The 57,671-nt window shown below is 38.5% G+C and carries 52 protein-coding genes and 1 riboswitch (2 of these 53 only partly in view); of the genes, 11 read left to right on the plus strand and 41 right to left on the minus strand.

Translation table 11 applies throughout. The features are described 5' to 3' along the window. The 3 genes in view from LCP48_RS14540 to LCP48_RS14550 are tightly spaced (at most 48 nt apart) and all read right to left on the minus strand, a layout consistent with a single transcriptional unit that may run on beyond the window. Positions 1-714, minus strand: partial view of an alpha/beta fold hydrolase gene (locus LCP48_RS14540; protein ID WP_004231273.1) — the 5' portion only. Its footprint begins 39 nt before the window's first position; the window shows 714 of its 753 coding nt (coding positions 1-714); the start codon lies at positions 712-714; the stop codon falls past the left edge of the window. Between the two features lie 24 nt (positions 715-738). Next, entirely contained in the window at positions 739-1,977 is a 1,239-nt protein-coding gene (locus LCP48_RS14545; protein ID WP_004231271.1) for a DNA polymerase IV, read from the minus strand. Positions 1,978-2,025: 48 nt separating this feature from the next. After that, positions 2,026-3,423, minus strand: a complete 1,398-nt coding sequence (locus tag LCP48_RS14550; protein ID WP_004231269.1) for an aminotransferase-like domain-containing protein — start codon at positions 3,421-3,423, stop codon at positions 2,026-2,028. A 128-nt stretch (positions 3,424-3,551) separates the two neighbouring features. Between LCP48_RS14550 and LCP48_RS14555 the strand changes: the two genes are divergently transcribed. Then, complete coding sequence (locus LCP48_RS14555; RefSeq protein WP_004231267.1) at positions 3,552-4,715, plus strand: aminotransferase-like domain-containing protein; 1,164 nt, start codon at positions 3,552-3,554, stop codon at positions 4,713-4,715. A gap of 42 nt (positions 4,716-4,757) precedes the next feature. Here the strand turns inward: LCP48_RS14555 and LCP48_RS14560 are convergent, their stop codons facing one another. Next, positions 4,758-5,312 (minus strand): helix-turn-helix domain-containing protein, encoded by a 555-nt coding sequence (locus tag LCP48_RS14560; protein ID WP_225340315.1) that lies wholly within the window; start codon positions 5,310-5,312, stop codon positions 4,758-4,760. Between the two features lie 113 nt (positions 5,313-5,425). Here LCP48_RS14560 and LCP48_RS14565 point away from each other — a divergent pair, with 113 nt between their 5' ends. Further along, positions 5,426-6,013, plus strand: coding sequence for a LysE family transporter (locus tag LCP48_RS14565; protein ID WP_004231264.1), 588 nt, complete (start codon positions 5,426-5,428; stop codon positions 6,011-6,013). A 42-nt stretch (positions 6,014-6,055) separates the two neighbouring features. Here LCP48_RS14565 and LCP48_RS23355 read toward each other — a convergent pair whose 3' ends face one another. The 6 genes from LCP48_RS23355 to LCP48_RS14590 form a co-directional block, all read right to left on the minus strand. Next, positions 6,056-6,178 carry a hypothetical protein gene (locus tag LCP48_RS23355; RefSeq protein ID WP_004231260.1) on the minus strand — a complete coding sequence of 41 codons (123 nt, stop codon included), beginning with the start codon at positions 6,176-6,178 and terminating at the stop codon, positions 6,056-6,058. Positions 6,179-6,497: 319 nt separating this feature from the next. Then, positions 6,498-7,493, minus strand: a complete 996-nt coding sequence (bioB, locus tag LCP48_RS14570; RefSeq protein WP_004231258.1) for a biotin synthase BioB — start codon at positions 7,491-7,493, stop codon at positions 6,498-6,500. Further along, on the minus strand, positions 7,490-8,083 hold the full coding sequence (locus LCP48_RS14575) for a biotin transporter BioY (protein ID WP_225340316.1): 594 nt from the start codon (positions 8,081-8,083) through the stop codon (positions 7,490-7,492). The genes bioB and LCP48_RS14575 overlap by 4 nt, the downstream gene beginning before the upstream one ends. Continuing rightward, positions 8,076-9,452 (minus strand): adenosylmethionine--8-amino-7-oxononanoate transaminase, encoded by a 1,377-nt coding sequence (bioA, locus tag LCP48_RS14580; protein ID WP_004231254.1) that lies wholly within the window; start codon positions 9,450-9,452, stop codon positions 8,076-8,078. Before bioA ends, LCP48_RS14575 begins: the two co-directional genes overlap by 8 nt. Next, on the minus strand, positions 9,433-10,137 hold the full coding sequence (gene bioD, locus LCP48_RS14585) for a dethiobiotin synthase (protein ID WP_225340317.1): 705 nt from the start codon (positions 10,135-10,137) through the stop codon (positions 9,433-9,435). The genes bioA and bioD overlap by 20 nt, the downstream gene beginning before the upstream one ends. Positions 10,138-10,328: 191 nt before the next feature. Then, on the minus strand, positions 10,329-10,511 hold the full coding sequence (locus tag LCP48_RS14590; RefSeq protein ID WP_004231251.1) for a DUF4177 domain-containing protein: 183 nt from the start codon (positions 10,509-10,511) through the stop codon (positions 10,329-10,331). 139 nt (positions 10,512-10,650) lie between these two features. Between LCP48_RS14590 and LCP48_RS14595 the strand changes: the two genes are divergently transcribed. Together LCP48_RS14595 and LCP48_RS14600 are read left to right on the plus strand one after the other, a co-directional pair. Next, complete coding sequence (locus LCP48_RS14595; protein WP_004231249.1) at positions 10,651-11,115, plus strand: hypothetical protein; 465 nt, start codon at positions 10,651-10,653, stop codon at positions 11,113-11,115. Between the two features lie 178 nt (positions 11,116-11,293). After that, positions 11,294-11,995: a response regulator transcription factor gene (locus LCP48_RS14600; RefSeq protein WP_004231247.1), complete on the plus strand. Its 702-nt coding sequence runs from the start codon at positions 11,294-11,296 to the stop codon at positions 11,993-11,995. A 21-nt stretch (positions 11,996-12,016) separates the two neighbouring features. On the opposite strand, the gene LCP48_RS14605 is transcribed toward LCP48_RS14600, so the two are convergent. The 4 genes from LCP48_RS14605 to LCP48_RS14620 form a co-directional block, all read right to left on the minus strand. Then, the gene (locus LCP48_RS14605; RefSeq protein ID WP_225340318.1) at positions 12,017-17,152 is read right to left on the minus strand and encodes an ATP-binding protein; all 5,136 of its coding nucleotides are present in this window, start codon (positions 17,150-17,152) and stop codon (positions 12,017-12,019) included. A gap of 50 nt (positions 17,153-17,202) precedes the next feature. Continuing rightward, positions 17,203-17,397 carry a hypothetical protein gene (locus LCP48_RS14610; RefSeq protein WP_004231244.1) on the minus strand — a complete coding sequence of 65 codons (195 nt, stop codon included), beginning with the start codon at positions 17,395-17,397 and terminating at the stop codon, positions 17,203-17,205. A gap of 456 nt (positions 17,398-17,853) precedes the next feature. Further along, positions 17,854-18,897 carry a hypothetical protein gene (locus LCP48_RS14615; RefSeq protein WP_004231240.1) on the minus strand — a complete coding sequence of 348 codons (1,044 nt, stop codon included), beginning with the start codon at positions 18,895-18,897 and terminating at the stop codon, positions 17,854-17,856. A 98-nt stretch (positions 18,898-18,995) separates the two neighbouring features. Continuing rightward, complete coding sequence (locus tag LCP48_RS14620; RefSeq protein WP_202341179.1) at positions 18,996-19,889, minus strand: AraC family transcriptional regulator; 894 nt, start codon at positions 19,887-19,889, stop codon at positions 18,996-18,998. 106 nt (positions 19,890-19,995) lie between these two features. Here LCP48_RS14620 and LCP48_RS14625 point away from each other — a divergent pair, with 106 nt between their 5' ends. Together LCP48_RS14625 and LCP48_RS14630 are read left to right on the plus strand one after the other, a co-directional pair. Further along, positions 19,996-20,907 carry a DMT family transporter gene (locus LCP48_RS14625; protein ID WP_225340319.1) on the plus strand — a complete coding sequence of 304 codons (912 nt, stop codon included), beginning with the start codon at positions 19,996-19,998 and terminating at the stop codon, positions 20,905-20,907. Positions 20,908-21,074: 167 nt separating this feature from the next. Then, positions 21,075-22,124 (plus strand): Cj0069 family protein, encoded by a 1,050-nt coding sequence (locus LCP48_RS14630; RefSeq protein ID WP_202341181.1) that lies wholly within the window; start codon positions 21,075-21,077, stop codon positions 22,122-22,124. Positions 22,125-22,154: 30 nt separating this feature from the next. Here LCP48_RS14630 and LCP48_RS14635 read toward each other — a convergent pair whose 3' ends face one another. The 3 genes from LCP48_RS14635 to LCP48_RS14645 form a co-directional block, all read right to left on the minus strand. After that, complete coding sequence (locus LCP48_RS14635) at positions 22,155-22,787, minus strand: LysE family translocator (protein WP_004231229.1); 633 nt, start codon at positions 22,785-22,787, stop codon at positions 22,155-22,157. A gap of 114 nt (positions 22,788-22,901) precedes the next feature. Next, a complete protein-coding gene (locus LCP48_RS14640; RefSeq protein WP_004231227.1) occupies positions 22,902-23,645 on the minus strand; it encodes a tetratricopeptide repeat protein in 744 nt (247 codons plus the stop codon). A gap of 90 nt (positions 23,646-23,735) precedes the next feature. Further along, a complete protein-coding gene (locus LCP48_RS14645) occupies positions 23,736-25,448 on the minus strand; it encodes a methyl-accepting chemotaxis protein (protein ID WP_004231225.1) in 1,713 nt (570 codons plus the stop codon). Positions 25,449-25,650: 202 nt separating this feature from the next. On the opposite strand from LCP48_RS14645, the gene LCP48_RS14650 reads away from it, so the two are divergent. The 3 genes from LCP48_RS14650 to nspC all read left to right on the plus strand — a co-directional run bounded on the left by LCP48_RS14650 (position 25,651) and on the right by nspC (position 28,662). After that, entirely contained in the window at positions 25,651-25,857 is a 207-nt protein-coding gene (locus LCP48_RS14650) for a hypothetical protein (RefSeq protein WP_004231223.1), read from the plus strand. Between the two features lie 439 nt (positions 25,858-26,296). Beyond that, the gene (locus tag LCP48_RS14655) at positions 26,297-27,526 is read left to right on the plus strand and encodes a saccharopine dehydrogenase family protein (RefSeq protein WP_004231221.1); all 1,230 of its coding nucleotides are present in this window, start codon (positions 26,297-26,299) and stop codon (positions 27,524-27,526) included. Continuing rightward, positions 27,523-28,662 carry a carboxynorspermidine decarboxylase gene (gene nspC, locus LCP48_RS14660; protein WP_004231219.1) on the plus strand — a complete coding sequence of 380 codons (1,140 nt, stop codon included), beginning with the start codon at positions 27,523-27,525 and terminating at the stop codon, positions 28,660-28,662. The genes LCP48_RS14655 and nspC overlap by 4 nt, the downstream gene beginning before the upstream one ends. Positions 28,663-28,707: 45 nt before the next feature. Here the strand turns inward: nspC and LCP48_RS14665 are convergent, their stop codons facing one another. From LCP48_RS14665 to mce, 6 genes are all read right to left on the minus strand, one after another. After that, a complete protein-coding gene (locus LCP48_RS14665) occupies positions 28,708-29,589 on the minus strand; it encodes an amidase (protein WP_225340320.1) in 882 nt (293 codons plus the stop codon). Between the two features lie 43 nt (positions 29,590-29,632). Next, positions 29,633-29,724, minus strand: a riboswitch (cyclic di-GMP riboswitch). A 137-nt stretch (positions 29,725-29,861) separates the two neighbouring features. Continuing rightward, a complete protein-coding gene (locus LCP48_RS14670) occupies positions 29,862-30,350 on the minus strand; it encodes a chemotaxis protein CheW (protein WP_048392313.1) in 489 nt (162 codons plus the stop codon). A gap of 23 nt (positions 30,351-30,373) precedes the next feature. Continuing rightward, on the minus strand, positions 30,374-31,489 hold the full coding sequence (locus LCP48_RS14675; RefSeq protein WP_202341186.1) for a M20/M25/M40 family metallo-hydrolase: 1,116 nt from the start codon (positions 31,487-31,489) through the stop codon (positions 30,374-30,376). A 715-nt stretch (positions 31,490-32,204) separates the two neighbouring features. Next, on the minus strand, positions 32,205-33,158 hold the full coding sequence (locus LCP48_RS14680; protein ID WP_004231211.1) for a hypothetical protein: 954 nt from the start codon (positions 33,156-33,158) through the stop codon (positions 32,205-32,207). Between the two features lie 106 nt (positions 33,159-33,264). Continuing rightward, positions 33,265-34,812: an acyl-CoA carboxylase subunit beta gene (locus tag LCP48_RS14685; protein ID WP_004231210.1), complete on the minus strand. Its 1,548-nt coding sequence runs from the start codon at positions 34,810-34,812 to the stop codon at positions 33,265-33,267. Positions 34,813-34,817: 5 nt separating this feature from the next. Continuing rightward, on the minus strand, positions 34,818-35,231 hold the full coding sequence (gene mce, locus LCP48_RS14690) for a methylmalonyl-CoA epimerase (protein ID WP_004231207.1): 414 nt from the start codon (positions 35,229-35,231) through the stop codon (positions 34,818-34,820). Positions 35,232-35,395: 164 nt separating this feature from the next. Here mce and LCP48_RS23360 point away from each other — a divergent pair, with 164 nt between their 5' ends. Further along, a complete protein-coding gene (locus LCP48_RS23360) occupies positions 35,396-35,452 on the plus strand; it encodes a hypothetical protein (protein ID WP_233732816.1) in 57 nt (18 codons plus the stop codon). A 22-nt stretch (positions 35,453-35,474) separates the two neighbouring features. Here LCP48_RS23360 and LCP48_RS14700 read toward each other — a convergent pair whose 3' ends face one another. The 10 genes from LCP48_RS14700 to LCP48_RS14745 form a co-directional block, all read right to left on the minus strand. Beyond that, positions 35,475-36,485, minus strand: a complete 1,011-nt coding sequence (locus tag LCP48_RS14700) for an aromatic acid exporter family protein (protein ID WP_009370217.1) — start codon at positions 36,483-36,485, stop codon at positions 35,475-35,477. 153 nt (positions 36,486-36,638) lie between these two features. Continuing rightward, positions 36,639-37,079, minus strand: a complete 441-nt coding sequence (locus LCP48_RS14705) for a BrxA/BrxB family bacilliredoxin (protein WP_004231203.1) — start codon at positions 37,077-37,079, stop codon at positions 36,639-36,641. Positions 37,080-37,240: 161 nt separating this feature from the next. Continuing rightward, entirely contained in the window at positions 37,241-38,338 is a 1,098-nt protein-coding gene (gene meaB, locus LCP48_RS14710) for a methylmalonyl Co-A mutase-associated GTPase MeaB (protein WP_004231202.1), read from the minus strand. Continuing rightward, positions 38,338-40,491: a methylmalonyl-CoA mutase gene (gene scpA / locus LCP48_RS14715; RefSeq protein ID WP_004231201.1), complete on the minus strand. Its 2,154-nt coding sequence runs from the start codon at positions 40,489-40,491 to the stop codon at positions 38,338-38,340. Before scpA ends, meaB begins: the two co-directional genes overlap by 1 nt. Further along, on the minus strand, positions 40,488-42,191 hold the full coding sequence (locus tag LCP48_RS14720; RefSeq protein WP_004231200.1) for a methylmalonyl-CoA mutase family protein: 1,704 nt from the start codon (positions 42,189-42,191) through the stop codon (positions 40,488-40,490). Before LCP48_RS14720 ends, scpA begins: the two co-directional genes overlap by 4 nt. 121 nt (positions 42,192-42,312) lie before the next feature. Continuing rightward, a complete protein-coding gene (locus LCP48_RS14725) occupies positions 42,313-43,656 on the minus strand; it encodes a dihydrolipoamide acetyltransferase family protein (protein ID WP_004231199.1) in 1,344 nt (447 codons plus the stop codon). A 169-nt stretch (positions 43,657-43,825) separates the two neighbouring features. Beyond that, the gene (locus tag LCP48_RS14730) at positions 43,826-44,809 is read right to left on the minus strand and encodes an alpha-ketoacid dehydrogenase subunit beta (protein ID WP_004231198.1); all 984 of its coding nucleotides are present in this window, start codon (positions 44,807-44,809) and stop codon (positions 43,826-43,828) included. Further along, positions 44,809-45,825 (minus strand): thiamine pyrophosphate-dependent dehydrogenase E1 component subunit alpha, encoded by a 1,017-nt coding sequence (locus LCP48_RS14735; RefSeq protein WP_004231196.1) that lies wholly within the window; start codon positions 45,823-45,825, stop codon positions 44,809-44,811. The genes LCP48_RS14730 and LCP48_RS14735 overlap by 1 nt, the downstream gene beginning before the upstream one ends. Positions 45,826-45,911: 86 nt before the next feature. After that, complete coding sequence (gene lpdA / locus LCP48_RS14740; RefSeq protein ID WP_004231192.1) at positions 45,912-47,339, minus strand: dihydrolipoyl dehydrogenase; 1,428 nt, start codon at positions 47,337-47,339, stop codon at positions 45,912-45,914. 181 nt (positions 47,340-47,520) lie between these two features. Further along, a complete protein-coding gene (locus LCP48_RS14745) occupies positions 47,521-48,615 on the minus strand; it encodes a Leu/Phe/Val dehydrogenase (RefSeq protein WP_004231189.1) in 1,095 nt (364 codons plus the stop codon). 387 nt (positions 48,616-49,002) lie between these two features. Here LCP48_RS14745 and LCP48_RS14750 point away from each other — a divergent pair, with 387 nt between their 5' ends. Then, positions 49,003-49,239, plus strand: a complete 237-nt coding sequence (locus LCP48_RS14750; RefSeq protein ID WP_004231186.1) for a DUF2627 domain-containing protein — start codon at positions 49,003-49,005, stop codon at positions 49,237-49,239. 47 nt (positions 49,240-49,286) lie between these two features. On the opposite strand, the gene LCP48_RS14755 is transcribed toward LCP48_RS14750, so the two are convergent. The 8 genes from LCP48_RS14755 to LCP48_RS14790 all read right to left on the minus strand — a co-directional run. After that, positions 49,287-50,015 (minus strand): glycerophosphodiester phosphodiesterase, encoded by a 729-nt coding sequence (locus tag LCP48_RS14755; RefSeq protein WP_004231184.1) that lies wholly within the window; start codon positions 50,013-50,015, stop codon positions 49,287-49,289. After that, on the minus strand, positions 50,008-51,579 hold the full coding sequence (locus LCP48_RS14760) for a flagellar assembly protein A (RefSeq protein WP_225340321.1): 1,572 nt from the start codon (positions 51,577-51,579) through the stop codon (positions 50,008-50,010). Before LCP48_RS14760 ends, LCP48_RS14755 begins: the two co-directional genes overlap by 8 nt. Positions 51,580-51,857: 278 nt before the next feature. Then, positions 51,858-52,037 carry a hypothetical protein gene (locus LCP48_RS14765; RefSeq protein WP_004231181.1) on the minus strand — a complete coding sequence of 60 codons (180 nt, stop codon included), beginning with the start codon at positions 52,035-52,037 and terminating at the stop codon, positions 51,858-51,860. 307 nt (positions 52,038-52,344) lie between these two features. Then, complete coding sequence (spo0A, locus tag LCP48_RS14770) at positions 52,345-53,136, minus strand: sporulation transcription factor Spo0A (RefSeq protein WP_004231179.1); 792 nt, start codon at positions 53,134-53,136, stop codon at positions 52,345-52,347. A 384-nt stretch (positions 53,137-53,520) separates the two neighbouring features. Then, positions 53,521-54,468 (minus strand): SpoIVB peptidase S55 domain-containing protein, encoded by a 948-nt coding sequence (locus tag LCP48_RS14775; protein ID WP_009370207.1) that lies wholly within the window; start codon positions 54,466-54,468, stop codon positions 53,521-53,523. Positions 54,469-54,589: 121 nt separating this feature from the next. Then, positions 54,590-56,281 (minus strand): DNA repair protein RecN, encoded by a 1,692-nt coding sequence (gene recN / locus LCP48_RS14780; protein ID WP_225340322.1) that lies wholly within the window; start codon positions 56,279-56,281, stop codon positions 54,590-54,592. Positions 56,282-56,314: 33 nt separating this feature from the next. After that, positions 56,315-56,764, minus strand: a complete 450-nt coding sequence (ahrC, locus tag LCP48_RS14785; protein ID WP_004231170.1) for a transcriptional regulator AhrC/ArgR — start codon at positions 56,762-56,764, stop codon at positions 56,315-56,317. A gap of 100 nt (positions 56,765-56,864) precedes the next feature. Next, positions 56,865-57,671: the 3' portion of a TlyA family RNA methyltransferase gene (locus LCP48_RS14790; protein ID WP_004231167.1), read on the minus strand. 12 nt of this gene lie beyond the right edge of the window; the window shows 807 of its 819 coding nt (coding positions 13-819); the start codon falls outside the window, past its right edge — the gene reads right to left on this strand; the stop codon is at positions 56,865-56,867.

A 57,671-nucleotide genomic window follows, 5' to 3' on the forward strand; every position in this document is an offset into this window, starting at 1 on the left:
AATCCAATTCTCTACAAAGCGATTAAAAAATGCAGGCTGGGCTAATGAGACGCCGTGACCGATGTTCTTCAATAACACACCCTTGCTATTTGGATGACTTTGCACAAGTGCTTTAGCGGATTTTCTCATGTTGCTTTTCTCTTTTTCTCCCACAGTTATTAGGATCTTTCCTTGAGCTTTGTTAAAGTCAGCTGGGATGGAAAATGACATATTTTCTCGCAAAATTTGAATCAATGTATCTACTTTCATCGTGGCACTCTCTTGATAGTAACGCTCAAAATAATCTTCTTGAATGTACAGGGCTTTTGCTTGAAGTTTCGCAAATGTTTTATTTTTTATAAGCGGAAATGACAGCCGAATAAACGGTTGAAGCATCCTTTCTACAGTAGGAGAGGGTATTACGAGCGCACTATTGATGATCGTAAAATCGATTAAACTAGGCTGTAGACTTAGCATTTGAATAGCGATTTGCGCTCCTAAAGAGAAACCAATTACTATAACAGGCTTCCCATTGGCTTTTTTCTCAATAAGCAGAAGAAGCTCTTTCGCACTTTGTTCAATGGAAAATGGATTGTGTGTCATTAGCTCAGGTATAACACAGTGATAATGGGAAAAATGGCGAACTTGCTGATCCCACATCCACCCTCCAACGCCCCCTCCATGAATAAACATCATGAAAGGATTGTTAGCATCCCCATACTCCTTGTATTGCATAGATACACCTACTTTCATTCTTTCTCATTCATGGTCATCTAAAAAATCTTTACTAAAGCTTGTTTGTGATTGATAGGAGGAACGTTTCCCTAAATCTACACCACGTTTTATAATCCCCTTGCCAAACCGTCCCTCAATTTCATCGACAAGCTTGAGAATCGGTTCATCTTTCGCATGCTCCTGAAAATCAAATATCGATAATTGCTGTGAATAATCTTTACGATCCACCACATTGGAAACCGTTACACCAAGTAATCTTACAGGAGATTCATCCCAATGCTTATCAAATAAAGTACAAGCAATGTCGTAAATTTCTTCATAACGATACAGGACATTGGACATTGTTTTCGAACGTGTATGATTATGCCAATCAGCATCCCGTATTTGAATGCTCACAGTTGAACCTGCTAAGCGCTTGGCATCAAGACGCTCCACCACTTTTTTACATAGACCTTCGATTGTTTTATGAAGTGTACGAACATCTGTTACATCTTCTGGTAATGTTGTTGAATTCCCAACGCTTTTCGTATCAAAGATTGCCTCAGGATCGACCATGCGCTGATCCACCCCATTGGCCCTTGCTCGAAGCCGTACCCCATTCTTCCCTAAAATTTGCTTCATTTTAAATTCTTCTGTCTTAGCTAGATCACCTATTGTAAAGATGCCTTGTGCATTTAATTTTTTAGCAGTACTTGCTCCAATCCCATGCATGTTGACAACCTCACGATGCCATAATTGCTGTTCAATATCCCGTATTCGTAGTACGGTAATCCCCATTGGTTTCTTCATATCAGAGGCTGTTTTCGCTAAAAATTTATTCGGTGCAATACCGATGGAACAAGGTAAATCCAGCTCAGCTAAAATGCGCGCTTGTATTTCCTGGGCAATACTTAAGGCATGCCGTTCCTTGCTTAGCTCAGTCACATCCAAGTAGCCCTCATCAATCGAAACAGGCTCTACTAATGGTGTATAGCTTCGAAGAATGGTGAACATTTCTTTAGATGCATGACGATACTTTTGAAAATCTGGAGGTAATAACAATAGCTCAGGACATTTACGCTTCGCTTCATGAACAGTCATAGTTGTATAAATGCCTAGCGCTCTTGCTTCATATGAACAAGTTACTAAAATGCCACGCCGTTCCTTTGGGTTCCCTGCAATTGCGATAGGCTTCCCCTTTAAACTTGGGTCATGTGCTTGCTCCACAGAAGCATAGAAACTGTTCATATCCACATGCAAAATAACACGCCCTTTATGTGCCATGCTCATCACCTCGTTTCTTTCTTAGCCTTATTATACGCCCCATAACCTCTAATCAACAAATGCATAATCACCATTACTTTCGAGGAGGTCCTTTAAAATAATTAACGCTTGCTCAAGTTGAGATTCTGGTGCTGCAATGGCTAAACGAACGGCATTGACAGGCTTTGTATTCCCTACGGCAAAGCGTTCCGCTGCATAGACTTGTACACCAGCTTTCGAAGCTAACAATTCAAATTGAACACCCGTAAATTTGTCAGGCAATTGGAGCCACCTAAAAATACATTCCTCATCCCCTAATATGTGATAATCCCCTAAATACTGATCGACAAGCGCATTTTGCTGCTTGGCATATGCTCGGTGTTTTTCTAATATCGTTTGGGCAACACCTTCATGGATTAATCGTGCTGCAAGCTCCAGCATGATAGGAGAAACAGAAATGTTGATATTATAGAGCGTTTCCATTATTTTTTTACGTAGCGCAGGTGGTGTCACAAGGAAGGATAATCGTAAACCAGGTGATAGTGTTTTAGATAGGCTAGCAATGTAAATAACCTTATCGGGTGCATAAGAAGCAATCGGAGCAAGCGGTTGCTCCTTGAGAAAGCTATAGATAGCATCCTCGATTACAAGCAAATCCTTCTGTCTTGCCACGTCTGCAATCATTTTTCTTGTTTCTACTGACATCGTATGAGTCGTTGGGTTATGAAAATCAGGGATCACATAGATTCCTTTGATATGCTCATTTTTACACGCATATAGTAATCCTTCTTTTGTCATTTCACCCTGACATTGTTGGATAGCCACAAGCTGGATACCAAGCATATTTGCAGCTGTTTTAATGCCTGCATAGGTAATTGGATCTGTACCAATGCGGTCGCCTGGCTGAAATAAAGCTGCAAGGGTTCCCACAATGGCATTTTGTCCGCCTGCTCCTAGAAGAATTGGCTGATCTGTTTGAAAATTTACTAGTTCGAGTAGCTTCATCACGGCTTCGTTTTGCCATGCATTGCCCTCAGGTCGTCCATATTGAAATAGCATGCTAAAACTAGGTTCGTTTATCATTTTCTTCATAAAGCGTGTAATATCATCATTAACGAAATTATCTGGTAATACAGAGCCCATTTCAATGATAGGTGTGGCATGGTTGGTTGGGAGTAACATTTTATTGCTAGCCGCATCTGTTGAAACGAATGTACCGCTGCCAATCGAGGCATAGATTAATCCTTTTTGGCCACAAAGCTTAAAGGCTCTTGTAATCGTACTCAAATTCACATCTAAAAAATCAGCTAATTCACGCTGGGGTGGCAATTTTGTACCGGGTACTAGCTTTCCATCCTTGATATCTTGTTCTAGCTGATGTGCGATGGCTATATATAATGGAGCAGAAATATTGCTAATATCCGGCTTCCAACTCATTGGATACTCGTCAAATGAATTAATAGGCATTCACTAGGCCCTTCTTTCTCTTAATTTGCATACAATAGTTTAATTGTCTTGCATACAATGATAATATTGTATGCACACGATGACAATGATATAATTTTTAAAAAATCAGAAAAAAAGGACCGATAATTATGCAATATTCTGAAAGAATCTTAAAAACACCATCCTCATTTATTCGAAATATTTTAAAAGTGACAGATGCAGAGGACGTTATTTCCTTTGCAGGTGGGCTTCCAAACCCTATTTCTTTCCCAATTGATGCATTGAGAGCATCCGTAGATCATGCTATTACAGTAAATGGCAGTCGATTATTCCAATATTCATCTACACAGGGTTATGCACCATTGCGTGAATATATTGCCGCGAAATATCAACGTCTTCATGGACTTGATGTACATGCTGACGATGTCTTTATTACTACAGGTTCACAGCAAGCGCTTGAACTTATTGGTAAAGTACTTATCAATAAAGGCGATGGCATTATCATCGAAGAGCCAGGGTACCTAGGGGCTATCCAAGCCTTTACTTTAACAGAGCCAACTTTCCATGGTGTTACGCTAGAAAATGATGGCCTAAACTTAGAAGAGCTAGAGCGTGCTCTACAACAACCAAATGTAAAATTCATTTATACGGTGCCGAACTTCCAAAACCCAACTGGACTCACATATTCGAAAGAAAAGCGCGAGCAAATTTGTGAAATAGTGGCAAAATACGATGTCGCTTTAATTGAGGATGATCCGTACGGAGAGCTACGTTTCCAAGGGGAGCCACTTCCATATATCGGTGCTGGTAAATTAGAAAATAGTATTTTACTAGGTTCTTTCTCTAAAACGGTCACACCAGGCATGCGTCTCGGCTTTATTATCACAAAAAACAAAGAGCTTTTGCAGCATATTGAAACAGCGAAGCAAGCGTCTGATCTTCATACTAATATTTTTTCACAATATGTTATCTACGATTACTTAGCAAGTAATGATTATACCGAACATGTAAAGAAAATTATTGCTTTATATAAAAATCAGTCGGATGCGATGCTTGATGCTATGCAGGAGTTTTTCCCTGCCCATGTTGAATATACACGACCTGAGGGTGGCATGTTCATTTGGGCAACAATGAAGGACGGTACACCGGCCCTTGATGTATTCAATAAAGCGATGGAACAAAAGGTAGCCTTCGTGCCTGGCGATCCATTCTATACATCAAAAACGAATGTGAATACAATGCGCCTTAACTATACAAATGCAACACCTGAAGTCATCCGTGAGGGAATTAAACGTTTAGCTAGTATTTTATAAAACGAAAACGTATAAACGCTGTGAAAAGCGTTTATACGTTTTTTAATGTGGATAGTAAATAGTCATACTAAGTCTTGTTACTGTACTACCTGGATTGCTGTATGTGTGTGGACGGTCAGCCTTAAATCGTATGGCATCACCACTTGTTAATCGATAATCCTGACCCTGTATATGGATGATTAATTCCCCATCAAAAACGGTTATATATTCCTCCGTTCCTTCTCGATGAGCCTCAGCATCTAACGTTCCATTTTGTTTGATTTCAATTGTATAAATTTCAAAGCGACTATCCTTTTGATATGGAAAGTGAGGATAAACCATATATCGGCCATGGTCTTCCTTCAATACTTGAATCTCTTTACTGCGAATAACCTCCGTCTCAGGTTGGGGAGGATGCATAAGCTCTGTAAACGAAACCCTTAATCCATTTGCAATTTTCCAAATCGTTGTCAAAGTTGGACTGGATTCTCCCCTCTCAATTTGACCAATCATCGTTTTACTCACGCCGCTAAGCTGAGAAACCTTCTCTAAGCTTAATTTCTCCCTTTCTCGAATTGCCTTTAAATTTCTCGCAAAGACGAGATGAATTTCTTCCATCCAAAAGCCCTCCTCTTATGTACAATATAGCGTGCATTTTGTATAATAAAACGACCGACGTTATACAGTCTATTTCGTGCATTATATCACACAACTTGAAAGAGGTGTTTATTTTGCCTGTATTTTCTTTCTTACTATTTATCATCATTACAAGCTTTACACCTGGCCCTAATAATTTTATGGCGATGGTTTTTGCTAAACAATATGGCTTAGCGAAAACGATTCCATTCTGTTTAGGTGTAGGGATTGGTTTTTTCATCATTATTGGTTTAAGTAGCTTTTTTAACACGGTCATGTTAAACATTTTACCTGCCATTGAATTACCCTTAACCATATTTGGTGTAGGCTATATGTTGTACCTGGCTTATAAAATTTTAACAAGCAAAGAATTAGAGGATCCCGACAACGAAGAAGAAAAACGAAACCTATTTTTTTTAGGAGCGTTCGTTCAATTTATTAACCCAAAAGGTATTTTATTTGGTCTTACTGTTGTCGCAACTTACATCCTACCCTACTACTCATCCTACATAAGCTATCTATTTTTCTCTTTCTTTTTAGCGCTAGTAGGTGTAAGCAGTACATTTAGTTGGGCGTTATGTGGCTCCGTTTTTCAAAAGGTTCTACAGCAATACCGAAAACCGTTTAACATGATCATGGCACTATTATTAATGTACAGTGCTGTTTCCATTGTTGCACATTAAAAAAACAGCCCTCTGTCGGTAGAGGGCTGCTTCATCAGCAACTTATTTTGTATACGTTAAAACGGCATTTTTCTTGAATTTTGCTAAAGCTTCTGTTGCCTCATTTTTGCTCGCATACTCAAAAATTCGAACGTCCTTTTTATCAAAAACTGTAATAACCCACATGTGAAAAGCTCCCTTCACTCATTATTTTTGTAATATAACAACCACCAAAATTTGTGATACGACTTATCAACTGTTTTATAACAATTCCTTACTTGATTCTTATTTTACGCTGATTTTTTCAAAAAGAAAGCTTTATGTGAAGGTCTTCACAAACTGTTCAATTTCAAAACGCTTTCATTGAACAATTTGTGAAAACCTTGATTTTATAGGTATATCCACTGCCAGTGAAGTCAGGTCTATCCGTCTCTTTTCATCTATAGCCAAAAAACCGTACAAAAGTACGGTTTTTGCTGTAGTAGTAGATTTACATGTCATAAGTTTAACAAAATACTTCTTCTTGTTTATGTGTTAATTCAATTTCGAAGCCCAAATCCTCCAGCATACGATAATCGCTATTCGCTTCCTGTCCAGTTGTTGTTAAATAATCCCCAACAAAAATACTATTAGCTGCATAGAGACCAAGTGGCTGAAGTGAGCCTAAATTGATTTCACGACCACCCGAAATACGGATTTCCTTTGTCGGATTGATGTAGCGGAATAAAGCTAAAACCTTTAAACAATAGCGGGGATTTAAATCCTTTGTCCCTTCTAGCTTTGTGCCATCAATTGCATTTAAAAAGTTTACAGGAATAGAATCAGCGTCCAATTGATGGAGGGCGCGTGCAATATTGACGACATCCTCTTTTGTTTCCTTCATCCCAATAATGGCACCCGAGCAAGGTGAAATTCCATGCTTTTTCACAATCTCTACCGTATTGACACGATCCTCATATGTATGTGAGGTCGTGATGAAGGAATGATGACGTTCCGATGTATTTAAATTATGATTGTAACGATCCACCCCCGCTTCCTTTAATTGCTGTGCCTGTTCTTCTTTTAGTAAGCCAAGACAGGCACAAACTTTCAAGCCATACTTTTCTTTTATTTCAGCAACCGCCTCACTCACGACATTGACATCCTTACGTGTTGGCCCACGACCACTGGCTACAATACAATACGTCCCAATCTTATTGTCAAACGCTCGCTTTGCACCTGCTAAAATTTCCTCTTTTGTAATAAATGGATATTTCTCAATAGGAGCCGTTGATTTAGAGGACTGGGAGCAATAGCCACAATCCTCAGGACAATAACCGCTTTTGGCGTTCATAATCATGTTCAATTTAACTTTTTTACCATAATAATGACGACGAATTGCAAAAGCACCATCCATAAGCTGTAATAGCTCATCATCCTCACTATTTAATATGGCGAGTGCCTCTTCATTGCTAATGATCTTCCCAGCAATTACTTCTTGTGCTAATTGGTAATAATTCATATTACATTCTCCCCCTCTACGTGTGAAAATTTCACATTTCTTGCTGACTGAAATACTTTATACAAGCGCTCAGCTAATAGCGCTGATGTAATAGCTAAGCAAAAATCAGCGACAATACTACTTAAAAAGCCGACAACAAACACATGTGACCAGCTTGATTCCATGTCTAACCAAAAATTCAATGCTACATACAAATAAGGAACAGCCACAGCATAAATAATAACCAGCCCAATAATGGTTGCTGCAATAAAATGCTTTTTCGTCGGCGTCTCAATCCTTTCAATAATGAGCCCAATCACATAGGCGGCTAGGGCAAAGCCAATCAGATAACCAAAAGTTGGCTGTAAGACATATGTGATACCACCACCCTGTGTAAAAACAGGTAAGCCTACTAAGCCCACGCCGATATAGACAAGTTGACTATAAAAACCATTCCGACTACCCAATAAACAGCCTGCTAAAAATACAAAAACAATCTGTAATGTAAACGGTACGACAGGCAATGGAATTTTAACAAAAGCTCCGATTGCTGTTAGAGCAGCAAACATGGCAATCATGACAAGCGCTAATGTCTGATGTCTCTTACCCAATCTTAGCCCCCCTTTCCTTGAAAAATTGTTCGATTGTCTCTTTCGTTGTATGAATCATAAAGGCCATTTCCTCTTCAGAAATAATATAAGGTGGCATAAAATACAGAACATTGCCAAGCGGTCTGATGAGTAAGCCTTTCGTTAAAGCCCGTTGATAAATTTGATAGCCGATTCGCTCCTCATTGGTGAACGCTTCTTTTGTCCGCCGGTTCTTCACTAGTTCAATCGCTCCCACTAAACCAACTTGTCGGTATTCACCCACATAGGGCATATCACGAAAAGCTTCCATGGCTAACGCTCGCATGTATTGTCCCTTGTGCTGAATCATCTCTATCACTTGTTCCTCTTGAAACATCGTTAACACTTCCAACGCCACACGACAGGCCAAAGTATTGCCTGAATAGCTATGCGAATGTAAAAAAGCCTTCATTGTTCCGTAATCATCATAAAAAGCGTCATAGATTTGCTCCGTCGTTAAGACAACAGATAATGGTAAATAACCACCCGTTAGCCCCTTTGATAAACACATAAAATCTGGCATGATGTCCGCTTGTTGACAGGCAAATAATGTACCAGTCCGACCAAAACCTACAGCAATTTCATCTGCAATGAAGTGCACATCATAATGTGAGCACAACGCCCGTAAGCGCTGTAAATAGACAGGTGGGTACATTTTCATACCTGCTGCAGCCTGAATTAATGGTTCAATAATAACTGCCGTGATTTCCTCATGATACGCTTGAAGTTGTTCCTCAACAAATTGACTACATGGTGCATTACAGCTTGCTGGATCTTCCTGAAATGGACAGCGGAAGCAATCTGGCCCTTTAGCACGAACAGTATCTAATAACAGAGGCTGGTAAACTTCATTGTAAAGCCCTACCCCTCCTATGGATAAAGCACCAATAGTTTCTCCATGATAGGCATCCGTCAAGGCGAGAAAGCGCTTTTTTGCTGGTTTCCCCGTCTGCATATGGTATTGAAAGCTCATTTTCAGTGCAACTTCAATAGCAGATGAGCCATTATCGGCAAAAAAGACTTTATGTAATCCCTGTGGTGCTAATGCAGTTAATTTTTCAGCCAATTGTATGGCTGGTTCATGTGTAAAATTAGCAAAGATCGTATGCTCTAATGTAAATGCTTGCTCACTTAAAGCTTGGCTAATACGCGGATTGGCATGTCCAAATAAATTAACCCACCAAGAAGATACAGCATCCAAATAACGTTGATCATGTTCGTCATAAAGCCACACGCCTTGTCCCTTTTTTATGACGATGGGTGGAAATGCCTCATAGTCCTTCATTTGTGAGCATGGATGCCAAACATGACGTAAATCTCTTAGCTGTAAATCAGTTAATGCTTGTTTCATAGTTAAAAAGCCTTTCAAACAGTGTGGTGCGCGTCATAGCAAAATCCATTAGCTGTGACAAATTTTGTAGCTTTGGAATAATCGCATAGGGCAAGGGATGGTACTGTAAAATCGTTTGTATATTATCTTGCTCCATACTGCTGCCCGTGTCCCCGTTAAACACTATGCCAAGAACATCAACTTGACGAGCGCGCAATGCCTCTATTGTTAATAATGTGTGATTGATCGTCCCTAGGGATGTCCTTGTAACAAGTACTACTGGCAACTTGCTACTGAGGATAACATCAAGCAGCGTCATCCCATGGGGAGCAGTAAAAGGAACAAAAAGCCCACCCGCTCCCTCACATATCACAACATCATAGGACGCTTGCAATAATTGAATCCGCGATAATAACTCTTTGACATCAATTTGCTGCCCTTCCAGTTGCGCAGCAAAATGTGGTGATGCAGCTTCTCTAAATGAATAGCTATTGAGGTGCTCTTGTTGAAGCTTTTGTAAGGAATACTTTTCATACATGGCTGTATCATGATAATAGCCACGATCGTTTTCGTATACCTCTCCTGTTTGCACAGGCTTGTATGGTGAAACTTTCAAGCCTTGTTTTTGTAAATGATACATCAACATGGTGGTGACAATTGTTTTCCCAACATCCGTATCTGTACCGACAACCCAAAAATGTTGCATTGTTAACCTCCCTCTTTTAAGTTAACCATTAACACTATTTAAGTTAACACATATATTTTTGTTTTGTAAATGCTATTTCTATATTTTTCTGAATACACTATTTTTGTTAATAAAAACAGCAAATTTTGTACTAAAATAAGAAAACGCTAAACCCCCACCATTTATGGCAAGAATCTAGCGTTCATTAAACGTCATGAAAGTAATCTCTCGAAAATGATTTCATAGTCTGTTGGTTTCCCATGACCATTATAAGCAATCGGCAATACTTGCACTAAACGCCAACCTTGCTTCGCGTATTCTTCGATTGTTTTCCGATAGGTAGATTCCTGAAAAAAGCTACCTAAATGTGCTTGTACAAATTTATACTCATACATTGACTCACCCCCTGTAAATCTTTACGTAACTACGGAGTCAAGGTTTCAATAATTAGTAGGTTCTCGCTTTTGAATATTATGATTATTTTAAAGGGTTTTAATCTTCACTCGTAGTATTAAACTACATGGGGGTGGTAGTATGTTTGGCATTTTTAAAGAACCAGCGAAGATCATCGATACATATGAACAAGTGCATTCAATTTTAAAATCATTACTTACCTATGAACTAAAAGAATTACCAAATCGCTATGAATTTTGGTATCGTGTGGCCATCCGTCAAGAGGAGTATCGGACATTACAAGCAGGGCATCGGGCAAAAATCTCAATGACTTCTGCCGTAGGGCGTTTTCATCAAACACAATATGAAGTGATGACACAGAAATTAGCAAAGTTTGAACGCCTTTCCGATATTTATAAACTATTTTGTATTGAAGAAGAACGAGAGCTATTAAACCATCGTCTCTCTTTTCATCAAGAAACGATTGCTGCCATCTATGACCATGTTCAACATAAAGAGCTTTATACGTACAGTGATAGTGTTCAGCAGCAATTTTGGGAGGCCATCCGAGATGATCTACTCACTGCTATCGCACACCTAGATTAATTTTTCAGAGACTTCATTTTCTCATGGGAAATAGAAGTCTTTATTTATTTTTAGTAAACTCGCATGATTATTTTGGCTAAGGTTATGAGGGATTCTAAAATTATGCGAGTCCTAAGTCTTCTAATTCCCAACCTAGACAAAAGTTGGTATATTTGAAATAGGAAGGTGATTAATAGATATGTCGAACGAGAAAATTTTAATAGTGGAAGATGATCTAGATATTATGGAGGTTTTATCGCTCACGCTAGCTAATGCTAACTATAGTATATTAAAGGCATCCTCTCTATCCAGTGGCTGGCATCTCGCTGTCACGCAACAACCAGATTTAATCTTATTAGATGTTAATTTACCAGATGGTACAGGCTTCGAGTTAGCCAAAAGTATCCGTGATGTGTCGGATGTCATTATCATTTTTGTGACCGTCAATCACCTAATTGAACAGAAACTTGAGGGCTTTGAGGTGGGGGCAGATGATTATATGACAAAGCCATTTATTCCAAAAGAATTATTGGCCCGTATCCAAGCACATTTAAAAAGAAGGAACCCATCAAAGAAAAGTAATATTGTACATATTGATAATTTGTCCATACATTTAGATGAGAAAAATGTTTATAAGGATGGTCAACTTTTAAATTTATTTACGAAGGAGAAGCTGCTCCTCTTTTTTCTAATTGAGCATGCGAATCAAGTGATTAGTGTTGATCAACTCATTGATCATGTGTGGGGTTATGACGGTGTCCCTGATTTGAAAACCGTATCTGTCCATATTAGTACACTTCGTCGTAAAATTGAAGATATCCCCTCAAAGCCGAAATGGATTCAAACAGTGAGAGGTTTTGGCTACCAGTTTGTCTATAAAAAAGAGAGTGGTGAGAAGTAAAAAAACACTCACCACCCCTTTTTAATTTTTTATCAATACCTTAACTAGTGGTAATGTAAAGCTAAATATGCTTCCTTCATTTTCACGACTTTCAACAAAAATCTCACCATTATGCTGGTGAACAATTTGTTTACAAATAGCTAAGCCAATGCCGTGCGAATGTGCTTCATGGATGTTAGTTGCTCGATAATAGCTATCAAAAATAAAGGGAAGATCACTCTCAGCAATACCAATGCCACTATCTGCTATTGAACAAATCAAGTGCTTGTTCTCTACATGGATGGACACTTCAATACCACCATTTGATGTATATTTCATTGCATTGGTCATGATATTTTCAATCACTTGATTGATTCTTGTTTTATCAATCAAGAGCTGAGCTTCTTCATGACCATAAAAGTGAGCACTGAATGTTAATCCTGATTGTTTTACTTCATCCTCATAACGGGTTACCATTTGTAAAAATAATTCCTTCGCCTTTACCTCAGTAAAAGAAAATTCTGCTCTACCAGCTTCTAGATTTGCTAAATCAAACAAATCTTGAATTAAGCTATTTAATGATAGTAGCCTTTCTTTACTCCTGATTAAATATTTCTTTCTGGCTACTGCGTCATCAATCACACCCTCTAACATAAGTTCTATATACCCTAATGTAGAGGTTAACGGGGAGCGTAATTCATGGGAAATACTATGCAAGAGTTTTTTACGTTCCAATTCATTTTTTTCTAAACGTTCATTCATTTTTATCAAATGCCGATTCGTCTCATCTAGCTCCCTAGTACGCAACTGAACACGTTTTTCTAAATCTCCATATATTTTCGCATTTTCAAAAGAAACGGCAATTTGAGCCGCAATCACTTTCAATAGCTGAACATGAGATGGATGGAAAGCATTCGTCATTAAGGTATTCTCAAAATACAAAATCGAAATAATTTCATTTTGATGGATAATCGGCAGGCAAAGAATAGATTTAGCCGTCGAGTAGGAGAAAAGAGGATGCTGTGTCATTTGTGCATTGTCGATAATCACATGCTCTTTACTATTAAGAACATAGCGTATAATCGATTGCATATTCGCATTAAAATTCTCCATACTTTGGTGTTCATACATCGTAAATGTTTTTTCTGCAGCTTCCGCCTTTGCCAACACCAATAATTCCTGCTGCTGTTTATGAATGAAATAACCACTATTTGCCCCCACATGCTTTAACAGTGAAAACAATATTTTATGCAGTAAATCTTCCATACGAATAGCTGTTGCAAATGATTGAGTCGTCTCAAATACCGTCATCATATCAAACGTGAGTGAATCTCTACTGTGATTCTCCAGTTTGCGATGTACTTGATAATCCCTTGCCCATCTTCTAGCAACTGTTTCTGCTCCCCACGTCTCAATATTTTGAATACCATTTCGTATATAATGTCTTGCCGTTTTCTTTTGCTGTTTTGCGAAATAATAGCTTGCCGCTCGTTCATATGCTAGTGCTGTGTCCTGGACAAAACCATTCATACTTGCTAATCGTATTGCTCGGTCATAATAGAGTTCTGCCTCACTGTCGTTGTTGTGTAAACGGTAATTCTCTGCCATTAATAAAGCATAGAGATGCTCATAATTTTCTGAAGAATAAACAGCCCATTTCTTAAATTTCTTGAGGCTTTGACGTATATCCGTTAAATATAACCTCTGCTCCTGTACCTGACAATTTTGATTATGCAGAAAGTGAAATTGCCACATGGCCCGATAAAAATAATAGACCGTGGTGATTGGTAATGTATAAGTGTCCTTACTTAGCTTCTTTAATTCAACCAGAATCGCTTTCCCTTGTATTTCATCCTCTAATAAAAAGGACATTTGTAAACGCACTGAATAATGCATGATTTTTATAGCCGGCTGATCCTGTATTGTGATAGGACAAGCCCAATGTACAGGATGATGAGGAGAGCGGAGGATATTCATCCATCTCCCCATTTCGGCTAAAAAGTCAATTGAAAGGGTACTTGCATGAATAGAAAATTCCTCTTGTTGTCGTTTAATTTCTTGTTGTAAATCCTCTAGGGCAACACCCTGAATAAGTCGTATCGCAACAATAAAACATGAAGCTGAGGATACTAGATGATATAAGCCGAGCTCTTGGCTTTTTGCTTGAGCCTCGTTAATATATTGAATACTGGTTTCATAGGGCTCTGTCCAATGACTGATAAACACGCCATACACATAATAAGTATGGCCCTTGATATATATGCTTTCTTGGTTATCCGCTACAATGATGGCAAGTTTGCCAAAGCGAGTAGCTTCTTTTATATTAGTAAAACCTGCATTTAAAAGCATAGCATAGTTAATCAAAACCATGCCGCTTTTCGATGTAGCGCCATACTTCAACTGTAAACGCAGCCCTTTCATTAAAAGAATGCCTGTTAAGTTAGGATTTAATAGGAAAGCACTTGCCGTCATATTAATAATTAAATGAATCAAAATATCAATTTCTTTACTATTCGTTGGCGGATGCTGCAACAAGTCTTGGTCAGACATATGTCGCAATGCCCATTTCAACAATAAATACTCTTTTAGAAGCTGTGACTTTTTAGGATATGCTGAAATTTTAAGATTCGCAACTTGAAAACCTGCCAGGCCTGCTTCTAGACCAATAGTAGGGTTATCGGACTCAATGTATAATACCGTTTTCAAATTGTTAATCATCAGTTTTTCTAATTTTGTCTGTGCATGCTGCAATGCTTCTGTTAAATGCATTTCCGATTGTTCGTAGTGGCCAGTTAAATATTCACATTCACCTAGATTTGCATATAATTTAACCGACTGTTCTCTCCTAGTCTCCCAATGATCAGGCGCCAATAGTTCTTTACTAGTTGTAAAAAATTTTAGCGCATTTTCAAAGAGTCCTATTCTTTTAGCCTCTATACCGAGTTGATAATTCCAGATAGCCAGCTTTTGCTTTTCTTCCCCAGTCAATAAGTGGCGACTGTAATTGAAATGCATGACGATTTCGCTTAATCGATCATGATCTGCAGCCATTTGAGAGTCATCTGTTAAAAGCTGGCCAATTTGATAATGGTATTTAGCACGCAATTGCCCTGATAAGTCTTGGTAAGCTACTTGTTGAATACGATCGTGAACAAATTGGAATTTGGTAGAAAATGTATGTAAAATCCCTTCATGCTCTAACGTACTTGCCCATTTATAATGGGCATCTAACGGAATAATAAAGCCATTCTCAACAAGTGTTTCCAGGTGTTTTAATAACGCTTGAGCTGATAAGGACACGAGCTTTAAGACATCTGTAAATTCAAAGCGCTGACCAAAACATGCAACTATGCGTAAAATCTCATGGGCTTCTGTTGTTAAAATAGCCATTCTAGTTTCAATAAAGACAAGTAGCTCGTTGTTCAATCGGGATAAATTAAATTTCTTACGATTAAACTCCCATTCTTTTGTTGTAGCATTAAAATAAATCGTGTTATCTTGCTGGAGTGATCGAAACGCTTCTTTCACAAATAACGGATTCCCTTTGGTCAAATTAAATAATTGCTTGGTAATGATCTGTATGGTATGAGGCTTTGCATGGAAAGACGCCTCCAACCATTGTTGAACATGTTGTTCCTGAAGCAAGGGTAAGTGGATATGATGTCCGCTCGAAAAACTAGAAGTTCTTTGCTGATTTTCCTCCTCTGCGCTGTCCTTATTCACTCGGAATGTACCAATCATCATAAAGTATCCTGCTCGGTGTTGCTCAAAAATTTGGGTCATAATTTCAACTGTACTTTGATTGGCCCAATGCAAATCATCTACAAACCATATAACTGGTTTCTTCTGCATAGCAAATGTTAATAAAATTTTTTGAATCGATATAAACGTATAGGAATGGAGCTGTTTTGTATTTTGGCTAACTTCTTTTTGGAAGTGTATTTCCTCCTTCGCAAACCATTTAAGTTCAGGTAATAGATGGATAAGTTCATCTGTCACAACTAATTTAACCTCTTGAAATAATTTTTTCCATAAATGGACAGACCTTTCACCTTCCATATAAACAAATTTCAATAAACTCCTTAAAGGATGAATAACAATGGAATAGTCATTTTCTAATTGCAATTGCTCATACTTAGTTGTAATAAAATAGCCTTTTGCGGCCGCTATTTCACCCTTTAGTTCTTGAACTAACTTGGACTTTCCATACCCTGCTTGTCCTGATATCGTAACCATCTTTTTGTCACCTTTAGCAACCTGACGAAAAACAGAGGATAGCTCTGCGAATTGCGATTCTCTCCCATACAACTTTGTAGACAGTCCCGTATTCAGATGCAAATCCTGTTCACCAAGCAGGAAATTTTCAAGCGGTTCGTTTACTAAAAGTTTCTGTTGGATTTGTAGCAAATCCTCTCTCAAACCAATGGCACTTTGATAACGATCAGCTGGGTTTTTAGCTAATAGCTTTTCAACAATTTCCCAAAGCAATGAATGATAACGACTGTCTATACTTACCAATGGTTCTGGTTTTTTTGTGATGATTTCATAAATCAAATCGACGGCATCCTTTGCTTGAAAAGGCAATTGACCGCCCAGTATTTCGTAAAAAATGGTCCCCAGTGCATATAAATCTGTCCGATAGTCTACCTCTAAATGAAGTCTGCCCGTTTGCTCAGGTGCATAATAGGGTAGCTGTTCTAGTCGTTCATAGGGATTTTCAATCACAACTGGAGATTCTACATCATATTTTGTACTAAATTCAGAGCTTAATAGTTTTATTTTTAAAGAATTAGGATTGATTAAGATTTGATTAGGATGTAGGTGTAGGTAAAGTAAACCACTTTGTTGCATTTTCATACAAATATTGACAAGGTCAATCGCAATCTGTAGAAATTGATGCAAAGAAATCAAGTTATTACTGAATTGCTTTAAGGGGACGCCATTAAAGTTTTCATAAATGATCGCATATTGATCATCTATATAATCAATAGCAATTGGCTTTAATAACCAAGGATTTTGCTCATTCGAAAACAAAGAAAATTCATATTGTAGTTTGGCTCTTGTCTCTGCTGTATTATAATGAACACTTTTTACCAGTACCATTTTGTTAAATTTCTTCATATACATTCTTTGTAGATGCCAATCTTGACTAGACTGTAAAAGAATATAATCATTCACACATAAACCCTCCTCTTCAATGCTAGTTGTTTATTATCTTTGTAACCGCTTTATATTTTTGCAACGCTGCCCAGCAAGCTAAAAACGAGGCTCTCTAACTTCTTTGGTATAATATGATAGAGCTCCAATTTTCGGTTTGTACCGATTAATGGGTTATATTCCTCTTCAAATGAACAGATGGCAGTCGCTTCACAATAATCTGCGATTTGCAATAACTCTTCTTTGCTTGTTGTAATGTCTATCATAATAGGACAGATTCCCTTTACATAAAAAACACCTTCTAGTAACAGTAATGGAATACTTGCTCGTAGATTTTGATCGACTAGAAAGATGGAAGAGCTTTTTGTTTTCGTATCTTTTTGTAATAACCTTTACTCGTACATTTTCTAACATTAAGTACATCGATTGGGTGTACGGGAATAAAAATTTGGGGGATGCCTTCTATGTTGCTCAATAAGCTTATTATAATATTTCTCCATTAAATGCGCTCCGTCTTTTATTTAAGAAAATTTTCTCTCACTTTTATCATAAGCATACAATTTTCAACATATAAATCTTTCACTAAAACAAAGCCCTCCTGTAAATCAGCCATTTTTCTTGGAAATTAACACCCCTCCTATTTCAGTACATTAAAACTATAATCAATAAAAAAATAGTCAATGTTTTGTGATCAAAACATTGACTATTTTTTATAAGTAATTTCAATGATGTTGGCTCATTGCCATTCCTTCTACAAGCATTTGTCTAAATTCTTGTACCTGGTCTGCTTTAATGGCTATGTGACTATAGTGCTTCTTGATCCCTAGCATAAACGTTACTTCCACAGGCTCTTTCATTTTCAAAATAAAGTGCGGATAGGCCTCACCGAAATCACGTGCTATAAAGTCTATTGTATCTTTTGATAATTTCCCCTCTAATCGCTCCTTGTCTTCGATGATTTCAGCAATATGAGCAAAACGAATTTCAGTACGTTTCATTAATCCCAGAGATAAGTACAATGTATCATTTGTGACATAAACAGGATTTAGGCGAATAGCCTGCATATCCGCAAGAAAGAAGATTACTGAATAAATATTAAAAACAAGCAACACAATGGAAAGTATCATTGACTTTTCATGTAGCCACCAGTGAATACCAATCGTTTCAATAGCAATCCCATGAATAATCATGAGCTGAAAAGCGATATAACTAGATTTTTTATGCAAAGATAAACCTTGTCGTTCTTGTCTTTTCCAACTCGCGAAACCATAATAAAGCACTAATAAATCAGCACAGATCATCTGAATAACTGGATGCTTGGGTGCATGTTTTTCTACAGCTTTTGAAAATGAAAAGAGATCTGGTAAAGAGCTTCTCCGCACTTCCCTTAGGATTTTTGGCAGGTATCGTACAAGTGTTGCCACTAGGATAATTTCTACTAGAATAATAGACCCTTCAATCGCAAATCCAGCCCATGTCACTGCCACATAAGGCTGAAGGTGTTCCATAGGAATGATAAAACGTGCAGCAATACAGCCAGCTGCAGCTAATAGGATGGCTTGCTTTAATGAAAATTTACCTTTATAAAGCATAAATAGCACAGGCACCACCACAATACAGTCAATTAATGAGCCCATGACAACACCATTTGTTTTGATAGGTAAAAGGGATGTGCCAAATCCTGTATTATAGAGTGTATAGTTACTCGCTAATACCACTAATAATAAGGCTAGCCAAATATTTTGCTTACTTTTTAAGACCATCATTCACAATGCCCCCTCTCTACTAATAATTTTACTTTATGCCAAATGGTTCATCTTGTATAGAATTTGAGAATAAAAGATGGCCCTATTTCCATTCACGTTCAATTATTTTTCACACTTAAAAACTTCTTACGATAAACATGTGGCGGATAGCCAGTGTATTCTTTAAACTTTTCAATATAATAACTGACAGTACTAAAACCTGTATCAACCGCTATTTCTGTTATAGATCGCTCATTACCTTTCAATAATTCTATGCTTTTGCGCAGTCGATATTGGCATAAATAGGTAAACGGTGTCATGCCCACTATTTTCTTAAAAAAACGACTACATTCAGCGCGACTTATATACACATGGCTAGCTAAATCTTCTAATGCTATTTTCTGCTGATAATGTGCATGTAAAAAATCTAGCATAGCTTTTGCTCGTTCATGCTGCACAATAATGGCAGAATCCATTATTTGTTCTGTCAATAAGGATTGGGTTAGCATGGATTCCCAAATAAATAGAAGCTCTCTCCGTACCATTAACTCAAAAAAAGCGGTTTGCTCTCGCAATAATTCCGCAATCGTTGCTACTTTCTGTGCTAACTCTCCTGTTAGTTTGACATAAGGTATTCGATTTCTTGTAATATAAGGTTCTACATATTTTGAGAAAAAGATACTGCCCTCATGCCCCCCCATTAACTTGGGATCTACATTTACACAATAAACGATCGCTTGTTCAATTTGATAAGGTTTCGCTTCATGTAAGCCGGAGGCATTAATAAAGAGTCCCTCGCCTTGCTTCAATACAAAAACGTCCGTCCCCACTCGATACTGTGCACATCCATTTTTTATAAAAACAAATTGTATTTCTTTATGCCAATGGAGAGGTAGAAAATCCATACTTTCTAATCGCATAATCGTTTCATACAAGGCAACTGGAAATTCCTTCGTTCCGTGCAAGGTTAGTTCTTGTAAATCCTTGGCAATTTTAATATGTGTTAACGGCACCTACAACACCTCAATATATTGATATTTTATTGGATTAAATCGATATTTATTTCCATTTCATCACTTTATAATCATCATATATTGATAGTTTAGGAGATGTAAACAGATGAATCAAATTATCCAAAATAAACGTACACTGGGCTTTCTACTAGTTATTCTTGGAGCAAGTTTCTGGGGAATCGGAGGGACCGTTGCCCAACGATTATTTCAGCAGGACAATTTAGAGGTCGGCTGGCTTGTTTCTAGTCGTTTACTTTTAGCAGGTCTGTTACTAATTGCTATTTATAAAATGACCCATCGGCATGAATCCATTTTCGTCATATGGCGCACAAAGCAAAATGCTTTTAGACAAATTTTATTTAGCATACTCGGTATGCTTGCTGTCCAATATACCTATATGATGTCAATCGCTATTGGTAATTCAGCTGTAGCCACATTATTGCAATATTTAGCACCGCTGTTTATCATGGCTTATTATTTTCTAACGAGGCAAAGTCCATTGACAAAGCAGGATGGTATAGCTGTGTCACTTACACTTGTGGGGACCTTTTTATTATTAACAAACGGTTCTTTTTCAACATTGTCCGTTCCTTTTATGGCTGTGTTGTGGGGTATCTTATCGGGTCTTTCTGTTGCATTTTATACCATTTATGCCGTACCACTTTTACAGCAATTCCATTCATTACTAGTTGTCGGCTGGTCGATGATCCTCGGTGGTATAGTAATGAGTATAGCTCACCCACCATGGGCTATCGATCTATCAGATTGGACGTTTTCAACCATTGCCTATTTTCTCTTTATTGTTATTTTTGGGACAATGCTCGCTTTTTGGTTTTATATTGCTAGCTTGCACTATCTTTCACCCAAGGAGTCAAGCCTACTAGGTAGTCTTGAACCATTAATGGCTGTCATCACAAGTGTTTGGTGGTTAAAAATTGCTTTTGGTGGCTATCAGTTTATTGGTACACTGCTAATTCTTCTTATGATTTTATATCTTACAGTATTTCAGAAAAAGTAGCATTAAAAAACAGAAAATTAAGATAATTATGGATTTTGATAGTCAATACCTCCTATTACCGAGATAGTAATATATGAATTTATACATAAAATTTACATATTTCATCTATCTTTTCTCCTTATTTGTCTACTATACTGTACATAATAACAAATAGAAGGAGGTATTTTATGGATAAAAAAGTTATTTTTTTCGAGGTGGAAGGCGGCACAGATAAAGGACCAGATGGCTATCGCCCAGATACAATGCCAATGGTAGAAGCACTACAGCAACGTGGACAGGATGCAGAGGTACTCTTCTTTGATATCACAAAAAAGCAGGAAATCTTTCACTACGTGAAGGAATATGGTGTTGCCTATGTATCTCGCATTAACCCAGGTAACTTACAGCATGAGGAAGAGTACTTTGCTATGCTACGAGAGCTATGCCAAGATGGCGTTATAGGGATGCCACATCCAGACGCCATGATTAGCTATGGTTCAAAAGACGTATTATCAAAACTGACGACAACGAATTTAGTACCTGATGATACATTTGCCTACTACACAATCGAAGCATTCAAAAAACAATTCCCTACTTCCTTAGCCTTAACAGAGCGTGTTTTAAAGCAAAATCGTGGTTCAACTGGCGAAGGTATTTGGCGTGTAAAATTAGTGGAACCGCTAGCAGAGGGTATCACTGAAGTGCCACTTGATGCCCAAATCAAATGTACTGAAGCAAAAGATAATCATGTAGAATATTGGCAGCTTGGCGACTTTATGACATTTTGTGAGCAGTATATTACGGGGACGAATGGTATGTTAATCGATATGCGCTTTCTTCCAAGGATTACAGAAGGCGAAATTCGCTTATTCATGTTGCGCGATCATCCCGTACATGTCGTACATAAAAAACCAGCTGCTACCGAGGATGCCTTTAGCGCAACTCTATTCTCTGGCGCTCAATACCGCTATGACAAGCCTGAAGACTGGCAAGAGCTGGTACAAAACTTTTTAAAGCAGCTCCCTCAAATAACAAACCTACTAGGTAATTATGATTTACCGCTTATCTGGACAGCTGACTTTATGCTCGATACCAATGAAGACGGAGAGGATTGCTATATTTTAGGTGAGATGAATTGTTCTTGTGTTGGCTTTACTTCAGAACTAGCATTAGCGCATGAAGTAGCAGAAGAAATTTTAGCTTGTATAAAAGAGCATACCGAGGCTATTGCGCAATAAAAAAAGTGCGATCTTTAGGGATCGCACTTTTCATATATAAATCTTAATTCCTTGTATAAATTCATAGATAAAATAACAAGCAAAACCAATCAATAAGAAGCCTGCGACAATTGTAAATGTCCTAATCATCTTCCGATTCATAGCTTTACGAGTAACCGAGATAATGGTCAGCAAACCGATATCGTGGAGTAAAATTCCACTTAAAACACCAGCAGCAATAATTAAAAAGCTCGTTGACTCCCCTTGTCCATAAGATTTTGCTAGCACCACACCAAATACGTTGACCCAAAAAACGAGATTACCGGGTGAAATGGCCACTAGTAAGCCGTTAAAATAAGAGGCAAAAAACGATTTGGTTACTTTTTCTCCTGCCAATGTAATATCATGGTCAGCGTTCTTGATAGAATCATAGCCTAACAAGAATAAAAAGCCCGCTCCAATAATCCACATAGGGAGTTGAATCATAGGCATAGCCAAGATGGAGGCTAGTCCCATATACAGAGCAAAAACCAATACAATATCAATGGTCATACCACCAAGCCCAACAGCCCAGCCGTGCATAAAACCATTTTTGAGTCCTTGCTTTGTCATTTCTACTGTAATAGCTCCTACAGGCATGGCAATGGCAAGTCCTACCAATACATACGCTACATATAAACTCAAAAAAACACTTCTTTCATGTCATCGATAAGCTTCATACGTCCGTTTATGGTTTCACTATAGCATAATTATACTTGAAAGGAAATAATTATTAAAAGTTACATGTCTTTTTACCTGTTAGAGCATTTGCTTTTTCCATTGCGCTAACAAATCTTTTGACTTCTCCAAATCCAATTTCAATGTGACCTGCTTAGCTGTACAACGTTTTTTAGCTTTCTCCCATGCTTCTTCCAAGGCAGGTAAATAGCTTAAATTTTTTGTCGCTGCTACTAGCTGAAAAAATATATTACCTTGAATATAGTGCCAACGAGGGTTCATTCCATCTAGGAGTATTGCTTCTTCAATCAGTCTTAATGCCAAATATGGGCTACCTTCGTGACGATTTAAAAACTGTGCAAATGCTCCCCAATACAATGCCTTATTGGGCTGCAATTTGATTGCCTCCGCATATTGTACGGATGCCTTATCCTGTTCTTTTGCAAGGACATAATATTCCGCCATTGTATAATAGGCGTTCGCCTGCGCTTCTAAAGGTCCTGCTAATAATTCATCGACCACTTTACCAAATTGCTCATCATCCTGACTACCTATATAAGCTGCGAGAACATCTCGTTCTGGATACGAGCCATCTGTTCGTTCCACATTTTGCTTTACTTTGTCGTCAGTAGGCTGAGGCATATTTGCATACCCATTTGCCTCTAGCATTGCCACATGCTGCTGAATGACTTGATAGGCCTCTTCTTCGATCGCTGTAACATTGCCCAATATTTCTTTAGCTAGTTGATAACTTTCCTTTACTTGACCACTCAAAAATAAGTCATTGACTTGTTGAACTTGCTCGTTCATTTGTTTTACCACCATTAAAATCCTCACCTTCGCAAAAGAAAAATCTTATTGCTAGTTTACCATTTAAGTAGTATAAGCAAAAGCCAACATGTCCTAATCTTTCTATTATTCTTTTAATTTAAACGCCTTTACATGCTGTTCGAGTGTGTGTGCCATGTGATTTGTTTCATTAGAGCCTTGTGCCACCTCATCAATGCTTGCAGTTGTTTGCTGCGCTGCGACAGTAATCATATTCATCGTTTCTTCTATATCACGAATAGATTCTGTTAATTGTTGAATCATTTGCACAATACGTGTAGATTTTTGATTTTCAGCGGTCATAGCATTAGAAATGGTAATCATTTCTTCTACTGTTGCAGCCACTGCTGTCGAAATATTTCCTAAAGATTGTGCTGTTAGACGCACTGTCTCTGTTCCTTTTTCAATATATTGCGTATTATCATTCGTAGATGACATGACCTGCTGCACATGCTTCATTATATCCTGAATAAGCTGTTCAACTTGCAATACCTCTTGATTAGATTGCTCAGCAAGCTTCCGTACTTCCTCAGCAACAATAGCAAAGCCTTTACCATGCTCCCCTGCTCTAGCCGCTTCAATGGAAGCATTCAGTGCTAGCAAATTTGTTTGTGATGCGATGTTCGCAATAGACGTTGTAATGGTTTGAATTTTGGTTGCAGATGTAACCAGGTTTTCTACTGTTTGTCGTACCTCACCTGATCCGCTGTGAATTAATGCCATATCATTGCTTATATCTTTTGCTAGTCGCTCACCTTCTGTTGCTAATTCCATCGTTTGTCGAGCATTATCGGCACTGTTATTGGCATTGCTTTGAATCTTTTGAAGGTCCTGCGCTAAAGAAGTAAGAACATCTGTCGCATTTTCAGCATGGTGCATCCCTGCCGTCACGGCACTTGTTACCTCTTCGATATTATTGGCGACACCTTGAATGGTATTGCTCATATCGTTCAAGGTGGAAGCGGTTTCATCTGCGTTATTCGTTAAAGTATTAGAAGTGGATCGCATCGTCATAATCATATTTTGTAAATTAGCTGTCATTCGATTTAATGTATTGGCTAAATCTGCTACTTCATCTTTACTGTTAATTTTTGTTTCAGGTACTGCTAAATTACCATTGGCTATTTCTTTCGCCTGCTGAATCAGCACACTAATCGGTCTTACTTTACGACGGATTAAAAAGCCTGTGATGATAGAAGCAATTAGCATAGGGAAAATACTAATTAAAATCCCATTTCGTACAACATCCCATGTTCGCTCCTTCACGATATTGGCATCAAAGTCGATGACACTAATGGCAATAATCTCTTTACTGGAATCATGGTCTTTAAAAATAGGGGCATAGCCAGATAAACGGTCCATCCCTGCATAAGTATAGGGCTGTGAGTATGTTGGATGCTTATGTGTAAGCAACATATCAATAGCTTCTTTATCTAAATAAAATTGATCACCAGGGGCATAGCCTTTTTCAGCCAAATGATCATCAAGCGCTAATAATGTGCCATCCAATGATACTATATATTGCGTTTGGAAAATATCTTTATGACCTGTTGTCCAGTTCAAATCGTTCCCAATGTTTTCCTGTACAGCCTTGTCGCCTTGAATGGCCTTGTCCAATTGTTGCGGATTGATCAAACCTGTCGTAATATTGGCACAGCCATAGGCCTCAACACCAGCAGCATCATAAAGTTTATTGTAAGCAGTTATGTATGTAGCGAACGAAGTAATCCCTAGCATCACCACTAAAATACCAGCGATAATCGTCCCAAGTTGAAAAGTTAATGAATTGCGTAATTTCACGATCCATCCTCTCCCCTTTCTTGTAATAATCTATGAATATTCCTTTTGTGTTTCATCATACTACAAAAAGATGTATTAAAAAAGCATCTTTAATTATTCTAGTAAGATAAAAACATTGGAAAAAGTTCTGAATTGTGCGATAATTGAAGTTAATTATCTTAAATCCTGAGCATTACCAATTCATCTAATAGGAGGGCTTGCTATGAATAAACGCTTTCATCTAGTATCGATTGTTACAGGCAACTTGTTAACAATAGGGGCCATTTTTATTTATGCCATGCAAAGTCAAGTGGGAGTAGCCCTCAGTACGTATGCTCTTGTGATGGGTTTTTTTAGTACTTTGCTTGTGGTTTTCTTCTATATATGGGGGGAAGAAAAACAACAAGTATCCAATCGTTTTCTGAAATAATATGCATCATTTTCCAGTACACAGATACCTGTAGCACGTTTAATGTGGTTCCTTCCCTTTCTATATGTAGAGGGATTTTTTTATGTAAAGTTAGTAGAAATGATTTAGTAGTTGGTATCAAATCGTCAATCGGAAGAGATACTATGTCAAAACATTCATTTAGAAAAATATTTACTTGATGTCGTAGTATCTTGGATGAATTGTGATGAAACTTCACCAATTAATTAAGTCTATACAACAGCTATTTTTACTAAAATGGCGTTGTAGATTTATTCATGATTCCCTTCTTTTCCGAGGCAATCCCCTCCGTATACGTCTAATTGTTGTAGAAAAATAAAATTTTTTGTAGAAAATTTTAAAACAATGATTGAGTAGTATATCAATTTTCTGTATAATCAGCTTGTTTGACAATACTTTATATGAACTTGGGGGTAGACAATTGGGTAAAGCATTGATTATCGGAGCTGGCGGAGTTGCCAGTGTTGTGGTACACAAGTGTGTTCAAAATTCGGACGTATTTGAGGAAATTTGTATCGCAAGTAGAACTGTTTCAAAATGTGACGCTCTAAAAGAAAAACTAGACGGCGGAAAAACAAAAATTCATACTGCACAGGTAGACGCAGACAATACAGAAGAGGTTATTGAGCTTATTAAAGCTTTCGGACCAGATGTAGTGATTAACGTGGCTCTACCTTATCAGGACTTAACGATTATGGATGCTTGCTTAGCGACAGGTGTGCACTATGTGGATACTGCAAACTACGAGCCACCTGAAACGGCAAAATTTGAATATAAATGGCAATGGGCTTATAAAGAGAAGTTTGAAAAAGCTGGCTTAACTGCATTACTTGGAAGCGGTTTTGACCCAGGTGTAACAGGCGTTTTCGCAGCTCATGCACAAAAACATGAATTTGATGAAATCCACTATATCGATATCGTGGATGCCAATGCGGGAGATCATGGATATCATTTCGCAACAAACTTCAACCCAGAAATTAACATTCGTGAAATTACAGCGAATGGTCGTTACTGGAAAGAAGGCGAGTGGATTGAAACTGCACCACTTGAGAAAAAAGAAGTGTATAACCTACCTGAAATCGGACCAAAAGATATTTACCTTCTATACCATGAAGAGCTTGAATCCCTTGCAAAAAATATCAAAGGTTTAAAACAAATCCGCTTCTGGATGACGTTCTCTGAAAAATACTTAACACACTTAAAAGTGTTAGAAAACGTAGGTATGACATCAATTGAGCCAATCGAATTCGAAGGGCAAATGATTCAACCAATCCACTTCCTTAAAGCGGTATTACCAGATCCAGCTTCACTTGGACCACGTACGAAAGGTAAAACAAACATAGGTTGTATCATTCGCGGTCTAAAAGATGGCAAAGAAAAAACGTACTATGTGTACAACGTATGTGACCACGAAGAGTGCTACAACGAGGTTGGTTCACAAGCGATTTCTTACACAACTGGCGTACCAGCTATGATCGGTGCAATGCTTGTGATGAACGGTGAATGGCGTAAACCAGGTGTATGGAATGTGGAAGATTTCAATCCAGATCCATTCATGGATGCACTAAATAAATGGGGTCTACCATGGCAAGAAAGCCATAACCCAGAATTATTAGACCTTGATTTAGATGCAAAGGAATTAAGCCGATGAAACCAATTGATTTTTCAAAAGTTCCATCCCCTTCTTATGTAGTGGATGAGCGATTATTAACAAAGAATCTTGAGCTTTTAAAATCAATTCAAGATCGAACAGGCTGCCGCATTTTATTAGCCCTTAAAGGCTTCTCTATGCATTCAACATTCCCGCTAGTAGGGGAATATTTAGCGGGCATTACATCTAGCTCACTGCATGAGGCACGTCTTGGCTATGAAAAAATGGGCAAAGAAGTTCACGTTTATGCACCTGCTTATATTGAGCATGAAATGGACGAGCTTCTAGGCTATGTGGACCACATCGTATTTAACTCATTTAACCAATGGGCTCAGTTCAAGGATAAAGTTAAATCTGCTGGTAAAACAATTGAATGTGGTATTCGTGTGAATCCTGAATACTCTGAAATTGAAACAGCTCTTTATGATCCTTGTTACACAAACTCTCGCCTTGGTACAACATTGGCTAACTTTGATAAATCACAGCTTGATGGTATCGATGGCTTACACTTCCATGCGATGTGTGAACAAAATTCTGATACATTAGAGCGTATTATTGAAGTAGTTGAGGAAAAATTTGGTGATGTTTTACACCAAATGAAATGGTTAAACTTCGGTGGCGGTCACCATATTACACGTGATGATTATGATGTAGAAAAACTTGTGAACATCATTAATTATATTCAAGAAAAGTATAACCTGCTTGTTTATCTTGAGCCAGGTGAAGCAGTAGCCCTTAATACAGGCTATTTAGTAGCAACGGTGCTAGATATTCAAGAAAATGGAATGGATCTTGCTATTTTAGATACATCAGCAACATGTCACATGCCTGATGTACTTGAAATGCCTTACCGTCCAATGATTATTGGTTCTGGACAAGCAAATGAATTAGCACACACGTATCGCTTAGGTGGACTAACATGTCTAGCTGGTGATGTGATTGGCGATTATTCGTTTGAACAGCCATTAAAACCAGGTGATCGTCTTGTATTCACAGATATGGCTCATTATTCAATGGTGAAAAACCATATGTTTAACGGTGTCAACTTACCATCTATCGTTTCTTATAATGATGAAGAAGGTATTAAAGTCATTCGTGAATTTAAATTCGAGGACTACAGTGGTCGACTGTCCTAATACCAATAGAAAAGCCCTTCCAGTTTAACACTGGAAGGACTTTTTTTATGGACGCATGGTCATCCAATTCTCCACATAATGAATGGCTACTCCATGAAAAGCATCGTTATTTGAAAAATGTCGCTGAACAAGTATAAGCTGTTCATTCATAAAGGCTTCTCCATTATCATAAAAAGTAATATTTTCCCCTTCCTCTGAAGCGCCTGTTTCTACACCAATTACAATTGATTTATTCACAGTGGAAGCATACGCGATTTCATGTTCTACAATAGAGATAATATCTTTTGCAGCATCACGATAGGCCATGATCGTCACACTATCCGTATGGTCAATGACCCAATCAGCTAATAACCCTTTTCCAAATTGGTTATTATACTGAACTTCATCAAACCAAAATGGCATATCTACTTCTAAAGTAAGTTGTAACTGACTTGCCTTCTCACTTGCTTTCATTATTAGTGCTTGATAGGATTCTATCGTTTGTGCTTGATGTAAGCTCCATCCACTATTTAAATAAGGTTCTACATCAAGGTGAACCCCAGAAAATTGCTCAGATTCAGTTGAATTCTCATTATATGTATGTAACCAATTAAACAATTCGTCTTGGCTTCGACTACCCTCAGCTGAAACCCAGCTTGCAGCACCATCCAATGCATAAATGCGAATACCTCTGTGAGAAGCGTTACTAATAAAATGCTTATAGTCATTGCTCGCTATGCCTTGATCGATTTGCAGATAAACTTTATTGACATCATTATGTTCTAAAAATAATAATATTTTTTCTTGGTCATCCATGATGAGGGATGTATCCCACAGCCATGTAGCCTTTTCCTGTATAGACATGGCATCAACCTTTCCACTTGATAAAGCTAATGAACTAATCATGATGACGATTAGTGCGGTCCATACTTTTAATTGTCTCTTCATACGAACTAACTCCATTCTACTCGCCACGGCCCCTAGAACAGAACCTGGCAACCTGACAATCTTGCACTGAAATTATAGTGTTTAGACTCATGGCTTTGCGTCCCTCCCTTTCGGTGAAGTTTGCCTTTTTCAGTTTTTTCTTAATCATTATCATACGCGGTTAGCAATTGTTTGTCTGTAGGTATAATGCATAATTGTCACATGTATGATCAGGTAAAAACGACAAAATACAGGTTAAATTTACTATTCAAACATAAAAAAACGTAGAGTACTTAAGCCTCTACGTTTTCCTTTTCATTTTCAAGCATTTTGTGTAAATAATTGATAATTTCCCTAATGCCCTCTAATGAATTAACCAGTATTTTTGGATCAACATATGTTATCATACGATTTTCAAGATTAGCTACCGCTGTAAAATAACGCGTTTTACTATAATTGACTAGACCCAATTGCTGAAGTACTGATTCATCGAAATCAAGAATTTCTCGTGCTTCTGTAACAAGTAATCCATAATTAACCACATCAGTATTCAACACAATGATACGTGCGGTTGCTGTATTCGATGAACGATTGTACAGTATGCGTTCAAAATCAAGAACAGGTACAAGCTCACCGCGAATTCTTGTAAAGCCTAGAAGATAGTTAGGTAAATGAGGAATAGGTGTTACTTGCTCTAATTTTTCAATTGAAATCGCTTGCTCCACAGGCACAGCATACTCCTCTGTCCCACAAGCAAAAACGACTGCTTTGACACTTTCCATAGGGTCACATCCTTATTCGACTGTTAGTTTTTTGCCGATTCTTTGACGATTTCTACTAGCAAATCTGCTAATTTTTCAAGCTCTTCTACTGGTATTTTTTCATTCGTTGTATGGATATCCTCGTATCCAACAGATAAATTAACTGTAGGAATGCCAAAACCTGCGATAACGTTTGCATCTGAGCCTCCACCAGAAATGCCTAGTGTCGGTGTACGATCAACATTGCGTGCAGCAGCCATAGCTACCTGAACTACTTTATCAGATTCCGTTACACGGAAGCCTGGATACATTAGCTTCACTTCTACCTCTGCACGTGCGCCTAACGAAGCAGATACTTGTTCAAACGTATCTTGCATATGCTTTGTTTGCGCATCCAATTTAGCTTTGTCTATAGAGCGTGCTTCTGCAAGGATTGTCACTTCGTCACAAACAATATTCGTCGCTTGTCCACCTTCAAAACGCCCAATATTTGCAGTCGTTTCTTCGTCTAAACGACCTAGTTTCATTTGAGCAATGCATTTTGATGCGACTGTTATGGCCGAAATACCCTTTTCAGGAGCAACTCCTGCATGTGCCGTTTTTCCAATAATCTTTGTGAAAATTTTCGCTTGGAATGGTGCTGCTGTCACGATACCACCAACTTTGCCATCGCTATCAACCGCAAATCCATATTTTGCTTTAATGTTCGCTGGATCTAACTCTTTAGCGCCAACAAGGCCACTTTCTTCACCAGCCGTAATAATAAATTCAATATCTCCATGTGCAATATTTTGCTCTTTCAAACGTTTGACCATCTCAAATAGAGCAGCTAGACCTGCTTTATCATCGGCACCTAAAATGGTTGTACCATCTGATACGATATAGCCATCTTCACGTAAAGACGGTTTGATGCCTTTCCCTGGAACAACAGTATCCATATGAGAAGTGAAATAGATTGGCTCTACATCCAATGTGCCCTTTAATGTGGCAATAATATTACCTGCCCCATGTCCATTACGCGTATGTGCATCGTCTTGAATCACTGAAAATCCAAGTGCAGTCAACTTATCTACAAGAATTGGTGCTATTAGTTGTTCATGTTTTGTTTCTGAATCAATTTGTACGAGCTCAAAAAACTCTTCTACTAAACGACTTGTCATGTTGTAAAACTCCCTTAGTTTACGTGTATTTCCACGTTATAGTATACGTATTATTTTAGCACAACGTCAGAAGAGTTGAAATCATTGAACAATACTACCAAAATAAAAAGTCTGAGAAAAATCTCAGACTTTCCCATAGTGTTAAAGAACAAAACCATCAATAGAATTTTTTGAAAGGTGAAAATGGTTTCCGTTGCAGGCTACTTGCTTTCCTGTGGGCGAGCGCCGCGCAGCTTCGTGCAGGGGCTCGCCTGTCTCGCTATCCCACGGGAATCAAGTAGCCTCCCGCTCCAACCTACAAAATGTTAACTTTTTAGCAAAGGTTTTCAAATAAAGTGAAGGTCCTCACTACCCATTTTATGGAGGGGGGTTGTAACTAATCATTTCTTCGCAATGAAATTAAGAGTCTATTCTTTCTCTAATTATACAAATATTGGGTTAATTTGATTGCTACGGCTAGCTAGTATGAAAGATAATGAAAAGACACTTTGCCACATCGTTGATTTCCGTTCCGCCAGTGTCACTTCTAGGGGATTTAGTCACAGATGAGACCCTGGAGCGAACTCAGTGAGTGAAGCGGCTCATCGGACGCCCCCTGAAAAGGACACTGGCGGAACGGAAATCACACCCTCACCTTGCCAAAAGGTCTTTTTCTGCTAGTGACACAATCTTTTTTCAACAACATGAAAAAGCTGAGAAAAATCTCAGACTTTCCTTAGTCATTGAAAATACGCTCTTTTTCTTTTTCTAATGATTGTAGGTAGTTGACAGCTTTATTATGTTTATCCTGTAAGCGCCAAATCGTATTATGTACATCATCTTGAACACGTGAGACCTGTTCCCTTGCTGTTGAGATTTTAGAATGAACAGACCATGCTGAAAAAATATCATCAAAAAAGTAATCCGCAAACTTCACAAACCCATCAGTTTCAATATGCAACGATTTCGTAGACATTTCATGAACATCTAATAATTCATTATGAAACCGTTGTAAGGCAATTTGAGCACTGTGTAAATAGTTTTCAGACTGATCGAGCGCATCATGCTTTAAGTGCGTAGCAATCAGCCCACCACCAAAAAATGTATCCCATGTGGAATACCCATTGGCCGAATGTAATGAAGCTGCTGCTTGCCCTAGCCTTGTAAGAGCTACTTCTCCTGCTTCCTCCGCCTCTTTAATTTCTCTTATGAGCTGCTTTGTTAGCATTTCCTCATGTGCTAAATACTCTAGCCTTTCTGCTTGGGCTGCATCATGAATCTGTAAATATTTCTTCTTTTTAAGAAAGACCTGTTGAAGTGATTGCTGAAGCGCATTTTCATCAATTTGGACTAGCTGATTCATCACTTGCACGTTGTCCTCTGCTAAATCTTTTTGCATTTTCTTTGCTTCATTTAGCTTTAATTCAAGTACTGCCGCCTTATCAATTTTTTCTGCCCTCAGTTCATCTTGTTGCCCTGTCCACGTACGAATCATATTCATAAACGAGAAACCATCCAATTTATCAAGTTTGGATCGAATTTGATGGAGTGCTGCCGTATGATTGTCTATTTCCTGTTGTGTATGTTTAATTTGCCCATCAATTAACTGATTTTGTTCGTTTAATCTAGATGCTTTTCTAAGTTGTGCATGAATCTTTTCTTGCTCTATTTGTAAATGCTGCCATTCCATTCATCTCAACTCCTCCTATCTATCAGTACGGATGACAAACAAAAATGTTTCACTTTTTGACAATGAAAAACCTAGCAACTTTTGAGCTGCTAGGCTTGTATTACTATTATAGAGGAATATTACCGTGCTTTTTCTCTGGACGTGTTTCTTGTTTGTTTGACAGCATATCAAGTCCTTGAATCAGCTTGATACGTGTATCTCGTGGATCGATTACGTCGTCTACCATACCGCGAGATGCTGCAACATATGGGTTAGCAAATTTTTCTTTATATTCTTCGATTTTCGCTGCACGAGTTGCTTCTGGGTCATCTGATTTTGCAATTTCACGGGCAAAAATGATGTTAGCTGCGCCAGCAGCACCCATAACAGCAATTTCAGCATTTGGCCATGCAAATACAAGGTCAGCACCGATAGATTTCGAGTTTAAGGCAACGTAAGCGCCTCCATAAGCTTTACGTAAAATCACTGTAATTTTTGGAACAGTCGCTTCTGAATAAGCATAAAGAATTTTCGCACCATGACGAATAATACCACCATGTTCTTGTTTAACGCCTGGGAAGAAGCCAGAAACGTCTTCAAATGTGATGATTGGGATATTGTATGCATCACAAGTACGAATGAAACGAGCTGCTTTATCAGAAGAATCGATATCTAAGCCACCAGCAAGAACTTTTGGTTGGTTACAAACAAGTCCAACTGATTCGCCAGCAATACGTGCAAAACCGACTACTACGTTTTTAGCAAACTCTGCATGTACTTCCATGAACGAACCTTCATCCACTACTTGCTCAACAACTTTACGTACATCATATGGACGTGTTGTTTCGATTGGCACTGTATCTACGATTTCTGGACGGTAGTCATCCCCTTCAGGTCTAGCTTGACGAGGTGCCTTTTCTTTATTGTTTTGTGGTAAGTAGCTTAATAGTTTTTTAATTTCATCAATCGCTGCCTCTTCAGAAGAAGCGCGGAAATGAGCATTCCCACTGACCGCATTATTTACTTTTGAACCACCTAAATCTTCAGCAGAAATTTTCTCTCCTGTTACCGTTTCGATTACTTTAGGTCCTGTAATGAACATTTGAGATGTTTTATCCACCATTAGAATGAAGTCAGTAATAGCTGGAGAATAAACAGCTCCACCAGCACAAGGTCCCATAATCACAGAGATTTGCGGAATCACACCAGAATAAATGGCATTTCGGTAGAAGATATGACCATAGCCATCTAATGAAAGAACACCCTCTTGAATACGTGCACCGCCTGAGTCATTGATGCCGATAAATGGTGTACCATTTTTAGCAGCTAAATCCATCACTGTTGCCATTTTTTTCGCATGCATTTCACCAAGTGCCCCACCAAACACTGTGAAATCTTGAGAGAATAAGTATACTGGACGCCCGTTAATTTTACCGAAGCCAGTTACGACACCATCACCAGGTCCCTCCATTTTTTCCATGCCGAAGTCTACTGTACGGTGTGTAATAAATGGGTTAATTTCGAAAAATGTACCTTCGTCTAGCAACAAGTCTATACGCTCACGAGCAGTAAGTTTCCCCTTCTCATGCTGCTTATCGATGCGATCATAGCCCCCACCAAGTTCAATTACCGTTTTACGGTCATACAAGTCATTGATTTTGTCGAACATATCCATACTAATCACTTATCCCCTTTTCCACTTTTATCACATAATTCATACAACACCCCAAATGAGGATTTAGGATGCATAAACGCAACCTCTGCCCCTCCAGCACCTGGCCCTGGCTCTTCGGATAAGAGACGTACACCTTTTTCACGAAGCTCTGCCATTCGTTCACGAATTCCCGTCACACCAAACGCAACATGATGAATTCCTTCTCCACGTTTTTCAATAAAACCATGGATGGCACTTTTATCACTCATTGGTTCTAATAGCTCAATTTTCACGTTCCCTGCATCGATAAATGCCACACGAACCTGTTGAGATTCTACTTCTTCCACTTTCATCAACTTTAAGCCTAAAGTTTCTGTATAATATGTAATGCGTTCATCAAGATCGCGCACTGCAATCCCAATATGGTCTACTTTCTCCATGGTGACATCTCCTTCTGTTATGGTACATACTCTATTTTACAGATTTTTTTGTCAAAACTCTACTACTTGAGAAATTTTTCAGATTTGCTAAACTATTTATAAGAAAAGAAGGAGCGAACGAGCATATGAGTAATAAAAAATTTCAAAAAGTCGTTATTTATAGTATGATCGCAATTATGCTAATCTCATCTCTAGCATTCGGATTATCTATGATAATTTAAGGCAAAGCATGAGGCGTCCACACTACTGTGGGCGCTCTTTTTTAGCCTTTAACCCTTTAAATGACTGCTTTATTTCTAAATACCTGTCCATCTCCTCTATAAACTGATAGAGGGCTGCCTGAGCGATAAATTGCTCATGGCTTTGTGGTAAAGGAAGCTGAGAAAAATCGCGCTTAACATGTTCGAGCTTTTCACGGTAATGACTAGCCGTATTCCCCGAATGAACATGCTCACCTAGGTCTTGTAAAAAATCTGCCACAATTTCAGCCTCTTGTACTATAACAGGTAATGTCGTCACTTTGGGTAGCACTCTTTCGATAATTTCTAGCTGCTGCTCTCGCATATCGAAATATACATAGTAATCATTTTTACGTCTTGTAAAATGGTTTTGAACATCTTTAAACGCTAATGATTTAGCCTCTTCTAGTGCTTTGATTGCATCGATAATTTCTTGGCCGTTCCACAACGTATCTCCTTGCCGTAAATAGCTGGCAATTTCTAAAAAAATCTTACTATATAGTTCCTCTATTTTGACTCTGTAGTAATTTAATTCCTTTTGAATGTCTGGCATATACATATTAATGGCAATCCCTGTTCCATAACCGATAGCCATCAACGCTAATTCATTATAAACAAGTGTCAATGAGTAACCTTCAGCAGCGTAAATATGCATAATAATTACGACACTGGAGATAAATCCATCCGCAACCTTTAAAGATACAATGGTAGGTATAAAGAATATAAGCATGCCTGCTAGTGTAAGTGGATGGTAAGCAAATAACTCAAAGCTTACAAAGGCAAAAAGCATTGCTACAATACTTGCAACCAATCGTGTATAGGCTGCATAAATGGATTTCTTTTTTGTTGGCTGCACACATAATATGGTTAGAATACCAGCAGATGCATATGAGGCTAAATCAAAATACTGTGCAATGGCAATAGCGATGGCCGCACCAATTGCTGTTTTTAAAGTCCGATAGCCGATTGAAAACTTCTTCAGGCCGACTGCCTCCCATCCTTTAGTACTCTTCACTCATTCAGCTAATTATTTAGCCAATATTACAAAAATTTTAACAATAATGAAACTATCTATACATGAGGATCAGTAGGAAGCCTACATAGATAGCATGATCTATGAGGCTTTTCTACTTGATTGAAAATAAATTTTTCTTATGCAAGAATGGACTTAAAGCTCGTCACAATATTCTTCAAAGTTTGCTTGTAAATTTGTCACAACTGACATTGGGTCATGCCCTTCAATTTCATAGCGTCCCACTTCTGCGACAACTTGTCCGTCTTTTAATAGAACGAATGATGGTGATGAAGGTAGATGATCTTCTCCAAAATGGTAACGCGCTGCTGCAGTGGCTTCTTTATCTTGCCCTGCAAACACTGTTACTAAATGGTCTGGACGTTTATCATAATGAACGCATTGTGCTGCTGCTGGACGAGCGATACCACCCGCACAACCACACACTGAGTTCACCATTACTAATGTTGTACCTGGACGAGCAAACGCCTCTTCTACAGCTTCTGGTGTTGTTAATTGTTCATAACCAGCTGCCTCGATTTCAGCACGTGCTGTTTTTAAAATTTCCTGCATAAATAAATCGTAATCCATATTCATATAGCGATAGCTCCTTTCAAGTTCGCGCCAATTTAGTTATATTTCAGATAGTAGATTTTTGACGCTTATCCATCTCTTATCATAGCAGTTTGCAAGCAATTTGTGCACCTACTTGCTCAACACATTTCAGTTGAAATTACTACGATTTCAATAAGACTCGTTTACTTGTCTTCCCGCTCCTCGCTAAATAAACGATCCACACCTTGTGTAACTGTCAACTGTCCACTTAAAATTTGACGTTCAAGCTGTTGTACTTGTGCTTTACGTTGCGGGTTTCCATAAAATAGATCAATTAAATGATCGGTAATCATCGATTGGAACCACTCTTTTGTTTGTTGTTGGCGTCGGGTAGCCCAATAGTGATTTGCTTCTACGATTTGCTTGAATTCCCCAATTGTTTCCCAAACCTTATCAAGTCCTCGTTTTTCTAGTGAACTAACAGGCATGGCAGTTGACATCCAACCAGGTGTAGCTGGCTGTAAAAAATGCAAAATTTGTTTGTACTCTGCAACCGTTTTTTTAGCTAGACGAACATTATCACCATCCGCCTTATGCACGACAATTGCATCTGCTAATTCCATGATGCCTTTTTTCATGCCCTGCAATTCATCCCCCGCTCCTGTTAAAACAAGAAGCAGGAAGAAGTCAACCATGCCACGGACATAGGTTTCACTTTGTCCAACACCAACTGTTTCAATTAAAATCACATCATAGCCTGCTGCCTCACAAACTAACATGGTTTCCCGTGTTTTTTTGTGAACACCCCCTAGGGTACCTGCCGATGGCGATGGACGCACAAATGCACTAGGCTTCTTCACGAGCTCTTCCATACGCGTTTTATCGCCAAGTATACTTCCTCCCGATAGAGAAGAACTTGGATCAATGGCAAGAACAGCAACTCGTTTCCCCATATCACAAAGCATAGTGCCGAAAGCCTCTATGAATGAGCTTTTTCCTGCCCCAGGCACACCTGTTATGCCAATTCGGATACTATTGCCTGTATGTGGAAGAAGCTCCTGCAATAGTTCTTGTGCCTGTACTTTATGGGTAGCGTTTGAACTTTCAATGAGGGTAATGGCTTTTGATAAATGTGTGCGAGAGCCCGCACGTACTTGTTGCGCAAGCTCTCCTACATTTAGAATGTCTGCCTTTTTCTTTCGGAACTTTTTGGGTGTACCATATTGCATCCCGTCGTGAGTCGCCTCTACTCCGTCCATAACAAATAGCGCACTGTCTTCCATTCCTTTATTTTTGTCCATTATTCAGACACTTCCTCATAGCCTAAACGTTTGTAGATTTCTTCAATAATTTTTTGTGCGGATACAGGAATCACTGTACCTGGTCCGAAAATGGCTACTGCACCGGCATTATAAAGGAAATCATAATCTTGTGCTGGTATAACACCACCCACAATAATGATAATATCTTCACGACCTAGTTTTTCAAGCTCAGCTATCAATTCAGGCACCAAAGTTTTATGTCCTGCTGCTAGTGAAGATACACCAATAACATGAACATCATTTTCAACAGCCATTTGAGCAGCCTCAGCAGGCGTCATAAATAATGGAGAAATATCTACGTCAAAGCCTAAATCTGCATAACCAGTTGCGACAACCTTTGCACCACGGTCATGTCCATCTTGTCCCATTTTAGCAACTAAAATACGTGGACGACGTCCTTCATTTTCAAGGAATTCTTCTGTCATTTGTTTCACTTCCGCAATTTGCTCCTCATCAGAGAAGTTTGCAGAGTAAACACCAGAGATCGAACGAATGACTGCTTTATGGCGACCAGAAACTGCTTCAATTGCATCAGATATTTCACCTAAAGAAGCACGAGCGCGCGCTGCATCCACTGCCACCGCTAGCAGGTTTTCTTCTCCATCTTGAGCAGCTTTTGTTAAGCGAGCTAAATGTTTTTGAACTTCCGCTTCATCACGAGCTGCCTTCATCGCTTCTAAACGTTCAATTTGTTTTTGACGAACAATTGTATTATCGATATCTAAAATATCAATTGGCTCTTCTTTTGCTAAGCGATACTTATTCACCCCAACAATCGTTTCTGTTTTAGAATCAATTTTCGCTTGACGTTTTGCTGCTGCTTCCTCAACCTTCATTTTTGGAAGTCCCGTTTCAATCGCTTTAGCCATACCACCAAGCGCTTCAATCTCTTCGATTAACGCCCAAGCAGATTTCGTAATTTCTTCTGTTAATTTCTCCACGTAGTACGAACCACCCCATGGATCAATGACTTTTGTCATCGCTGTTTCCTCTTGTAAAAATAACTGTGTATTACGCGCGATACGTGCAGAGAAATCAGTTGGAAGTGCAATCGCTTCATCCAGTGCATTCGTATGAAGGGATTGCGTATGTCCCATCGAGGAGGCATTTGCTTCGATTAATGTACGTGCAACATTGTTAAATGGATCTTGCTCAGTTAATGACCATCCAGATGTTTGGGAATGCGTACGTAATGCTAATGTCTTTGGATTTTTTGGGTTAAACGTAGACATCATTTGTGCCCAAATACGACGTGCTGCACGCATTTTAGCAACTTCCATGTAATAGTTCATACCAATTGCCCAGAAGAACGATAGGCGAGGTGCAAATGCATCAATATCAATACCTGCTTTTAATCCTGTTCGTACATACTCCAAGCCATCAGCTAATGTATAGGCAAGCTCAATGTCATTTGTTGCGCCTGCTTCTTGAATATGGTAACCCGAAATTGAAATAGAGTTAAATTTCGGCATATACTTCGCTGTATATTCAAAAATATCTGCGATGATTTTCATTGACATAGCTGGTGGGTAAATGTATGTATTACGCACCATGTATTCTTTTAAAATATCATTTTGAATGGTACCTGCTAATTGATCTGGCGTTACCCCTTGTTCTTCTGCTGCTACAATATAGAACGCAAGGACAGGTAATACCGCACCATTCATTGTCATTGAAACAGACATTTGGTCTAACGGGATTTGATCGAAAAGGATTTTCATATCCTCTACTGAGTCAATCGCAACCCCAGCTTTTCCTACATCCCCTGTTACACGTGGATGATCAGAGTCATAGCCTCGATGTGTTGCTAAATCAAACGCTACAGAAAGACCCTTTTGTCCCATAGCCAAATTTCGTTTGTAAAAGGCATTGGATTCTTCAGCAGTTGAGAAACCAGCGTATTGCCGAACCGTCCATGGACGTGCTACATACATAGTAGGGTATGGCCCACGTGTGTTGGGTGCAATCCCCGCCACATCATTTAGATGTTTAGCCTCTTTAATATCTTCTTTTGTGTAAATATCTTTAATTTCAATTCCCTCATTTGTCATGAACTTGTCTTCAGACGCTTGAGGTGCTTCAGCTGTTAAAACCTTTTCTATTTCTACTGCATTAAAATTTGGCTTGCTCATCGTTGGACCTCCTTCATGCTCGCAAACACGGACTGTAATTTTTCAATGATGTTTTGTCCTGCGAAAATAAAGCCGTTTAAGCCATTGGCTAACCATGCTTCTTCTTCGTCTTTAAATTTGCCTGCTACATCTACAAGCACATTCGCTGGTTTCTCAGCTAAAATGGACGATACCAATGCTTTTGTATCATCATCACTGCCTGCAATCACTACATACTTAGCCTCTGTTGCCTTCAGCCAAGCCACTGCCTCTTCTACAGTTGTCACTGGCTCACTTTTTTCTGGTACAAGACCAACTGTGTTTAAGAAGCCCGCTACAAAATCTGCGCGTGGTTTAGAGCTTTTTAATGATCCTAATGCTAAAATACCTGTTTTCACATTTGCTGCTGTCATGTCTGCACGTAAATCCTCAAATGGAGCAGCAATACGCTTAATATCGGCAAATAATGGATTTGTATCCTGTTCAAGGATATCAGCTGGATTAGCATAAATATTCGTTCCAATTAATGATTGCTTACGTGTTTGGGCAGCTTTGATTCGCTTTTGATAGGATTCTTCCACTTCTTCTGCAAGCTTGCCAGAAGCTGTATATTCATCGATACCGCCAGCTGCCTGAATGTCTAAAAATAATGCCCATGCTTCTTTCACAAAATCTGCTGTTAACGACTCGATAAAGTAAGAGCCCCCTGCTGGATCTTTTACTTTTAAGACATTGGTTTCTTCTTTTAAAATTAATGACACATTACGAGCGATACGAATGGATTGATCCGTAGGCTTCGTTAACACGTCATGTGGATGAACCGTAAAGAGATCAGCACCACCGATTAAACCAGAAAGTGCTTCATTTGAAGAGCGTAATAAATTTACATACACATCTAATTTAGAAAAGCTTCTTAATGATGTTTCAGCCACAGTAGGGATTTTTACATGATCTGTTACGCCATAAGCCGATGAGAACGCTTTCCAAAGTACTTTAAAAGCACGTAGTTTTGCAATCTCCGTAAAGAATTGTGTATCAATGGCAAAAGATACAAAGAATTTCTTCGAGAACGCTTCAAAGCTTTCTTCTTGTTCTGCAAATTTGGCTGCTAATGCAAGTGCATAGGCTAATTCTTGTACAGCGTTAGCACCTTCATTATGATAAATCGTTGTGTCTGCACTGACTGAGCGCACGTTCGGAAATGCAGTCAAAGTGATAGGGTCTTTTGAAATAATGTAACCTTTAATGGCTTCTTGTTGATCTACTGGAATGTTGTCGAATACTGCTAATAACGGGTCTTTTGAATTTTCAATAGTAATTTTAAACGAATATTCTGAGAAATATGATGCTAATTTGACCAATACTTCTTCTGTCCAAGCAAAGCTCACTCGGCTATCAATCGTAATAACTTCATTGCCTCGCGCTAGGCTATCCTCAAGCTGTTCAAAAAAAGCTTCGCTTGAATCAGCGTGAATTTGTTGTGCCACCTGAAATACTTGATCATTTTGTAGGGAACGGATTGTGGCAACTTGTAAATCAAGTTCTTCTCCAAGCTTAGCTACTAAACTTTCTTGCGTGTAAAGCGGCTGTAGTGTAACACCTTCATTTGTTTTTGTGAATAGTGACTCAAATGGTTTCCCTTTTAAAGCTTTGATTGCTGCATCTTGCCAGTCTGAATAGGCTGGTATTTCAAATTCAATATTTTTCATGTTGTTTGACATGCGGACGCTTAATCAGCTTCCCCCCTTAGTAGTTTCTATTTGTTATTCTACATGACAAATTGCGACTCGAAAAGTATAAAAAAAATCGGAAACCCTTATACAGCAGGTTTCCGACGAGTCATCAGTAGACTGACGTTGAAGATTTATTTGTATTTTCGAGTATTTCTTTTACTCTATTTAGGAATTTACCACAGACAAGTCCATCAAGCACACGATGATCTAATGATAAACATAAATTCACAATATCACGTGCAGCAAACATTCCACCTGGTAAAACAACAGGTTTTTTTACAATACTTTCCACTTGCAGAATCGCTGCTTGTGGGTAATTGATGATGCCCATCGATTGAACAGAGCCAAATGCACCTGTATTATTCACTGTAAATGTACCACCAGTAATGTCATCCATTGCTAGTTTTCCTGCGCGAACTTTGATAGCCAGTTCATTGATTTCTTTCGCAATTCCTTTAATGGATTTTTCATCCGCGTGTTTTATAACAGGTACAAATAAGGCATCATCCGTTGCTACTGCAATCGAAATATTGATGTCATGTTTTTGAATGATTTTATCTTCCGCCCACATCGAATTCAGCATTGGGAATTCTTTTAAAGCTTGAGCAACCGCTTTTACAAAGAAGGCGAAATATGTAAGATTAAAGCCTTCTTTTTGCTTAAATTCATTCTTTAAGCTATCACGATAAGTCACTAAATCTGTTACATCCACTTCCATCATCATCCAAGCATGCGGCGCTTCATGTACACTTTTCACCATATTATTCGCAATGGCACGACGAATCTTCGTCACTGGAATTTCGATATCTCCTGGATGAATAGGTTGTACAGGTGCAGCTGCTTTTTCCACTTGTTGCTGTGGTACTGAAGCTGCTGCGGGTGCCGATGTCGTTTGAACGGTTGAAGCTGCTTGTGCTACATCATTTGCCGTTGGGATATTACCTGTTTCAATTAGCTTTAACAGGTCTTTTCGTGTAATACGACCACCCTCGCCAGTACCTGTTACAAGGTCTAAAGCTATATCATGCTCCTGCGCAAGTCGAAGAACTGCTGGTGAATAACGTACTTTACCCGTACGTGCCTCTTTTGGTGCAGATACTGGAGCCGCTACCTGCTGTGGTGCCTCCTGTTTCTTTTGAACACCTGCATTTAAAATAGCCGTACTTACCGCTGATTTTTTTTCAGGTGGCGGTGCTGGTAATTCACCTTCTCCCGCTATTTCAATCGAGCAAACGACTGCTCCAACTGGTAATGTCTGACCTTCTTGCGCCAGAAGCTCCGTGATAACCCCTTCAAATGATGACGGGATTTCAGCATTTACTTTATCTGTAACAACCTCTGCTAATGGATCATATTTTTTAACTGTATCTCCAGGCTTTACAAGCCATTTTTCAATTGTACCTTCTGTTACACTTTCGCCGAGCTGTGGCATTGTAATATTTTGAACCGACATCCTTTATTCCTCCCATCAAATAAGCCTAGGCGTCATTGTACCTGATGTAGCGCTAAAAACATTAAACGTAGATAGGCATATAGACAGATTTTGACTTTCATATGGTAAAGTCAAAATCTGTTGTTCCGTCTGAGGCTTTTATATTTTCATTCAGCCTTGTTGTGATCTATTAGAACGCAGCAAGATCTCGCATAGCACGTTCCACTTTATCAGGATTAATCATAAAATATTTCTCCATCGTTGGTGCATATGGCATGGCTGGCACATCAGGTCCCGCTAGACGTTGAATTGGTGCATCAAGCTCAAATAAACAATGTTCCGCAATAATTGCAGCAACCTCACTCATGATACTACCTTCTTTATTATCCTCTGTGACAAGCAATACTTTACCTGTCTTACTTGCAGCCTCAATAATCGCTTCTTTATCCAGAGGGTAAACTGTACGCAAATCAAGGATATGAGCAGAAATACCATCCGCAGCTAAGCGTTCTGCCGCTTGTAAAGCAAAGTGGACTGCTAAACCATAGGTAATGACTGTCACGTCATCTCCTTCACGTTTTACATCTGCTTTACCAATTGGCAATGTGTAATCATCTAGTGGTACTTCCCCTTTAATTAAACGATAGGCACGTTTATGTTCGAAAAATAATACCGGATCTTCATCACGAATAGCAGCTTTCAGTAAACCTTTTGCATCAGACGGTGTTGATGGAATGACAATTTTCAAACCAGGTGTACCAGCAAAAAGTGCTTCAACGGATTGTGAATGATAAAGTGCCCCATGAATACCTCCGCCAAAAGGTGCGCGGATGACCATTGGACAAGTCCAGTCATTATTAGAACGGTAACGTATTTTGGCTGCCTCTGAGACGATTTGATTGACAGCTGGCATAATAAAATCAGCAAATTGCATTTCAGCAATCGGACGCATACCGTACATCGCAGCACCGATACCTACACCGGCTATCGCACTTTCTGCAAGAGGTGTATCAAGCACGCGGTATTCACCAAATTGATCGTATAGTCCCGTAGTGGCTTTGAATACACCGCCTTTACGACCAACATCCTCACCTAAAATGAAAACTCGTTCGTCACGTTCCATCTCTTCTTTCATTGCCAATGTAATCGCATCAATATAAGACATTACTGCCATTACATGTCACCTCCGTCCACTGGTGCATAAACATATTTAAGTGCATGCTCTGGTTGTGCATATGGAGCCGCTTCAGCATAATCAGTTGCTTCATTTACTTCTGCCATAACACGCTCTTCGATTTCAGTACGTATCGCGTCAGTCATCACGCCAGCATCCATTAAATACTTTTCAAATAATACAATTGGATCCTTTGCTTTGCCTTCTGCAATATCTTCAGCCGTACGGTATTGACGGTCATCATCATCTGAAGAATGGGCTGTTAAACGATATGTTACCGTTTCGATTAAGCTTGGACCTTCCCCATTACGTGCACGATCTGCAGCCTCTTTTACCACTTTATATACTTGTAACGGATTTTTCCCATCCACGGTCACACCTGGCATTCCGTAGCCAATCCCACGATCAGATACTTTTGCACAGCCAAGTTGACGCTCTACTGGCACAGAAATCGCATATTGATTGTTTTCTACCATAATAATGACTGGTAGCTTATGCACACCTGCAAAGTTCGCTCCTTCATGGAAGTCTCCTTGGTTGGATGAACCTTCACCAAGCGTAACGAAAGAAACAAAATCTTCTTTTTGTAGACGTCCTGCAAGTGCAACGCCCACTGCGTGTGGAACTTGAGTCGTAACAGGTGATGAACCTGTTAAAATACGATTTTTCTTTTGACCAAAGTGGCCTGGCATTTGACGACCCCCAGAGTTTGGATCTTCTGCTTTAGCAAACGCAGATAGCATCAGTTCTCTTGGTGTCATACCAAAATGTAAAACAACACCCATATCACGATAATAAGGTGCAATATAATCCTTACTTTTATCCAGTGCAAAGGCTGCTCCAACCTGTGCCGCCTCCTGACCTTGACAGGAAATTACAAACGGAATTTTACCAGAACGGTTTAACAACCACATACGCTCATCTAGTCTTCTGGCCATTAACATTGTTTCGAACATAGCAAGCACATCTTCATTTGACAAACCTAAATCTTCATGTTTGATTTGAACATCTTGCATACGAACACCCCTTTCGTATTATAGAGAAATAACTATCTTATCCTATATCCCCACATTTGGATATGTTAGTTATGAAATTCAGAAAATTAAAAATGGATAGCGCGATCATCCACTGCTAGAGCAGATTCCACTAACACCTCATTTAAGGATGGATGTGGATGAATGGCCTGACTAATTTCCCATGGTGTTGCATCTAACACTTTTGCTAAGGATGCTTCACCAATTAAATCTGTTACATGAGGCCCTACCATATGAATACCCAAAATATCATCTGTTTCTTCATCAGCAATAATTTTGACAAAGCCTTCTGTCTCTCCATTTACTAATGCTTTACCAATGGCCTTAAACGGGAATTTACCAATCTTTAATGAAAATCCTTGTTCTTTAGCAGCACTTTCTGTTAATCCAATGCTAGCAACCTCTGGATAGGAATAGACACATTTCGGTACTTTTAGTGCATCCAATGTCTCGGTTTTCCCTGTTGCTATATGCTCAATAGCTGAAAGCCCCTCATGAGAAGCAACATGCGCTAATTGTAAGCCACCAATCACATCTCCTATGGCATACATATGAGACTCTTTCGTTTGATAGGAACCATTCACTTTAATAAAGCCATTTTCCACTTCAATTTCGGTATTTTCTAGACCAATACCTTGCGTATTCGCCTCGCGTCCTACACAAAGTAATAGTTTATCAGCCTCAAAAACTTCTTCTTTTTCATTCACTTTTGCAGAAATGAAAACGTTATCATTTTCAATTTTGAATGTATTTGTATCTAAGCGAGCATTCGTAACAATACGAACGCCTCGTTTCTCAAGCTGTTTCGTCACTTCTTTAACGATGTCCGCATCTTCTGCTGGTAAAATGGATGGACCATATTCTATCACTGTTACATATACACCAAAATCGCATAGCATAGATGCCCACTCAATTCCAATAACACCACCACCAACGATTAGCAGTGACTTTGGTAAACTTTCTAACTGTAATGCGTGGTCTGAATTCAGCACATATTGCCCATCTATTGTTAACCCTGCCATACCACGAGGCTTTGAGCCCGTTGCAATGACAACATTCGTAGGCACAAGCATTTCATTTTCATCGCCATTGGACATTTCTACAGATATTGTACCTGGCATTGGTGAGAAAATAGATGGACCCAAGATTCGCCCTGTACCATGATAAACATCTATTTTGCCTTTTTTCATCAGTGTATTCACACCCTGACTTAATTGCTCAACGATTGCTTGCTTCCTAGCTTGTACTTTGTCAAATTGTAATGTCACACCTTCAATATCGACACCATATTCGCTAGCTGTTTTATTAGCCATACGATATACTTCGGCACTTCGGAGTAAGGCTTTACTTGGAATACAACCTTTATGCAAGCATGTACCCCCTAAACGCTCACGCTCTACAATGGCTGTTTTTAAGCCTAGCTGAGCAGCTCGGATGGCTGCAACATATCCACCTGTACCTCCACCTAAAATGACAACATCATAATTTTGAGCCATGTTTATTCCCCCTATTGAGAAAAGTGCTAAAGGATTCTATTAAACAATAACCAAGTGATTTTTTTAACAGTCAGTGCTTGCATTAGAAAAACTTTAGCTTTACTTCATTAAAACCCCAATTTCTTGTTGAAAATAGAAGAAGTCGACAATGCGACTTCTCTTCTTGTATCAACTGTGTAAATTAGCGACCGTGTAAAATATTTTTTTCATTTTTTAAAAATTGGCTGCGAGATTTTGCTACGCGAGCGATACGTTCCTCCGCTAAGCGGTTCGCTGCCACATATGTTGGAATGCCATCTCGTTTTGAAATAGCAAAGATTTTTTCAATACTATCATAAATGCCATCAACGCGTTTCATTGCACGTTCACGATTATAGCCATATAATTCATCCGCAACATTAATAACGCCACCAGCATTGATTACATAATCTGGTGCATAGACAATACCTAATTCATGTAGGTAGTCACCATGACGTGAATCTTTTAATTGGTTATTTGCAGATCCAGCGATCACTTTCGCTTTTAATTGCGGAATTGTTTCATCATTTAAAATTGCCCCTAATGCACAAGGTGAGAAGATATCTACTTCTTGCGCATAGATTTCATCTGGTGCCACTGCAATCGCGTCGAAATCATTAACAACTCGATCAATAGCTGCCTGATTGATATCTGTTACAACAAGTTTTGCCCCTTCATTATGTAAATACTCGCAAAGCTTGTAGGCTACATTTCCTAGACCCTGTACAGAAACTTTTAATCCTTCTAGTGAGTCTGAACCGAATGCTTCTTTTGCTGCTGCCTTCATACCACGGTAAACACCATAAGCTGTTACTGGAGATGGGTTACCTGAAGAACCGAATGCAGGTGAAATTCCTGTTACATAATTTGTTTCTTCATGGATTAAATCCATATCCAATACTGTTGTACCTACATCTTCAGCTGTAATATAGCGGCCATTTAATCCTTGGATGAAACGACCTAACGCACGGAACATCTCTTCATTTTTATCTTTAAATGGGTCACCAATAATGACCGTTTTTCCACCGCCAAGGTTTAAACCAGCTGCAGCATTTTTGTAAGTCATTCCTCGTGCTAAACGTAATGCATCTTCAATTGCATTTTCTTCCGACGCATACGTCCACATACGTGCTCCACCTAGTGCTGGTCCAAGTGTTGTATCATGGATAGCGATAACCGCTTTTAACCCTGATGCTTCATCTTGGCAAAATACCAATTGTTCGTAATCATACTTTTCCATATACTTGAAGATTTCCATGAAACTCGCCCCTTTGCTTTGGAAAGTGCATCCCCAAATGCCCATCCAATCAAGTTTTATCTAACAATCTAATCTTCATAGCGTCCTCACTCAGCAAATTCTGAGCTCCTATTTGGTAGTAGGTGTTTAGACCCTAATACTTACAGAAGAAATTGTTTAGTAATGGATAATATTGCTCCACTTATTTTTACAATACTGACAAATTCACAATTTCGCAACTATTATTACATATTCTTATTTAAGTAAGAATTTTCTAAAGATTCAGTTACAATTGCTACTTTCTGTCCTGCCATGTTTTTAGCTAAAAATATTATATTGGTTTATACCCTTCCTTGACATTCCCCCATCCACAGGTAAAATTAATCATAGGAATAAGGAGGGGTATACATGGCCCGTTTAGCTGCATTTATTGTAATGCTTATTCCAGGTCTTATGGCTGCAGGTGGCATTAAATTTATGCGTGATACATTATTTGGTAAGCTCATTTCACCATTCCCATTTTTATGGCTGCAATTTGTAGTTGGTGTTATTTTCTTCGTCATAGGCTTTGGGTTTTTCGCTGGATTTTTACTGCATCGCGATCGAAAAAACGGAAAAGTAGCACCACGCTTCCAAAAAAAATAAAAAAAGCTATCCAAATAAGTCATGCAAGACTTACTGGATAGCTCTTTTTATACCCGTTGCTGAGATGTGATGATTTTATCAGGATAATCCGTAATCCAACCAATAACAGAAGGGTGCGGATTGGTTAAAAATGGTTCTGTGCCATCAATAGCATACAAACGACATGCTTTTTCACTTGTAACACAGGCCTCCAAATATCTTGGTTTGTAGTACCTTTTATGCATATGCACACTATCTGCCGCTTTATAATCAGCTAGAAGATCCCATTTTATTTTTTTCGTTGCAATAAGGGCCGTTTCAAATTCAGGTCTATGCTTTTTTACGATCTCTAAAAGCTCATAGTGAAAGGATGAAAAATGACTACCTTTTGGCAGAGCCAAGCCTCCAAGAAAATGAATTAGCCCACTCGTATTGTCCAAGATCGTTGATTTTAATTCAATATTCAACGGCATCTGCTGTATATTTGCCCATGCTAAAACTGCCTCAAACGCTGGCATTTTATAGGACGAAAATAGACGTCTCCAAGGCTTGCCAAGTTTAAAGCGCAGAAGCTCCTCCATCGTACAATCGCTCACCAATTTATTGGTGCCTACTAACCTCGATAATTGTGGATCATGATACACTACAGGTAATCCATCTTTTGAGAATTGAATATCTAGTTCAATCCCATCAGCACCTAGCTCTAATGCCTTTTCAAAAGCTTGAAAGGTATTCTCTAATGCATAAGCAGAAGCACCTCGATGTGCAAAAACAGGGATAAAAGCTGCCTTAGACATTTAACTCACCAAATTCTAGTAGGAATTTACCATTCGTCATTTTGCTTAATAAAGATGATTTTCTACCAATTTGAATATAAGTTCCAGGGTGGGCCTCTTTTGTCACAGTAATCTCTTCTTTCCCTACATGACGCATTTCATCCATTAATAGTTTTATTTCACGATCTAATGTAATCGCTTCAGCCTTTAATTTAGTTAAGGCTTGTTTTGTTACCTCAAATGACGCTGATTGTTCTTTGGACATTTGATTGAGAAAAGGTAATAAATTTTTCAGGCTATTCTCGTGTGCGGAAATCTCTGTTTGCAATTGTTTTAGCTGTGCTGCTTTTTCCTGCATCATGGTATTATTTTCTTGCTTATTAATACTTTCTATTATTAAATCTGTTCGACGCTCTAATCGGTTTCCTGAAATGGCCGTCACAATCGTATTTTTAGCTACTGCACGTCCCCCAATAATTTTCCCTTTTCGTTCATCCACATATATCGAATGAGCAGAAAGATGGGATCCTAGTGCATAAAAACCAATATGAATACTATTAGCAGCAAATAAATTTGCTTCATTCACATGTTTAACAAATATATTGCCACCTGCTTCTACCACTGTTGAACCAAGCCCAAAGATGCCACCACGAATATATACATCACCCTCAATGGATTTAATAAGCTTAGCACCGCTTACACCCTCAGCCCCTTCAATGGAAATATCGCCAGTCGCAATAACTGTATAGCCATTTGTTACTGTACCTTTAATACTAAGTGAACCATTAAATTCAAGGTTTCCTGTCTCTACCCCAACATCACCATTTATAGGAAGATGCCTGTTTACACCAATCATGCCTTTGACATCATCTAAAACGCCAGCAATTTTCGAGCGAATGACGATTTTTCCGTCTTCTTCCACTTCATAGGCCGATTTTGTATCATATTTGATAGGATAATCTCGACCAGGTACAGCAGCAACTTCTTGACCTAGCACATTTTTCCCCGGTTTACCTAATGTAGCAGGGATCTTTTCACCTAGCCAAGAGCCTTCTGAAATTTCCGAAATAAAATTCATATCATAGTAATCCGCTTTACCGTCTTCACGAATGACCGGCTTTCTTTCGGGTTTAGGTAAATATGTAATTTGTGCATCTATTCCTGCTATAGGTTGCTCGCCTTGAGCAATTAAGAATGCTTTTCCTGGTTCAGCCTTCAATATATCAAAATCTAATATGCCGTGTATAATTCCATTTTCATTGAGTGTTTCTCGGATTTGTTGTGTTAATTTTTCTTTATTATTTTGAATATAATCATGCGTTTCATATATAAAAACAGAGGCTGACATCTTATCACGTGCCACTTCTGCTTCAATGTTCGGAAGCCAGCGTCCAATTTCAACAGGATTTGTATTCTGAGTTGATAACACATTTTTTAAAATTGAAAAATTAGATAATTTCAGTCGTGGATGACTACGTAGGATGCTATCAAATTCTTTTAATGGGAAACCTGCGCTAAAAGTAAGCATAAATACCTTGCCATTTTCCTCAGAAATTTCGAAGTTTTCATTTCGAACTAGAATCAAGCTACCTCCTCCTTCCCTCTATATGTAAGTATATACAATCCACTTACATTTGTTTAGAGACCATTGTCACTACCGAGAAAGAAAATAGTACCACTTAATCATTAAAATATAAGACAATATTTTATTTTTTCTAAAAAAATGTAGGTATTTAATTCTAATAAATTGTTTGTTTTTGAGTTTTTTTATTAAAATTACCGATAAATTCAAAGTAATTCCATCAGGCTGTTTTGAATAAATCATCTTCCAAGTACAGGTATCAGGGGGTGCTTTCCACTAAACTATAGGTCTTTATAGGTCTTTTTAGCTAATAATGTATTGATATTTCTTTCAATTTGGAAAGTAGATCCTAGTTGTATCAATTGCTGTCGATTCATATATTGCATACTTATTTTACCATCGAATACTAAACGCACCTCAAATAGCTCTTCTGTTATCTGTGTGATTTCAAGCGAATTCATTCCCTCTAATTGGAAATTTATACTTTTTATTGTGATCACCTACTTATAAGTTTATGAAAAGGTCTCAAATTATTCAACTGTAGAATATGACTTTAAATTCACTATTCATGTATATATCGTGTATTTTTAGCTGATTTAGACGTTCTTTTAACGGTTTCAATGTTAAAGATCAGCCACAGAAATTTCCACAGCATTTGTTCAAGTAACAAAAAAAGCGCCCCTTTAAACAATAAGATTTAAAAAGGCGCTATACTATGCGAAGTATAATTGCTGTATATGTTAATGATATATATCGGTACTAGCTAGACTAGCTAGCCATCATATCGATACGAATTTTATCTGCGATCATGGCGATGAATTCGCTATTTGTTGGTTTGGATTTCAAGTGATGGACTGTATAGCCAAACATTGAGGAAATGGATTCATAATTGCCACGATTCCAGGCTACCTCGATGGCGTGACGAATCGCACGTTCCACGCGGGAAGGTGTCGTATTAAATTTTTTAGCAATTTCTGGATATAAAATTTTTGTAACAGATCCTAATAATTCAATATCCTCAAAGACCATTTGAATGGCTTCACGCAAGTAGGAGTAACCCTTAATATGTGCAGGTACACCGATTTCTTTGATGATGGCTGTAATCGTACTGTCTAATTGATGCTGATTTAATTTTTGAGGTACTGTTGGTTGTAATACGCTTGTCTTTTTCGGAAGTGTCGCCTTCTGTCCAGCACAATGTAAAATTTTTTGTACCAATTGGTCGAATTCAAAGGGCTTTAGCATGAAATAAGAAGCTCCTAAATCCACCGCCTGTTTCATGACATCCTCTTGGCCAAAAGCCGTTAGCATAATGACTTGAATTGATGACATTCTTTCATTTTGATACATGGACTCTAATACAGCTAAACCGTCAAGATGAGGCATTATTATATCTAGAAGTAAAATATCTGGTGTAAATTCCTCAAGCATTTGTAGACATACTTTTCCATTTGAAGCAGTTGCAATAATTTCTATTTCGGCATGTCCTTGAAAATACTGCTCCATTGTTTTTAATAACTCACGATTATCATCTGCAATCGCTACTTTTACCTTTGTCATTTCAATTCCTCCTTCTGGACTTGCTTTGAACACCTCAAAGCGATAACCTAAACCCCTAAATGCCGTTTTTGGCACACTGTGGAATTTTCGACATTTTTGTTTTAAAAACCTTTTCTATTTCCAAAAATGAGTATGTAGTCCGATACTTTCTTTTAATATCGACAAGTTACGCTAAATGACGCGACTTGTCGAATGCTCTTATAACTTATTTTAGATAAATTTAGTAGATAAAACTACAGTTTTTTTAAATATCATGCCTTCTTCAGGAAATTATCGGAAATACATGTTGGTTTCGATGAAATAAGGGTAAAAAATCCGTGTAGTTTCCCGCGGCTTTTGTCCTGCCTGGGGAAATTTAAACGGATTTTTACCTTTCATACCTTTTTATGAAGACCTTCTTAACATTTCCGCTACTGTTAGCGCTGCACCTTTTTTCGGCTCCTCCACAAACATATGTGTCACAGCACCGACAAAACGACCGTCTTGGATAATAGGACTGCCACTCATTCCCTGCAAAATACCACCTGTTTTTTCAATGAGCTTTTCGTCAGATACTATAAATTCAAGGCGTTCATTTTCCACTTTGGTAATTTCTATTGAAAAGGTTTCCACCTTACTGCCTTCAATGGCTGTATAGATTTCAGCTTTCCCCGTTTTTATATCTTTTTCATGCATAATTTCGATCGCTTTGGGTAATCTTTGTTGATAACCGTCTTCCCAGCGGCCAAAAATACCATAAATAGTATTTTTATCTATACTGCCTAGACGTTCTTGATGCTTTTCAATGGAGGAAATTTTATAGCCTGGTTGGCCTGGTGTGCTTTTTCGGATTTGCTGAATAGAAGCTAAAAAAATGGAGCCAGCTCTAAAAACAGGGGCTTCTTGTAGAGTTGAATCGACAATTTGATGACCTAGTGCACCGTAATTTTTTGTCTCTGGATCAATATAAGTCAGTGTTCCTACTCCATCTGTTTCATCTTTTAAAAAGGAAATGACATGCTCTGCTTCTTGGTTTTGTAATTCCAATGTGATTTGTTGACCTTCACTATTGATCGTCCATTTCTGTTGGCCATCTTTTGCCACAGCCTGCTTGGCATCAGCAAGGGATTTTACTGGTATATCATTTATTTTTTCTATAACTGCGCCTCCTTTCATCCACTGATTGGAAGCTAACAGTACATCGTGTGCGACAAATACATGTGACAATTGAAGTTGAATTCCAATTGCTTCGCCCATCGGTATAAGCTTTTTGGCGGCTAAAGCTTGTATAGGCATCACTAATAAAAAGATGAGCATAGGCAAAATGACTAATTGACGCCAATGACGATTCATACGACACCTCCTTTTCATTTTTGTCTTTTTACTATGTGTTGTTGTGACGTTCTTATAAGCGGTAAATATTTGCGCAAAATGAAAAAAGCCAGAAACAGCTGAAACTGTTTCTGGCATTTGGTTAACGCATTTGTTTTTTTCGTTCATCTGCCATTTTTAAAAGCTCCGTGGCATGCTGTAGTGTCAAAGCTGTAATTTCAGTTCCAGACATCATACGGCTAACTTCCTCTATACGAGCATCTTGATCAATTTCTGATAAGGAAGTAAACGTTCGATCATGTTCGACTTCTTTTTTGATGAAGTAATGATGATCAGCCATCGCTGCAACTTGAGGTAAATGTGAAATACATAAAACTTGAGAATTAACAGAAATTGCGGCAATTTTCTCTGCAATCGCTTGCGCAACACGACCACTGACACCTGTATCCACCTCATCAAATATAATGGAAGTAATTCCATTGGAAGAAGAGAAAATGGTTTTCAACGCTAGCATCATTCGTGATAATTCTCCACCTGATGCAATTTTCGGTAAAGACTTTGGTGGCTCCCCAACGTTTGTGGAAATGTAGAAGATAATTTGATCTTTCCCATTGGCATCAAAATAGGGTAATTCATCGAAATTGACAATAAATTTTGCTTTTTCCATATGTAATTCACGTAGCTCTGCCATAATTGCTTCACTCAATTGTTGGGCTGCAGCTTTACGTACAGTTGAAAGTTCACTAGCCAGCTCATTGAGTACAGCTTCCATCTCTAACACACGTCGTTCTTTCACCTGCAAAATCTCATCACGATTCAACAGCTCATTTAACTCGTTTTTAATTTTTTCATAATAAGCCAAGATCTCTTCCACTGTCGAACCATATTTGCGTTTTAAAGTTTGCAACAACGCCAATCGCTGCTCAACCTCGTTTAAACGTGCAGGGTCAAATTCTAATTCATCTAACACATTTTTGACCTGATAGGCTGCATCCTGTAATGTATAAAACGCAGTTGTAACTGCCTCAGATGATTCTTTGAATTGCTCATCAACCGTTGCAGCATCTTCTAAAGCACCCATTGCCGTCCCGATCCAATCAAGCCCTTTTGTTTCACCCTGAATGGCTTCATAGGCTGCACTAGAGCGTTCAAAAATTTTATTAAAATTCATCAGACGACGGCGTTCGTCTAGAAGCTCGTCTTCCTCACCTAACTTTAAATTAGCTTCGTCCAACTCTTTCATTTGAAATTGATACAAATCGATACGTTGTGCCATCAACTGCTCATCAATGGATATAGAAGCTAAGTCTTTTTTGAGCAAACGGTATTCATCATATTGGGCACGATAGTTTTTTTGAATCGGCGACAGCTCTTCTTCTGCAAACTGATCAAGCAAATTAATGTGCTGCTTTTCATCCATTAGCTCTTGATTTTCATGTTGGCCATGAATATCAATGAGACTTGCCCCAATGTCTCTTAGTACCGATAAAGGCACAAGCTTACCATTCACTCGGCAAATACTTTTACCAGTATCATTCAAATCTCGACGTAAAATAATTGTATCTTCTTCTATTTCAATGCCTGCTTCTTCTAACTTTTTCAGAACAGGATGAACTGAACTCGAAATTTGAAATAAGCCACCCAATTCTGCTTTTCTTGCGCCATGACGAATAAATTCAGTGTTGCCTCGTCCACCTGCAAGTAAATGCACCGCATCAATGATAATGGATTTTCCGGCGCCTGTTTCCCCAGTGAGAACTGTTAAGCCTTCTAAAAAGCTGACAGTCAAATCCTCAATGATGGCAAAGTTTCGAATACTAAGCTCTCTTAACACAAATTGTCACCTCTAAATCAAATTAACCATTTTTTATAGCATGTCTAATAAACGATTTTTTGTATTTTCACGCTCATTTTCATTTCGACAAATAATTAAAATGGTATCATCTCCAGAAATTGTACCTAAAATTTCCGGCCAATCTAAATGGTCAAGTAGGGAAGCAATGGCATTCGCATTCCCAGGAAGAGCTTTCATGACTAAAAAATGTGATGCCCCATCAATACTTACAAAAGCATCCGCTAATGCACGATGTAATTTTTGGACTGGATTGAAACGTTGATCTGCGGGTAGGCTATATTTATAGCGCCCATCCTGTAATGGAACTTTTACTAAATGAAGCTCTTTTATATCTCGTGATACTGTAGCTTGTGTCACATTATAGCCTGCTTCTTTTAAAAAATCGACTAAATCATCTTGTGTTTCAATTTCATGATTGGCGATAATATCCCGAATCCGTATATGTCGTTGTCCTTTATTCAACGAAATCACCTCTTATAAATAATTGTATATGTGTATAATCACACTACCATTTTCAACAAAAAAGCACAAGAAAAAACACGGCTCTATAAGCGAGCACGTGTTATTTTAAAGAATTATGCGCTTCTTCAACGAGTGCATTAAAAGCTGTATATGCAGGTAGCACTTCTTGTCCAATAGGATTCACTAAATGGAATAAAAATTCAATATTCCCTTCTCCGCCTGTGATTGGAGAGAACGAAGCATCTTTTACTACAAAACCAACCTCAGTTGCCATGGCAGCTGTTTTTTCCAAAACCTCTAAATGTACTTTTTTATCACGCACAATTCCTTTTTTACCTACTTTATCTTTCCCAGCTTCAAACTGAGGCTTCACCAAAGCCATAACATCCCCGCCTGGCAGCAATAATGTTTTTAATACTGGTAAAATCAGTGATAATGAAATAAAGCTAACATCGATTGTTGCAAAATCAGGTAAACCTTCTGATAAATCGGCTGCCGTTGTATAGCGAAAATTCGTTTTCTCCATTACTGTCACTCGTTCATCAGAGCGAATTTTCCATGCTAATTGGTTCGAACCAACATCTAGTGCATAGCAATGTCTTGCACCATGTTGTAAGGCACAATCTGTAAAGCCACCTGTAGAGGAGCCAATGTCAAGCATTAGCTTCCCTTCTACAGACATATCAAAAATTTGTAGCGCCTTTTCTAATTTAAGGCCTCCACGACTCACATATTTTAAATCTGAGCCCTTTACTTGTAGCGGTGCATCGACGGCAATTTTCTCGCCTGCCTTATCAATTCGTATTTCATTTGAAAAGACAAGGCCTGCCATAATGGACCGTTTTGCTTTTTCTCTTGTTTCACATAGTCCACGCTCTACAAGTAAAATATCTACTCGTTCTTTTGG

It is taken from the genome of Lysinibacillus capsici, assembly GCF_020217405.1.
Classification (GTDB): domain Bacteria; phylum Bacillota; class Bacilli; order Bacillales_A; family Planococcaceae; genus Lysinibacillus; species Lysinibacillus capsici.

What these genes read in the sequence shown, in the direction of transcription:
- LCP48_RS14775 (WP_009370207.1), bottom strand. Translation starts at nt 54,468, where the DNA reads ATGAATCGTCATTGGCGTCAATTAGTCATTTTGCCTATGCTCATCTTT.
- spo0A (WP_004231179.1), bottom strand. Translation starts at nt 53,136, where the DNA reads ATGACAAAGGTAAAAGTAGCGATTGCAGATGATAATCGTGAGTTATTA.
- LCP48_RS14615 (WP_004231240.1), bottom strand. Translation starts at nt 18,897, where the DNA reads ATGATGGTCTTAAAAAGTAAGCAAAATATTTGGCTAGCCTTATTATTA.
- LCP48_RS14680 (WP_004231211.1), bottom strand. Translation starts at nt 33,158, where the DNA reads ATGGAATGGCAGCATTTACAAATAGAGCAAGAAAAGATTCATGCACAA.
- LCP48_RS14600 (WP_004231247.1), top strand. Translation starts at nt 11,294, where the DNA reads ATGTCGAACGAGAAAATTTTAATAGTGGAAGATGATCTAGATATTATG.
- LCP48_RS14610 (WP_004231244.1), bottom strand. Translation starts at nt 17,397, where the DNA reads ATGATAGACATTACAACAAGCAAAGAAGAGTTATTGCAAATCGCAGAT.
- LCP48_RS14590 (WP_004231251.1), bottom strand. Translation starts at nt 10,511, where the DNA reads ATGTATGAGTATAAATTTGTACAAGCACATTTAGGTAGCTTTTTTCAG.
- LCP48_RS14665 (WP_225340320.1), bottom strand. Translation starts at nt 29,589, where the DNA reads ATGAAGAGACAATTAAAAGTATGGACCGCACTAATCGTCATCATGATT.
- LCP48_RS14545 (WP_004231271.1), bottom strand. Translation starts at nt 1,977, where the DNA reads ATGGCACATAAAGGGCGTGTTATTTTGCATGTGGATATGAACAGTTTC.
- scpA (WP_004231201.1), bottom strand. Translation starts at nt 40,491, where the DNA reads ATGAGCAAGCCAAATTTTAATGCAGTAGAAATAGAAAAGGTTTTAACA.
- LCP48_RS14670 (WP_048392313.1), bottom strand. Translation starts at nt 30,350, where the DNA reads ATGGAAAGTGTCAAAGCAGTCGTTTTTGCTTGTGGGACAGAGGAGTAT.
- LCP48_RS14730 (WP_004231198.1), bottom strand. Translation starts at nt 44,809, where the DNA reads ATGGCAGTAATGTCTTATATTGATGCGATTACATTGGCAATGAAAGAA.
- lpdA (WP_004231192.1), bottom strand. Translation starts at nt 47,339, where the DNA reads ATGGCTCAAAATTATGATGTTGTCATTTTAGGTGGAGGTACAGGTGGA.
- LCP48_RS14650 (WP_004231223.1), top strand. Translation starts at nt 25,651, where the DNA reads ATGAATAAACGCTTTCATCTAGTATCGATTGTTACAGGCAACTTGTTA.
- bioD (WP_225340317.1), bottom strand. Translation starts at nt 10,137, where the DNA reads ATGCAACATTTTTGGGTTGTCGGTACAGATACGGATGTTGGGAAAACA.
- LCP48_RS23355 (WP_004231260.1), bottom strand. Translation starts at nt 6,178, where the DNA reads ATGTGGGTTATTACAGTTTTTGATAAAAAGGACGTTCGAATTTTTGAG.
- LCP48_RS14595 (WP_004231249.1), top strand. Translation starts at nt 10,651, where the DNA reads ATGTTTGGCATTTTTAAAGAACCAGCGAAGATCATCGATACATATGAA.
- LCP48_RS14630 (WP_202341181.1), top strand. Translation starts at nt 21,075, where the DNA reads ATGGATAAAAAAGTTATTTTTTTCGAGGTGGAAGGCGGCACAGATAAA.
- LCP48_RS14765 (WP_004231181.1), bottom strand. Translation starts at nt 52,037, where the DNA reads ATGAATTCGCTTGAAATCACACAGATAACAGAAGAGCTATTTGAGGTG.
- LCP48_RS14640 (WP_004231227.1), bottom strand. Translation starts at nt 23,645, where the DNA reads ATGGTGGTAAAACAAATGAACGAGCAAGTTCAACAAGTCAATGACTTA.
- LCP48_RS14705 (WP_004231203.1), bottom strand. Translation starts at nt 37,079, where the DNA reads ATGAATATGGATTACGATTTATTTATGCAGGAAATTTTAAAAACAGCA.
- LCP48_RS14745 (WP_004231189.1), bottom strand. Translation starts at nt 48,615, where the DNA reads ATGGAAATCTTCAAGTATATGGAAAAGTATGATTACGAACAATTGGTA.
- mce (WP_004231207.1), bottom strand. Translation starts at nt 35,231, where the DNA reads ATGGAGAAAGTAGACCATATTGGGATTGCAGTGCGCGATCTTGATGAA.
- nspC (WP_004231219.1), top strand. Translation starts at nt 27,523, where the DNA reads ATGAAACCAATTGATTTTTCAAAAGTTCCATCCCCTTCTTATGTAGTG.
- LCP48_RS14560 (WP_225340315.1), bottom strand. Translation starts at nt 5,312, where the DNA reads ATGGAAGAAATTCATCTCGTCTTTGCGAGAAATTTAAAGGCAATTCGA.
- LCP48_RS14755 (WP_004231184.1), bottom strand. Translation starts at nt 50,015, where the DNA reads ATGTCTAAGGCAGCTTTTATCCCTGTTTTTGCACATCGAGGTGCTTCT.
- bioA (WP_004231254.1), bottom strand. Translation starts at nt 9,452, where the DNA reads ATGAAACAAGCATTAACTGATTTACAGCTAAGAGATTTACGTCATGTT.
- LCP48_RS14750 (WP_004231186.1), top strand. Translation starts at nt 49,003, where the DNA reads ATGGCCCGTTTAGCTGCATTTATTGTAATGCTTATTCCAGGTCTTATG.
- LCP48_RS14550 (WP_004231269.1), bottom strand. Translation starts at nt 3,423, where the DNA reads ATGCCTATTAATTCATTTGACGAGTATCCAATGAGTTGGAAGCCGGAT.
- LCP48_RS14555 (WP_004231267.1), top strand. Translation starts at nt 3,552, where the DNA reads ATGCAATATTCTGAAAGAATCTTAAAAACACCATCCTCATTTATTCGA.
- LCP48_RS14735 (WP_004231196.1), bottom strand. Translation starts at nt 45,825, where the DNA reads ATGCAAGATGTTCAAATCAAACATGAAGATTTAGGTTTGTCAAATGAA.
- LCP48_RS14625 (WP_225340319.1), top strand. Translation starts at nt 19,996, where the DNA reads ATGAATCAAATTATCCAAAATAAACGTACACTGGGCTTTCTACTAGTT.
- LCP48_RS14685 (WP_004231210.1), bottom strand. Translation starts at nt 34,812, where the DNA reads ATGGATATGTTCGACAAAATCAATGACTTGTATGACCGTAAAACGGTA.
- LCP48_RS14675 (WP_202341186.1), bottom strand. Translation starts at nt 31,489, where the DNA reads ATGACAAGTCGTTTAGTAGAAGAGTTTTTTGAGCTCGTACAAATTGAT.
- bioB (WP_004231258.1), bottom strand. Translation starts at nt 7,493, where the DNA reads ATGAATTATTACCAATTAGCACAAGAAGTAATTGCTGGGAAGATCATT.
- meaB (WP_004231202.1), bottom strand. Translation starts at nt 38,338, where the DNA reads ATGGACAAAAATAAAGGAATGGAAGACAGTGCGCTATTTGTTATGGAC.
- LCP48_RS14725 (WP_004231199.1), bottom strand. Translation starts at nt 43,656, where the DNA reads ATGTCGGTTCAAAATATTACAATGCCACAGCTCGGCGAAAGTGTAACA.
- LCP48_RS14720 (WP_004231200.1), bottom strand. Translation starts at nt 42,191, where the DNA reads ATGTCAAACAACATGAAAAATATTGAATTTGAAATACCAGCCTATTCA.